45 protein-coding genes, 11 tRNA genes, 1 rRNA gene and 4 pseudogenes are annotated in these 41,218 nt (G+C 42.7%); 18 read left to right on the top strand and 43 right to left on the bottom strand.

The features are described from left to right. The first annotated feature begins 346 nt into the window (after positions 1–346). From D0466_RS19770 to D0466_RS19750, 5 genes are all read left to right on the top strand, one after another. Positions 347–601 (top strand): DUF1292 domain-containing protein, encoded by a 255-nt coding sequence (locus D0466_RS19770; protein ID WP_117324239.1) that lies wholly within the window; start codon positions 347–349, stop codon positions 599–601. 23 nt (positions 602–624) lie between these two features. Further along, complete coding sequence (locus tag D0466_RS19765) at positions 625–1,002, top strand: hypothetical protein (RefSeq protein WP_117324238.1); 378 nt, start codon at positions 625–627, stop codon at positions 1,000–1,002. A 13-nt stretch (positions 1,003–1,015) separates the two neighbouring features. Beyond that, a complete protein-coding gene (locus tag D0466_RS19760) occupies positions 1,016–2,281 on the top strand; it encodes an erythromycin esterase family protein (RefSeq protein ID WP_117324237.1) in 1,266 nt (421 codons plus the stop codon). A gap of 290 nt (positions 2,282–2,571) precedes the next feature. Then, entirely contained in the window at positions 2,572–3,327 is a 756-nt protein-coding gene (locus tag D0466_RS19755; RefSeq protein ID WP_117324236.1) for an alpha/beta hydrolase, read from the top strand. An 85-nt stretch (positions 3,328–3,412) separates the two neighbouring features. Continuing rightward, the gene (locus D0466_RS19750; RefSeq protein WP_407675655.1) at positions 3,413–3,580 is read left to right on the top strand and encodes a CsbD family protein; all 168 of its coding nucleotides are present in this window, start codon (positions 3,413–3,415) and stop codon (positions 3,578–3,580) included. A gap of 566 nt (positions 3,581–4,146) precedes the next feature. Here the strand turns inward: D0466_RS19750 and D0466_RS19745 are convergent. From D0466_RS19745 to efeO, 3 genes are read right to left on the bottom strand one after another with little or no spacing between them, the layout of a single operon-like run. Then, on the bottom strand, positions 4,147–5,913 hold the full coding sequence (locus D0466_RS19745; protein WP_117324234.1) for an FTR1 family iron permease: 1,767 nt from the start codon (positions 5,911–5,913) through the stop codon (positions 4,147–4,149). A gap of 39 nt (positions 5,914–5,952) precedes the next feature. Continuing rightward, the gene (gene efeB, locus D0466_RS19740; protein ID WP_117324244.1) at positions 5,953–7,224 is read right to left on the bottom strand and encodes an iron uptake transporter deferrochelatase/peroxidase subunit; all 1,272 of its coding nucleotides are present in this window, start codon (positions 7,222–7,224) and stop codon (positions 5,953–5,955) included. A gap of 24 nt (positions 7,225–7,248) precedes the next feature. Continuing rightward, positions 7,249–8,109, bottom strand: coding sequence for an iron uptake system protein EfeO (gene efeO, locus D0466_RS19735; RefSeq protein WP_117324243.1), 861 nt, complete (start codon positions 8,107–8,109; stop codon positions 7,249–7,251). A gap of 213 nt (positions 8,110–8,322) precedes the next feature. Here efeO and D0466_RS19730 point away from each other — a divergent pair, with 213 nt between their 5' ends. Then, positions 8,323–9,864: an MDR family MFS transporter gene (locus D0466_RS19730; RefSeq protein ID WP_117324233.1), complete on the top strand. Its 1,542-nt coding sequence runs from the start codon at positions 8,323–8,325 to the stop codon at positions 9,862–9,864. A 71-nt stretch (positions 9,865–9,935) separates the two neighbouring features. On the opposite strand, the gene def is transcribed toward D0466_RS19730, so the two are convergent. Then, positions 9,936–10,514 (bottom strand): peptide deformylase, encoded by a 579-nt coding sequence (gene def, locus D0466_RS19725; protein ID WP_117324232.1) that lies wholly within the window; start codon positions 10,512–10,514, stop codon positions 9,936–9,938. Positions 10,515–10,812: 298 nt separating this feature from the next. On the opposite strand from def, the gene D0466_RS19720 reads away from it, so the two are divergent. Next, complete coding sequence (locus tag D0466_RS19720) at positions 10,813–12,552, top strand: AAA family ATPase (protein WP_117324231.1); 1,740 nt, start codon at positions 10,813–10,815, stop codon at positions 12,550–12,552. Positions 12,553–12,596: 44 nt separating this feature from the next. Here the strand turns inward: D0466_RS19720 and D0466_RS19715 are convergent, their stop codons facing one another. The 3 genes from D0466_RS19715 to D0466_RS19705 form a co-directional block, all read right to left on the bottom strand. After that, entirely contained in the window at positions 12,597–12,929 is a 333-nt protein-coding gene (locus tag D0466_RS19715) for a DMT family transporter (protein ID WP_117324230.1), read from the bottom strand. A 148-nt stretch (positions 12,930–13,077) separates the two neighbouring features. Next, positions 13,078–13,236 carry a hypothetical protein gene (locus tag D0466_RS23130; RefSeq protein ID WP_233522734.1) on the bottom strand — a complete coding sequence of 53 codons (159 nt, stop codon included), beginning with the start codon at positions 13,234–13,236 and terminating at the stop codon, positions 13,078–13,080. A 187-nt stretch (positions 13,237–13,423) separates the two neighbouring features. Continuing rightward, positions 13,424–13,891: a MarR family winged helix-turn-helix transcriptional regulator gene (locus D0466_RS19705; RefSeq protein ID WP_117324229.1), complete on the bottom strand. Its 468-nt coding sequence runs from the start codon at positions 13,889–13,891 to the stop codon at positions 13,424–13,426. 153 nt (positions 13,892–14,044) lie between these two features. On the opposite strand from D0466_RS19705, the gene D0466_RS19700 reads away from it, so the two are divergent. Continuing rightward, the gene (locus D0466_RS19700; RefSeq protein WP_199484594.1) at positions 14,045–14,620 is read left to right on the top strand and encodes a YtxH domain-containing protein; all 576 of its coding nucleotides are present in this window, start codon (positions 14,045–14,047) and stop codon (positions 14,618–14,620) included. Positions 14,621–14,888: 268 nt separating this feature from the next. Beyond that, on the top strand, positions 14,889–15,164 hold the full coding sequence (locus D0466_RS19695; RefSeq protein WP_199484593.1) for a YqhV family protein: 276 nt from the start codon (positions 14,889–14,891) through the stop codon (positions 15,162–15,164). Positions 15,165–15,253: 89 nt separating this feature from the next. Here D0466_RS19695 and D0466_RS23125 read toward each other — a convergent pair. Continuing rightward, positions 15,254–15,770, bottom strand: a pseudogene (locus tag D0466_RS23125) (ABC transporter substrate-binding protein); the annotation flags it as partial. A 166-nt stretch (positions 15,771–15,936) separates the two neighbouring features. On the opposite strand from D0466_RS23125, the gene D0466_RS19680 reads away from it, so the two are divergent. Beyond that, positions 15,937–16,974, top strand: a complete 1,038-nt coding sequence (locus D0466_RS19680) for an STAS domain-containing protein (RefSeq protein ID WP_117324226.1) — start codon at positions 15,937–15,939, stop codon at positions 16,972–16,974. 65 nt (positions 16,975–17,039) lie between these two features. Here the strand turns inward: D0466_RS19680 and trhO are convergent, their stop codons facing one another. Both trhO and D0466_RS19665 read right to left on the bottom strand, forming a co-directional pair. Then, positions 17,040–18,005 (bottom strand): oxygen-dependent tRNA uridine(34) hydroxylase TrhO, encoded by a 966-nt coding sequence (gene trhO / locus D0466_RS19675; protein WP_117324225.1) that lies wholly within the window; start codon positions 18,003–18,005, stop codon positions 17,040–17,042. Positions 18,006–18,215: 210 nt separating this feature from the next. Then, positions 18,216–19,100 (bottom strand): diacylglycerol/lipid kinase family protein, encoded by an 885-nt coding sequence (locus tag D0466_RS19665; protein WP_117324223.1) that lies wholly within the window; start codon positions 19,098–19,100, stop codon positions 18,216–18,218. Positions 19,101–19,313: 213 nt separating this feature from the next. On the opposite strand from D0466_RS19665, the gene yhfH (D0466_RS19660) reads away from it, so the two are divergent. The 5 genes from yhfH (D0466_RS19660) to D0466_RS19640 all read left to right on the top strand — a co-directional run bounded on the left by yhfH (D0466_RS19660) (position 19,314) and on the right by D0466_RS19640 (position 21,202). Beyond that, positions 19,314–19,451 (top strand): protein YhfH, encoded by a 138-nt coding sequence (gene yhfH / locus D0466_RS19660; protein WP_117324222.1) that lies wholly within the window; start codon positions 19,314–19,316, stop codon positions 19,449–19,451. Between the two features lie 71 nt (positions 19,452–19,522). Next, positions 19,523–19,660, top strand: coding sequence for a protein YhfH (gene yhfH, locus D0466_RS19655; protein ID WP_117324221.1), 138 nt, complete (start codon positions 19,523–19,525; stop codon positions 19,658–19,660). A 76-nt stretch (positions 19,661–19,736) separates the two neighbouring features. Beyond that, positions 19,737–19,874, top strand: a complete 138-nt coding sequence (gene yhfH / locus D0466_RS19650; RefSeq protein ID WP_117324220.1) for a protein YhfH — start codon at positions 19,737–19,739, stop codon at positions 19,872–19,874. Between the two features lie 301 nt (positions 19,875–20,175). Next, positions 20,176–20,430, top strand: coding sequence for an alpha/beta-type small acid-soluble spore protein (locus tag D0466_RS19645; RefSeq protein ID WP_117324219.1), 255 nt, complete (start codon positions 20,176–20,178; stop codon positions 20,428–20,430). 163 nt (positions 20,431–20,593) lie between these two features. Next, positions 20,594–21,202: a DedA family protein gene (locus D0466_RS19640; protein WP_117324218.1), complete on the top strand. Its 609-nt coding sequence runs from the start codon at positions 20,594–20,596 to the stop codon at positions 21,200–21,202. A gap of 109 nt (positions 21,203–21,311) precedes the next feature. Here the strand turns inward: D0466_RS19640 and D0466_RS22365 are convergent, their stop codons facing one another. The 4 genes and pseudogenes from D0466_RS22365 to D0466_RS23710 all read right to left on the bottom strand — a co-directional run. Continuing rightward, complete coding sequence (locus tag D0466_RS22365; RefSeq protein ID WP_158555967.1) at positions 21,312–21,467, bottom strand: hypothetical protein; 156 nt, start codon at positions 21,465–21,467, stop codon at positions 21,312–21,314. Positions 21,468–21,567: 100 nt separating this feature from the next. Beyond that, complete coding sequence (locus D0466_RS23720) at positions 21,568–21,858, bottom strand: hypothetical protein (protein WP_407675654.1); 291 nt, start codon at positions 21,856–21,858, stop codon at positions 21,568–21,570. A gap of 21 nt (positions 21,859–21,879) precedes the next feature. Next, positions 21,880–22,101, bottom strand: a complete 222-nt coding sequence (locus D0466_RS23715) for a hypothetical protein (protein WP_407675653.1) — start codon at positions 22,099–22,101, stop codon at positions 21,880–21,882. Continuing rightward, positions 22,097–22,408, bottom strand: a pseudogene (locus D0466_RS23710) (alkaline phosphatase); the annotation flags it as partial. The pseudogene D0466_RS23710 and the gene D0466_RS23715, both read right to left, overlap by 5 nt. A 238-nt stretch (positions 22,409–22,646) precedes the next feature. On the opposite strand from D0466_RS23710, the gene D0466_RS19630 reads away from it, so the two are divergent. Further along, the gene (locus tag D0466_RS19630) at positions 22,647–22,841 is read left to right on the top strand and encodes a hypothetical protein (protein ID WP_117324217.1); all 195 of its coding nucleotides are present in this window, start codon (positions 22,647–22,649) and stop codon (positions 22,839–22,841) included. Between the two features lie 58 nt (positions 22,842–22,899). On the opposite strand, the gene D0466_RS19625 is transcribed toward D0466_RS19630, so the two are convergent. The 5 genes from D0466_RS19625 to ypfJ form a co-directional block, all read right to left on the bottom strand. Continuing rightward, entirely contained in the window at positions 22,900–23,274 is a 375-nt protein-coding gene (locus D0466_RS19625) for a hypothetical protein (protein WP_117324216.1), read from the bottom strand. A 313-nt stretch (positions 23,275–23,587) separates the two neighbouring features. Further along, positions 23,588–23,788, bottom strand: coding sequence for a hypothetical protein (locus D0466_RS19620; protein WP_117324215.1), 201 nt, complete (start codon positions 23,786–23,788; stop codon positions 23,588–23,590). A 217-nt stretch (positions 23,789–24,005) separates the two neighbouring features. Beyond that, positions 24,006–24,302, bottom strand: a complete 297-nt coding sequence (locus tag D0466_RS19615) for an acyl-CoA thioesterase (protein ID WP_407675656.1) — start codon at positions 24,300–24,302, stop codon at positions 24,006–24,008. A gap of 223 nt (positions 24,303–24,525) precedes the next feature. Then, positions 24,526–25,134: a LysE family translocator gene (locus D0466_RS19605; RefSeq protein ID WP_117324213.1), complete on the bottom strand. Its 609-nt coding sequence runs from the start codon at positions 25,132–25,134 to the stop codon at positions 24,526–24,528. A gap of 419 nt (positions 25,135–25,553) precedes the next feature. Next, positions 25,554–26,402 carry a KPN_02809 family neutral zinc metallopeptidase gene (ypfJ, locus tag D0466_RS19600; RefSeq protein ID WP_117324212.1) on the bottom strand — a complete coding sequence of 283 codons (849 nt, stop codon included), beginning with the start codon at positions 26,400–26,402 and terminating at the stop codon, positions 25,554–25,556. 199 nt (positions 26,403–26,601) lie between these two features. Here ypfJ and D0466_RS19595 point away from each other — a divergent pair. Further along, positions 26,602–26,684, top strand: a tRNA-Leu gene (locus D0466_RS19595). 405 nt (positions 26,685–27,089) lie between these two features. On the opposite strand, the gene D0466_RS19590 is transcribed toward D0466_RS19595, so the two are convergent. From D0466_RS19590 to sigW, 12 genes and pseudogenes are all read right to left on the bottom strand, one after another. Next, the gene (locus tag D0466_RS19590; protein ID WP_117324211.1) at positions 27,090–28,349 is read right to left on the bottom strand and encodes a cytochrome P450; all 1,260 of its coding nucleotides are present in this window, start codon (positions 28,347–28,349) and stop codon (positions 27,090–27,092) included. A 216-nt stretch (positions 28,350–28,565) separates the two neighbouring features. Further along, positions 28,566–28,906: pseudogene (locus D0466_RS19585) on the bottom strand (ATP synthase subunit I). Continuing rightward, positions 28,881–29,127: pseudogene (locus D0466_RS23780) on the bottom strand (2-thiouracil desulfurase family protein); the annotation flags it as partial. The pseudogenes D0466_RS19585 and D0466_RS23780, both read right to left, overlap by 26 nt. A gap of 68 nt (positions 29,128–29,195) precedes the next feature. Next, positions 29,196–29,537, bottom strand: a complete 342-nt coding sequence (locus tag D0466_RS19580) for a n-acetylglutamate synthase (protein WP_199484592.1) — start codon at positions 29,535–29,537, stop codon at positions 29,196–29,198. 187 nt (positions 29,538–29,724) lie between these two features. Then, positions 29,725–30,048: a hypothetical protein gene (locus D0466_RS19575; protein ID WP_117324210.1), complete on the bottom strand. Its 324-nt coding sequence runs from the start codon at positions 30,046–30,048 to the stop codon at positions 29,725–29,727. Positions 30,049–30,291: 243 nt separating this feature from the next. Continuing rightward, the gene (locus D0466_RS19570; RefSeq protein ID WP_117324209.1) at positions 30,292–30,798 is read right to left on the bottom strand and encodes a CBO0543 family protein; all 507 of its coding nucleotides are present in this window, start codon (positions 30,796–30,798) and stop codon (positions 30,292–30,294) included. Positions 30,799–31,346: 548 nt separating this feature from the next. After that, positions 31,347–33,149 (bottom strand): glutamine--fructose-6-phosphate transaminase (isomerizing), encoded by a 1,803-nt coding sequence (gene glmS / locus D0466_RS19565; protein ID WP_117324208.1) that lies wholly within the window; start codon positions 33,147–33,149, stop codon positions 31,347–31,349. 452 nt (positions 33,150–33,601) lie between these two features. Beyond that, positions 33,602–34,951 (bottom strand): phosphoglucosamine mutase, encoded by a 1,350-nt coding sequence (gene glmM / locus D0466_RS19555; protein WP_117324206.1) that lies wholly within the window; start codon positions 34,949–34,951, stop codon positions 33,602–33,604. A 16-nt stretch (positions 34,952–34,967) separates the two neighbouring features. After that, positions 34,968–36,317 (bottom strand): CdaR family protein, encoded by a 1,350-nt coding sequence (locus D0466_RS19550; RefSeq protein ID WP_117324205.1) that lies wholly within the window; start codon positions 36,315–36,317, stop codon positions 34,968–34,970. Then, positions 36,310–37,131 carry a diadenylate cyclase CdaA gene (gene cdaA, locus D0466_RS19545; protein WP_117324204.1) on the bottom strand — a complete coding sequence of 274 codons (822 nt, stop codon included), beginning with the start codon at positions 37,129–37,131 and terminating at the stop codon, positions 36,310–36,312. Before cdaA ends, D0466_RS19550 begins: the two co-directional genes overlap by 8 nt. A 225-nt stretch (positions 37,132–37,356) precedes the next feature. Next, a complete protein-coding gene (locus D0466_RS19540; RefSeq protein WP_117324203.1) occupies positions 37,357–37,974 on the bottom strand; it encodes a zf-HC2 domain-containing protein in 618 nt (205 codons plus the stop codon). A 17-nt stretch (positions 37,975–37,991) separates the two neighbouring features. Then, complete coding sequence (gene sigW, locus D0466_RS19535) at positions 37,992–38,555, bottom strand: RNA polymerase sigma factor SigW (RefSeq protein ID WP_117324202.1); 564 nt, start codon at positions 38,553–38,555, stop codon at positions 37,992–37,994. 129 nt (positions 38,556–38,684) lie between these two features. Here sigW and D0466_RS19530 point away from each other — a divergent pair, with 129 nt between their 5' ends. Beyond that, positions 38,685–38,879: an aspartyl-phosphate phosphatase Spo0E family protein gene (locus D0466_RS19530; RefSeq protein WP_233522732.1), complete on the top strand. Its 195-nt coding sequence runs from the start codon at positions 38,685–38,687 to the stop codon at positions 38,877–38,879. A gap of 27 nt (positions 38,880–38,906) precedes the next feature. Here the strand turns inward: D0466_RS19530 and rocF are convergent, their stop codons facing one another. The 12 genes from rocF to rrf form a co-directional block, all read right to left on the bottom strand. Continuing rightward, on the bottom strand, positions 38,907–39,809 hold the full coding sequence (rocF, locus tag D0466_RS19525) for an arginase (protein WP_117324201.1): 903 nt from the start codon (positions 39,807–39,809) through the stop codon (positions 38,907–38,909). Between the two features lie 158 nt (positions 39,810–39,967). Continuing rightward, positions 39,968–40,043 (bottom strand) — tRNA-Ala (locus D0466_RS19520). A gap of 19 nt (positions 40,044–40,062) precedes the next feature. Beyond that, positions 40,063–40,137, bottom strand: a tRNA-Gly gene (locus D0466_RS19515). Between the two features lie 11 nt (positions 40,138–40,148). After that, positions 40,149–40,221 (bottom strand) — tRNA-Lys (locus D0466_RS19510). A gap of 3 nt (positions 40,222–40,224) precedes the next feature. Further along, a tRNA-Gln gene (locus tag D0466_RS19505) sits at positions 40,225–40,299 on the bottom strand. Positions 40,300–40,397: 98 nt separating this feature from the next. Further along, positions 40,398–40,482, bottom strand: a tRNA-Tyr gene (locus D0466_RS19500). A 20-nt stretch (positions 40,483–40,502) separates the two neighbouring features. Next, positions 40,503–40,578: transfer RNA gene (locus D0466_RS19495), tRNA-Thr, on the bottom strand. A 7-nt stretch (positions 40,579–40,585) separates the two neighbouring features. Further along, positions 40,586–40,661, bottom strand: a tRNA-Val gene (locus D0466_RS19490). Positions 40,662–40,668: 7 nt separating this feature from the next. After that, a tRNA-Glu gene (locus tag D0466_RS19485) sits at positions 40,669–40,743 on the bottom strand. 22 nt (positions 40,744–40,765) lie between these two features. Beyond that, positions 40,766–40,838: transfer RNA gene (locus D0466_RS19480), tRNA-Thr, on the bottom strand. A gap of 1 nt (position 40,839) precedes the next feature. Then, positions 40,840–40,914: transfer RNA gene (locus tag D0466_RS19475), tRNA-Asn, on the bottom strand. 52 nt (positions 40,915–40,966) lie between these two features. Continuing rightward, positions 40,967–41,083, bottom strand: a 5S ribosomal RNA gene (gene rrf / locus D0466_RS19470). Positions 41,084–41,218: the final 135 nt, after the last annotated feature.

Here is a 41,218-nt window from a genome sequence, read left to right as displayed (position 1 = left end):
AAAAAACGTTGGCGCTTTGTTTTGTTCAGTTTTCAAAGAGCAATTTTATCATTTCTCTCACTTTTATTACTATAACACGAAATATTATAGTTTTCAACTTCTGCGAAGTTTCTGAATTATTTCATGTCGCTGTGTTTCTTAGCGACTTACTAATCATACTCCTTTTTAATAAAGAAGTCAATAGTGTTTTTAAACTCTGGAACCATCGCTGTTTGTAGTTTCATTCGCCGCCTTTATCTGAGCGACTTACTTATCATATACGCTCTCTTTAATTATGTCAACACTATCGAATCATTTTTTTATCCAGGGGGGAAGTTAAGTAAAACAAAGAGAGAGGTGAAAGTAGATGACTGTTCCCCAAGTCAGGGATTTCATTATTATTGAGGAAGAAGACGGCGAGGAAAGACAATTTGCAGTAGATGCATTATTCGATGTGGAAGATGAGTCTTATGCCTTATTAAGTTCCGGTGATGACCTTTTGTTGATGAGGGTGGAAGAAGAAGATGGCGAGCAATATTTGGTCGGTTTGGATGATCCGATTGAAAGGGAGAATATTTTACATGCATATGAAGTGGCCGTTGAGTCAGCCCCTGCCGAGTAAACAGCAGCATAACGGAGGCATGTATGGGGTATAAATCCATCGAAAGCATTCATCCTGAAAAGCGCAAAGAAATTGACCATGTCATCGATGGCATGGCTTTTACAAAAAACTTTCGGTCTGCAACCGCCGAAGAATGGTATATATTCCTTCCGGGATACAAGGACCCCCGCTCCGGCGCCGCCGCAGGGAAAGCCTTAATTCACTACAATCTGTATGGCAATAAAGAAATCTTTATAAATACAACCATTATTTTTGATGATCCAGCCCTGTATGAAGATGATGCATACCAATTGGTCTATTCCATAGCAGATGAACTCGTTAATCGCCTGGTCGGCTATGCTGACACATTATTGGCGGTCCATGCCGGACACAACTCTTATCAGGCAGAATATAAGCAATGAAAGGATGATTTCCATGCTTAAAAAACTCGCTGACAGTGTGCGGGAGCATTCTGTTCCATTAAGGGATAATGACGATTTAGATGTGCTGGTCGATAAGATTGGCGATGCAAGATTAGTCCTTTTAGGGGAAGCCTCGCATGGCACGTCAGAGTTTTACCAGGTCCGCGCTGAATTATCAAAAAAGCTGATTCAGGACAAAGGCTTCTCTATTATCGCTGTTGAGGGGGATTGGCCGGCAAGCCAAAAACTAAATGGCTATATTAAAGGTTATGATACAGAAACAAAAACGGCAAAAGAAGTTCTGAAGTCATTCAACCGCTGGCCTACCTGGATGTGGGCTAATGAAGAAATTGCCGGATTCGCTGAATGGTTAAAAGACCATAACCGCTCATATTCAGGCACCCCAAAAGTTGGATTTTACGGTATTGACGTGTACAGCTTGTGGGAATCCATGGAGGAAGTGGTGCGCCACCTTGAAAAGACGAACTCCCCCGACCTGTCTTTGGCAAGAAAAGCTTTTTCTTGTTTTGAACCGTTCAACCGTAACCATGAAAAATATGCAATATCCTCTGCGGTTTATTCAGAGGGCTGCGTGGAAGAAGTTACGAAACTGTTGCAACGGATCAGTGAAAGCAGGGACCTATATCAATATGAAGAAGAAAGCATTCTTGATATCAAAGTAAATGCACTTGTTACGGCAAATGCTGAACGATACTATAGCACAATGATTTTTAATGACGAAAAGTCCTGGAACATCCGCGATTTGCATATGGTAGAGGCGTTAAATGAAGTGATGGATTTTTACGGTTCTGATTCGAAGGTCATTGTTTGGGAACACAATACACATGTGGGAGATGCACGGGCAACTGATATGGCCAATCAAGGATTGATAAATGTCGGACAGGTCCTTCGGGAGCAAAACAGGCCTGAGGATGTATATATTGTAGGATTCGGTACCCATAGCGGAACTGTTATCGCCGCTGATGAATGGGGAGTCAACCTTGAGGAAAAAACAGTTCCACAAGCAAAGCTTGGAAGCTGGGAAGATGTCCTGCATCGAACAGGTGATTTTGACAAAATGTTATTCTTCGATCAAGGAAACCGCCATCTGTTCTCCTCGATTATTGGACATCGTGCGATCGGCGTTGTTTACAATCCTGAATACGAGCATCTTGGCAATTATGTCCCTTCTGTAATATCAGAACGTTATGATGCGTTTGTTTTCATCGATAAAAGCCATGCCCTTACCCCACTGAATCTTTATGAGACAGTGTTCTAGCTTTTCCCGTCGGCTATGATAATGATCTTTCGCAAGATATGTCAAAAGGGGTCGGACCCCCTTTTGACACTTTTCTTTTTTCACAGAGGAGATTTCTGTCTTTTATCGATTGACATGTGGACATACGCCATGATAGCATAAAACCAAGTAAATTTATAGGATTAATTTAGATAAAGATTTAACAAGGAATATTGACTCCCTGACTTCATAGCAAACAAACATTGTTGGCAGCTCTTGCGTCATTTCATTTGCTTTACTTGACAGAACTTGTTGAAAGGAGAACGTTAAAAATGAACAACACAACTGTCATTCCCGGAGCTGAATCCTATTACCTTGAAGGAAATTCTACCGGTATTTTAATTTGCCATGGGTTTAACGGTACTCCGCAAAGCGTGGAATATCTAGGCCGGAAATTTGCAGAACATGGTTTTACTGTAAACTCCATAAGATTGAAAGGCCATGGCACCACTCTTGAAGAAATGGAATCGTGCAACTATCACGATTGGATCAAAGATGTGGAAGACGGATTTCTCCTGTTAAAACAAACTTGCAGCAAAGTGTTTGTCATCGGACAATCCATGGGCGGAGCTTTGGCGCTTGACCTTGCCGGAAAAGTTGATTGCGATGGGGTTATGACCATAAATGCGGCATTAAATGTGCCGGATTATGAACACTACAGGCATCTCACTGCCCCAAGGTTCATTCCTGAAGGCAAACCTGATATTAAAGATCCGGACGCTGTAGAAATCACTTACACTCAGGTTCCTATTAACGCCATTCATCAGCTGCTTTCCTTGATGGAGTCCACCAGAGGATCATTGCAAAAAGTGAAATCACCCATTTTGCTATTCCATTCCCCAGAAGATCATGTTGTCCCGCACGAATGTTCTTATGAGATCTTCCATCTGGTCTCCTCAAAGGTGAAAAGCATGGTTCCCCTTAATAATTCATACCATGTCGCATCACTGGATTATGACCGTGATATAATCATCGAAGCAGCCATCGCGTTTATCAATAGTAAGAACAAGGACAGCCTTGCATCTTAACAACAACTTCAACTCTTATCCAAATGGCGTTTATCCTTCTGGATATCGGGTACATGTTATATATACAACCTGAAAAGGAGGAAGCATGATGGGCGATTTTTCTGATAAGGTAAAAAGCACGGTCAACAAAGTCAAAGGTGAAGCAAAAGATCAGGCAGGAAATGCGAAAGGCGACCCTGGGCTTCAAGCCGAGGGGAAAATGGATAAATTAAAAGGCCGTATGCAGGATGGTATCAACAAGCTTAAGGATTAATAGACAACTATCTAAAGACTGCCCATTTTTATTGGGCAGTTTTTATTTTTAGAAGGTTATAAGCTGTATTCCAGGAAACTAGAAACTCGCCGGTTGGCGAGTTTTTTTAAAGGCGAAAACAGAGGCAAATTTTGGCCCATAGTATGTGCGGTCTCACAGGCGAGAAAACGGCGCTCTTAATCTGTGTTCTGAAAAATAAAAAACCGATCTTCCAATGGTTATGGGAAATCGGTTACCTTAAAACATTTATTATTGAACGATTGCTTAAAGATTGTCTGGCTTATTTGGATCCATTCATTTCTTTTCTTTTACAGCGTGGCGGTCCGTTAAGATTCTGGGCCCACAGTCACAAAGAATGGAATGCTTTAATTTCTTCATTGGTTTTCCGCATGCGTTACATACCTTTGTTTGCATCTTGTTTCCCCCCGACTGTATATTTAGTGCGGCAATTTGTAGATCACAACAAACTTTATATTAATTTTCTTTGTAATTTTCTTTATAGGTATATTATACAACTTTTAAGATTACAATCAATATTTATTTATAATAATTATAAAAAAGAGCCCTCATTGAGGAACTCCTTTAATTCTGGATTGATTGTTTATTTTTATCCAATATGTTGTTGCAATTATGATCAACAACAGAACGACTTGCGGTACAATTGTTTCCCATGTAGGATACAGCCCAATCCACTCGATGAAAGGGATAGAATGTATCGTATGGGTGGCGATGACTTGTGAAACCTGAAGCGAATGGAGGCTAATTCCAAGTATTTTAAAAGATAAGGCATAAATCAATAATGTTGCAATCAAGAAGAATAACGAGATAGGAAGCTTCACACTGTATTTGATAATCACATATCCTACAATCACCAATATGACAAAAGCGACCGCTACTCCAATGAGAAGCTGGTTCATACTCATGTACGGGGCCATTCCGGCATAGAAAATGATGGTTTCTGCACCTTCCCTGAATATCGAGAGAAAACTGATAAACGCAAACGATACCAAACTTCCCTTGGCAATAGCCTGCCCCATTTGCCTGTTAATATATTGGTTCCAGTTTCCGATAGCGGATTTATTGTGAAGCCATGCTCCTACTGTAATCATCATGAGAACCGCAGCAATTCCGGTTATGCCTTCAATATATTCCCGGCTGGACGCGGCAGTGATTTTCGAAAACACTATATTGATAATGACCGCCAATATCGTACTTAATAAAAGCCCTGCCCCGACTCCAAACCAAATCCATTTTTGCTTGTCACCATGGTTGACCTTCTTAAGGAACGATAATAGCGTGGCAACAATCAACAAGGCCTCCAACCCTTCGCGCAGCAAGATAAGGGCGGCATCCCAGATGGAATAGCTTGTTTTCTCCGTCAGTGGCAGAAGACGCCTGTTTAAATCCTTCACAATATTCCCGGCTTTATCCGTATCGGTCTTTTTTGATTCCAGCAGGGAAATTGCGGCAGGAATTTTCGTTTCCATATCACTGTACAATATGGAATCACGTGTCTGTACGTCACCTTCGACCATCGGCCAGATATTTAGGATTTTATTCAAACTACTTTTCGCAAGGTTTAAGTCGTTATCTTTTATGCCGTCTGCACTCTCTGTTAAAAGCTGTGTTACGTCTGTTAGTGTATAGCTTGATTTTTCGCCTTTTTTCACTTTTCCAGTAAGAAAATCATTTATCGAATTCTTTAAATTTGTTAGATTCGTTAACGCTTTTTCCTTATCGGCCGGTTCTTGCGTAATCCCAATACGGATGAAAGCCATGTATTTTTCTATTTCCCCATAGGAAACGACACTTTCCTCGCGAACAATTTTTTCGACTCCCGTCCAAGAGTTCAGTAAAGTGGCATACTCGCTCTTTGCTTTTGAAAACTCCTCATCTGAAATGGTCATTTCCATCTCATCAAGCAACGGGACCAGGGCCTTGACACGTGCTTTATCTTTTTTCTTGTCAGCCGGGTTTTGTTCTTGATCGTATTGGACAACGGAACTGGACAAGGCAGAAAGAAGTGCATTCACTTTCTTCGGTTCTGCCTTGCCATCATGTAATGCTTCCTTTAAAGCCTTAACCCTTTCGTCAACAAATGCCGCTTGTTTGCTGTCCGATTCTTTCACTGAATTCCATTCTGTTTCAAACGACTGCATATTCTTCGAAACAGCTTCCAGGTCCCCTTTTTTTGCTTTCATTAAGCTGTCGCCGATATAAACGAACAGTTCATCATGGTTCTCAGCCGCTTGTGCATGGGGAAAATAAAATGAAAACACAAGTAATAAAGCCAGCATCCAGACTCCAAAATAATTTCTTTTTATTGCGAGCATATCATTAACCTCTCCCTAAGAAAAAAGAGGACACGTTCATCAAAAAAGTGTCTCTCCGATATAACCGCCTTTTTTCGTTCCAGGCAGGCAAGCAAAAATGGCGCTGCCCTTATGGACGGTATATTCATTCAACTTGTCCATCTTAGCCAACCTGTGCTGCATCGGGATAAATTGCTTTTCCGGATTACGCTGGAAACAGATAAATAACAACCCGGCATCAAAACTCCCTGTTTCAGGATCCATTCCATCCGCATATGAATAGGCACGACGCAGAATTTGCTGTGACCCATCGCCATTCGCCAGACGCATATGGGAATCAATCGGAATGGCAAGCTGGCCGTTTGCATCCTTCTTATTATAATCCGGGGAATCAAACTCGTTTTTTTGCCCGATCGGCGCTCCGCTGTCCCGGTGCCTTCCGAATGTATTCTCCTGTTCCCGCAAGGCTGTACGGTCCCAGACTTCGATAAACATCTGGATCCGCCTGACCACCATATAGGTCCCGCCGGCAAGCCACCCGGGGCCGTCTCCAGACTGAACCCAAACCTGTTGGTCCATTTCTTTTCCATTATTAGTGTTTGGATTGACCGTGCCGTCTTTAAAGCCGAATAAATTCCTTGGCGTTTCTTTTTTGGTGTCAGCCTGTTTTGTGCGTTGGAATCCGGATTGGGTCCAGTGCATCACGGCTTTTCCGCGGGCAATTCTCACCAGGTTTCTGACTGCATGAAAAGCTACTTGAAGATCATCGGCACATGCTTGTATGCAAATGTCCCCGCCGCTCCATTTCTCTTCCAATGAATCGAGCGGGAATTTTGGAAGTTCCTTCAATTCCTTCGGCTTTTTATTCCGTAGACCGAATCGGTCATTCCCGTCTTTTTCAAACAATCCCGGCCCGACACCAAATGTGATTGTCAAGTTCGAGGCAGCAAGACCGGCCGCCTCCCCAGTATCCTTGGGGGGCAGGAATGGATTGCCTGCATGGTCGCCGACTGCTTTCCCTTCAGTCATGGCGGCAGATGCTTCCGTCCAGTCCCTGAATAACTGAATTAGCTCTTTCCGGTTATCAACCGTTAGATTAAGGGAGGCAAAATAGATATGGTGTTGTGCTTCCGTCGCGATTCCGGCCTGATGCTTGCCATAGAAAGGAATTTTATCCTTCATGGTTTCGCCTTTTGTTATCTTTGTATCGGATAAAGACAGCAGGCCTCCGATTCCTGTAGCACCAATTAACATCCCGACACTGCCGGCCCCGGCCGTTTTAAGTATATTTCTTCTTGAGACCTTCTTAGACAACAGTGTAGATTCTTCCATGTTGCTTTGAGTTTTATTTTCCAATTAGGATGCCCCCGTTACAATCCCTATTTGAGAAAGCGGTTCAGCCAAAGCATCAATCGACTGGCTCAGCTGTTTTACTTCCGGTTTGGTTAACTCTGTGTAAATCTTATACGCATCGCCTTTTTTATGCTGGTTTAATAGACTGTAAACATCGTCAAAACGCTTTCGGATATCTTCACTAAGCGCTTCATCCTTCTCCATCAATGCCGGTTTTAAAAGTTCATAGATTTTTTCAGCTCCCTGGACGTTAGCAGCAAAGTCATATAAATCTGTATGGGAATACCGGTCTTCTTCCCCTGTTACCTTTGATGTCGATACCTCATTTAATAAATCCACGGCACCTGTGATTAACAGTTCAGGAGTGACCTCAACCGTCTCGACCTTGGCACGCAGCAGATGTACATCCTTCATCAATTGCTCTGCATATTTTTCATAGCCTTTTGTAGTGTTCTCGACCCAGAGCCCTTGTTCGATGCGGTGGTAGCCAGTCCACTCCTTTTCTGGAACATCACCTTCGCGTGCATCGATTTTAGGATCGAGGTCCCCGAACACTTCGGCAATCGGTTCGGCACGCTCATAGTGCATACGGGCAGGCGCATAAGTTGCTTTTGCTTTCTCGATATCGCCCGATTTCACAGCGTTTGTGAATTCCTCTGTTGATGTGACGAAAGCTTCAATCTCAGCTAAAGCATATTTCCGGTATTCTGCTGTCACGCCATCCAATTTATCATCTGCTGGTTCGGCTTGGGCCGGCTGTCCTTTCGATTCCTTTTCAGCCGAAGCATTTTCCTCCGACTGGGCACAGCCAAATAGCAGATTGGTTGATAATAAGATTGCTAAAGGCGCTTTCCATTTATTCATATTATTCATATATAGTTTTCTCCTCGTGATATGCAGTAATATTTTCAGAATATATTTTAACAGATAATGAAATTCATTATCAATGAATTTCACAAAAAAAATATTCCCATTCTATGCCTTGTTGCATTTACCGGGGATAAGCTATAGTTATTCATAATATAATCGAAACAATAAGATGCAAAGGATTTGTTAAATGAAAAAGGGGGGAAATTAATGGTCCTGCAAGAGAAAAATATAAAGTTTATCGTAGCCGGCCTTCTGCTATCCATCTTGATGGCAGCCATGGATAATACGATTGTCGCAACGGCCATGGGAACGATCGTTTCCGATCTGGGCGGCTTCGATAAGTTTGTCTGGGTAACATCCGCTTACATGGTTACTACTATGGCAGGCATGCCGATTTTCGGGAAGCTCTCCGATATGTATGGACGAAAACGGTTCTTTGTATTTGGCCTGGTTGTTTTTTTAATCGGCTCCGCTTTATGCGGCATAGCGCAAAGCATGGTGCAATTAAGCATCTACCGCGCAATCCAGGGCATTGGCGGCGGAGCGTTGATGCCGATCGCTTTTACGATTATCTTTGATATTTTCCCGCCTGAAAAACGCGGGAAGATGACAGGCCTGTTAGGCGCTGTTTTCGGGGTATCGAGCGTAATGGGCCCGCTTTTGGGAGCCTATATTACGGAGTACATAAGCTGGCATTGGATATTTTATGTGAATGTACCCCTTGGGGCAGTTGCATTATTTTTGATTCTTCGTTATTACCAAGAATCACCGCAGCATAACGAACAAAAGATCGACTGGTGGGGTGCTGTTACCCTTGTTATTGCGGTAGTAAGCCTTATGTTCGCCCTTGAATTGGGCGGTAAGCAATTTGCTTGGGATTCCTTTCAAATCATCGGCCTGTTCACAAGCTTCGGCCTTTTTTTCATTGCTTTCTTTTTTGTCGAACGAAACGCGAAGGATCCAATTATTCCATTCTGGCTGTTTAAAAAACGGTTATTTGCCAGTTCCCAAATCCTTGCTTTTCTATATGGGGCCACCTTTATCATCTTAACTGTCTATATTCCAATCTTTGTCCAGGCAGTATATGGAGGTTCCGCTACCAATGCCGGTTTCATCCTGACGCCGATGATGCTCGGGTCGGTCGCAGGAAGCGGTGCAGGAGGCACGTTTCAAACGAAAACGAGCTTCCGTAACTTGATGATTGTTTCCGTGGTTTCTTATTTTTTAGGCATGTATCTCCTGGGTACACTGACTCCTGATACAAGCCGCACATTATTGACTGTTTATATGGTGATCGTCGGATTTGGAATGGGATTCTCGTTTTCCCTATTGCCGACAGCTTCGCTCCATAATCTGGAACCACAGTACCGGGGCACAGCCAACTCCACAAACTCATTCCTCCGGTCGTTTGGGATGACGCTCGGGATCACCATCTTTGGTACGATCCAAAACAATATGTTTACAGAAAAATTAACGGAAGCGTTTAAGGGAATGTCGGGTCCTGGCGGCCAAGAATCTTCGATGATTAACATGGAAGACCCTCAACAGCTGTTCCATCCCGAAGAGCGGGCGAAGATTCCTGATTTTATTTTGGATAAAATCGTAGATGCAATATCGGATTCAATTACCGCGACTTTCCTAATTGCGTTGGTACCTATCGTCCTTGCGGCAGTTTTCGTTCTACTCATGGGAAATGGGCGTGTGGAAACAACAAAAAGCAGTAACGGGGTCAGTCCCCCATCACGTTAAAGCGCAGGGGACTGACCCCCTGTTCCCGGTGTGAAAAAACGTTGGCAAAGCTCACATGCTTTGCCAACGTTTTAAATACTTCTTATGTCTACATTTTCAGGGAGCTTGAATGGATTTTCCCTATTTATCCGGTCATAGAACATGATTCCGTTCAAGTGATCCATCTCGTGCTGTATCACGACAGCCGGAAACCCTTTAAAACGCAGATTCAATTCGTTGCCTTTTGGGTCAAAAGCCTTCAATTTTATCCTTTCGTATCGGGGAACATACCCGCTTATTTCGCGGTCAACAGAAAGGCATCCTTCACTTTGGGGCAAGTACACCATTGCCGTTGAAGTGCTGATAATTTTCGGGTTAATCAATGCATATTCATGAAGATTCCCTTTTTCATCTGTAAAATAAACAACGAACATCCGTTTATTAAGTCCAATCTGATTCGCGGACAACCCTACGCCTGCCCGGAGGCCATACTTTTTGGAGGCGGCGGGATCCTGGCTGTTTTTTAAAAATTGCATCATGCTAGCAAGCTCTTCCCTGTCTTCTTCTGATGGAGGTAGACTGATTTCATCTACAATCTGCCGTAAAATTGGATCCCCTTCTCTTACTATATCTTTCATCGTAATCACATAATCGCTCGTAAATTTACTCATAAGAAAACCATTCACTGCCTTTACGCTATACTTTTTGCCAAACCAGGCAACTTAACCTTTCCTTCCCTTATGCTTATATTATAACCTTGATGGGGATTCGGATTCCAATTTAACAACTGGGAGATTTCAACTATATCAATATAACTTTTTTCCTTGTGTTTATCGAAAACAGGAAAAACTGCCCTCTTGCTAGCTTGCCATTTACAAAAATTACTAGTTTAAACAGGCGAAATTACCTGTACAAGACTAGTCTGAATTTTTTATACTATATCTATATTCTTGTAAGGAGCTGAGTCAACTGAAATCCAACTCTACACTTGTTTCGAAGTTACTGCCGGTTATTCTGGCGTGTGTTGTGGCCATTACAGGGATTGCCTGGTATATATTTGGGAATGCGAAAGAAACCGCGATTCCTTTTTCCTCCATTGAAAAAACAATCCAGGCTCAAAACGGAAAGCCTGTTACACTAGAAGAAAAGCGGAACGGTGCCATATATTTAACGACTGAAGACGGAAAGTATGTGTCAAATGTCCCGCCTAACAGCCAAATGATAGACAAGCTAATCGAGAAATATAATGTCCAATACTCCTACTCGGCGAACAGCAGATACAGCCCTTGGATTATGGGCAGTTTAGTCGCGATGGCTGTCGCTGCCGGCCTTTTCCTCCATAAGAAAACCAAGGGAGGCATCGGGGCAGCCAAAATGAAGCATAGCATTTCTACAGCAAGGCCCCTCCCCTCGATTACTTTGAATGATGTTGGGGGTCTCCAGGAGGAAATGAAAGAAGAAATCCTGCAGACCCTTTCCATTTTAAAGGAGCCGGAGCGCTCGGAGAAACTTGGCATCAAACCTCCTAAAGGGGTTTTGTTATACGGACCGCCCGGTACGGGGAAAACCCTGCTTGCCCAGGCGATTACAAAAGAGTTGAATGCAAATTTCTTCTCGACAAGCGGTTCCGCTTTTAACGAAATGTTCATCGGTGTCGGCGCTGCCAGGATCCGGAGTTTGTTCCAGGCTGCCAGAAAACAGAAACCCGCTGTCATTTTCATCGATGAGGTGGACGCCCTTGCCGGAAAGCGGAAGCAACACGGCGGAGAAGAGGGAGAAAAGACACTCACCGAATTGCTTGTCCAGCTCGACGGCGGACATGATAATGACGGTATTTTGTTCATTGCCGCTACTAATAGAAAAGATATGCTTGATGAAGCTTTCCTTCGTCCAGGACGGATCGATTTTTCTTTCCAGGTTCCGCTTCCAGATACAAAAGGAAGAAGGGAAATCATCTCCATTCACGCAAAAGGAAAACAGATGGCGCCTGATGTCCTCGCTTCATTAGATGGCCTGGCAGAGAGCACATCCGGATTTTCGGGTGCCGAAATCAGCTCGCTTTTTGAAACCGCGAGCAGGCGGGCACTCAGGGGCGGACAGGATATGATCAATAAAGAAGATATGGACTATGCGATTGACCGGACCATCCTCGGTACTTCATCGCGTATGCTTAACGATCAGGAAACGAAGCGGCGTGTAGCGATTCACGAAAGCGGCCATGCATTGATCGCCAGCCTGACCAAACCCGGTTCTGTGAGAAAGGCTACGATCATTCCACGAGGTGAAGCGCTTGGCTATGTCGCCCCGATTCAGAAAGAGCTGCACCTTTCTACAACCAGCGAGCTGCTGGATCAGGTCAAAATGATTCTAGCCGGCGGAGTTGCGGAACGGATGTACCTCGGAGAACACAGCGTTGGTGTGGGAGGCGATGTACAGCAGGCCAAGCATCTTTTGGAACAGATGGTGGACACTGGCATGCTTCAGGATGGATTCACGTTATCCTTCAATAAAGCAGATAAAGAATTGCGGATGCAAGAATTATTCCAGGAAGCCATTGTACAAACAGAAACTTTGATAGATACACACCGGGAGCAATATGAGGCACTGGTGGAAGCCCTGCTGAAGCAAGAAACGCTTGAAGGCTCTGAAGTAGAAGAGATTGTGAATCAAACGTCCTTCCTGCAGCCTGAGGAGTTAGTGCTAGCTTAATAATGTAGACCAAAGGCCCGAAACATCCATCGGGCCTTTTTCATTTAATGTGTATCGACAGGAGATTTCAAGTTTAAAAGAATCACACCGCCAATAATCAAGAGAATTCCCAGTACAGTATATATGCTGATCTGTTCTTTCCATATTACAACACCGATGGCCGCTGTTATAGCTGTTCCGACCCCCGACCAAATGGCGTAAGCAATGCTTAACGGGATGAACTGCAGGGAAAGCGACAGACAATAGAAAGATAAACCGAACCCTATTATCACTCCTATGCCCGGCAGGGGCTTTGTGAAGCCTTCCGTTGCTTTGAGCATGGACGTCCCAAAAAGCTCCGCAGCTATTGCAACAGCCAGCAGAAGATATGCCTTCATAGTAATTCCTCCTTTCCTTCCTTTGCCATAGTCAGATTACATTTTATCAATGAATATAATAATAAAGAGACTTAGGTTGCGGCAGTACTCACGCAGCCATTCTGAACAAACACCTTTTGCATTTTATGGTTGGTTTGCTCTGTGCTACCTACATAAATTCCTGCACCCATCCTTTTAACAACATCAAGCAATCCATATGTATTTCTGCACTTTTCCCTTTCCCTCTTTCTTCAGGCATCAGCCCAAAGTAAAAGAGCCTCCCTTCACTGTCTGTACCGGGTTCTATATGTGGAATTGCAATTCCCACTGGTTTGACATTTTCATATACAGCGAAACAAGAATTTCTCCAGGCAGCTCCAAGCTAAGACTTGACCGATTGCATGTGCTCCTCCATTGAAAGGTTAGATAACGCATTGGCAGACCCGGACCTGCGTTTCCTCCAAAGCTCTTTTGGAGTCGCTATATCAAGAGCTGGATGGCGTCTAATACCGCGTTCACGCTTTCCCCTCCTGTATTCTTTTGTTCATATCAATTAAAATGTTTGAAAGCTTCTCATATGTCCCGATAAAAGACTGAATTTCTTCATCGTCAAAACTTGTGATCAAGGATTCCACATGTTTATTGATTTTTTGTTCTGTCTGTAAAAACAACTGGTTGCCGTATTCTGTCAGGGCCAGATAAACAACCCTGCGGTCCCTTTTATCCCGCGTCCTCTCTATCAGCCCCTTGTCTACCAGCCTGGCAATAATGGCCGTAATTGCACTTTTATTTACGTTAAAGGCCTTAGCCAGGTCTGTAGAGGTGCACTTTCCCCTTTGCCTGATAAAACGGAGCGTATAATGCTGGTCATTTGTTAAATCCTCATTGATTTGTTCTTTAATCAGCGATTCTCCCATTTTGCTTACATAAAAAGAGACCCATAAGTAACGGTCAATCAAGTCCTGTATTTTGCCGCTCGCCATTCTCCCACCCCCAAAAGGTTACACTGTTAAACTATTAATGTATTTAACTATAGGGAATAGTTTCCTGTCAAGAAAAGTTGAAGTTTGAGAGCTCATTAAAGCGGGAAAAACACGGATAAGCTAAGAAATCATAATAAAGAGGAGGAATTTTTGATGGAAACGCAAATGATGGGAAATAGTCACACAATGGCTGATACTCACACGATGGCTGATACTCAAAACAACAGCAAACTGTTAAAAGGCATTATTCTGGGGGGAATCATCGGCGGAGCTATTACGCTTTTGGATTCTTCTACCCGAAATAAAGTAAAAACCAAGGCAGTTGACCTGAAGGATACCTCCATGGATATGTTTACGCAGGTAAAAGAAAATCCGACGGAAATGAAGGATCAAATGGTACAAAGATTCAAGGAGGCATCTGACACCTTAAAAGAAGCCATTAACGAAGCACAAAAAATTTACCAGACAGTTAATGAAGACGTATTTGGCAAAGTGAATGAAGTGAAAGAGTTATCTTCTGATGCCTTGAACATTGCAAAAGACGCCACAGGCGGCATTAAGGAAGTCGGTTCAAAAGTAGCCGAAGCGGGGACAAAGCTCACTAACTCAACTTCAGACACTACCTCACACACAATGTCAGGCCAAACATCCCGGAATACCGGCGTCGACCCATCAAATATCAAGTCTGTCAGCGTGAATACGTCAGGCAGCCAAAGTTCCAATTATTAATACAATAACCGCCTGAGATACACCGGTCTCACTTAGAGGCTGGTGTATTTTGTTTTGCCGTACCAAGTTTGTTGCGAAGATCAATATTTAGTTGTAAAATTTTTAGGTTTGTTATGAAAACAACTCTTGGTTGCGAAACTGTGTGTAGTCTGAAATTTGTACAGCCTGAAAGAACCTCCATTACCTTCCGGCAGGAAATTTTTTAAACTCGTCCTGTTTACGCGACTTGCTGCATAAAATGGGGTGAAGATGTTTCCAGGAGGTCATTATGTTTACAGTGATAGAAAAGGCAGTATTAATTATGGCATTGTTGCGTTTGCTTTCCGGCAGTATTGAAGTCTTTGCCGGATTCTTGATGCTCAGGATGAACGATATCGAAAAAGCTCTCATCATTAACAGCTCACTGGCCCTTGTAGGCCCTATCATCCTTATTACTACAACAACAGTGGGGCTTTTTGGAGTTTCGGAAAAACTATCATTCTTTAAAATTGCATGCATCTTCTCAGGTGTCGCCCTTATCCTGATCGGGATTAAGAGCAAATGAAGAAAGTTCATGGGAAGAGGGTAAGGAATCAACTTTAAACGGGAAAAAACGGCCAGAACAATTGCAGCCACCTGTCCCAACCGTTTCACTTATTTCGTATGCATTTTAAATTCAAGAAAAAGTTCGTTATAATTCGCCAGATTTTTCTTGCCAAGGTTTCATAAACCTCAAGCTTTTCTGTCATTTCCGGTGTTGGATAGAAGCGTGTATCTTTTACAGTTTCTTCAGGCAAATAATCCAGCGCCGATTTATTTTGGGGTGGAATGGCAAACATACTCCGTGATTTGAGCGGCCACTTTAGAATCAAGCATGAAATTGATGAACCCATGCGCTGCACCGACATACTTAGCCATTTTCGGGATGAACCATCTTATAAAACCACAGATTGGAGTCCTCCTTGGGAACTAAAAATTCCAACTCGCCATTTTCCCCTATTCTCTCATCGGCTGTGCCGGACCAAACCAGGCCGATGGATGCCTCGCCATTTTCCAGAAGCCTGCGGATCTCATCACCTGTGATTTTTTTCACGTTGGTTGTTAGGCCATCAAGCCTCCTCTTGGCCTCCTGCAGATGATCCTTGTTTACATCATTTAACGAATATCCTAAAATTGTTATTTCCAGAAAACTAAAATAAATCTATTAATTCTAAAATTTTGTAGATGAAATCGCGTTTATGCATTATGTATCATAGTAATGGTAAAATAAACATGACTCTAATAAAACTGCCAGTACATAACTATGAGACCAGAACTAAAGGAGAGTAAACAGAAGCATGGATAACCGTGAAGAAACTGTAAACACGCAAAATATAACGATTGGCGGCCTGGATTTTTCGTGGAATCTGGAAAAAGGAACGTTCCAATACGAAAATACGGATGCCGTGCTATTTTGGATTACCAGTGCGATGAAATCTTTTTTTGACACGATTGAAGAGATTTCCGGAGAGAAGGCAGCGAACCTGGTCCTTGAAACAACTGGTTACCGCCAGGGACTGGTAGTCGGGGAATATTTTCAGAACCTAAGCCTGCCCATTCCAGAAGCTTTATCGCTGATTCCCAATACGTATGCTTCAGCCGGCTGGGGAAAGTTCACGGTAACATCACTGGACCCTGATAAAAAAACGGCGGCCATGCAGATTGAAGACAGCTGGGAATCAAAGATCAATAAGGCCCAGGGCAGAACCCAGCACGGCCGGTTTATACCTGGCCATTTCGCTGGATTATTGTCGGGTTTATTCGGCCAGAATATCTGGTACAAACAAGGCAAGGCTTCGCTTGAAAATGACAATACTATTTTCACTTATGAATTCTTCCCTTCAGAGACGACTGTGCAGCAAAATATCCACGACTTGGCCAGAAGTGAGGAGGCTCAACAAATCCGCAAACTGGAACAGATTGTACAAGAACGGACAAGTGAGCTTAATGATCTGGTGAAAGAAATTTCTTCCCCCATCATCCCTGTCCTGGAAGGAATTGTTGTCGTTCCCCTTCTTGGAAAATATGATGAGAACCGGTCAGATGAGCTTATCGAGAAAACGCTGAACAACCTGCCTTCCTATAAGGCTAAATATTTGGTCCTTGACCTGACAGGCCTTGATAAACATATCAGCGAATATACGGTGTCATTTATTAACAAGCTCGCTTCCGCGGCTTCCCTTATCGGAACGGAAACGATACTCGTGGGCATATCTGCAGAGCTGGCAATGACAATCGCCCAAACAAATAATGATCTGTCTAAATATAATTTCTTCAACACCCTTCAACATGGCATTTACTATGCTTTGGCTCAAGAAGGAAGGAAAATCGTATAGCTTTTCTCCATAAAAAAACACCTTTAGCCCCCTGGTTCGGGTCTAAAGGTGTTTTAACGTGTGCATTATACTGTTGCAGATTCTCCAATCTTTGAAAGTCTTTCCGCAACCTGTTCCTCTGTTAGCCCATGCTCGATTACGTATCGGTTTGCTGGATGAACACGGCACTCATGTGAACAGCTTCGCAAATGCTTGTGCTCGTTTTCCTCAGTGCTGAGAATCTTCTTGTTGCAAAAAGGGTTTGCACAGTTTATATATCGTTCACACGGCTCACCGCTGAAGTAATCGCGTCCGACGATCACATGTTCCTTCTTGTTGATTGGGACCGCAATCCTTTCATCGAATACGTACATTTGCCCATCCCAAAGTTCCCCTTGTACTTCAGGGTCTTTTCCGTATGTGGCAATTCCGCCATGAAGCTGGGAAACATCTTCAAAGCCTTCCTTTAAAAGCCAGCCGGAGAACTTTTCACAACGGATTCCGCCTGTACAATAGGTTAAGATCTTTTTACCTTCGAGTATCTCTTTATTTTCACGGACCCACTGCGGCAGATCCCGGAAGTTTTCTACATCGGGCCTGATTGCCCCTCTGAAATGGCCGAGATCATATTCATAGGTATTTCGTGCATCTAGAACGACTGTATCCTCATCCTGCATTTGTTCGAAGAATTCCTTCGGGTCTAAATATTTTCCGGTTACTTCATGCGGGTTAATGTCATCCTCAAGACGAAGAGTGACAAGCTCCGGACGGGCACGCACTTTCATTTTCTTGAAAGCATGTCCATCCGCTTCGTCAATTTTAAAGACCATATCAGAAAAACGTGGATCTTCTTTCATGGCTTTCATATATTGATCAGTCTGCTCTATCGTTCCGGAAACCGTACCATTAATCCCTTCAGAGGCTACCAGGATACGTCCTTTCAATCCTAACTCATTGCAGAATTCGCGATGTTCGTTTGCAAATTCTGCAAAATTCTCAAGAGTAACATAATGATAATAGAGCAATACTCTGTATGGTTTATTTTCTGTCATGTTGATGACCACCTTTGATTTTATATTTGCAAGATATAAAGGATTAGAAGATGGTTCTAGTATTCACTTTTCTCTTACGAACAAACATTATAACATATTTCTTATCATCATGTTGCAAAAAAATTCGCCTCACATGCCAATATTACAATCACCTGCCAAAAAAAAGCTGCCTTCCCTATTATCAGGAAAAACAGCTTCCCATTCCGAAAATTAGTCCGGGACAAATACACGCAAATGCTGCTTTAATACCCGGGCAGTAAATGGGAGGGGTTCCCCTTCGTCCCCGTCAATATTCGCGACCAGGTCCTCTGTGGCCGAAACCTTTATCGTGGATGAACAAATATATTCCACCTGTTCATGTTCCTGCAGCTCACCTGTTAAGAGCATGGGAATAATTTTCATAATTTGCGTTAAAGAAAAATCTTTCATGACAAATGTATGGATTTTTCCATCACCCACCCGGGCATCAGGAGCAAGTGCTTCAAAGCCTCCTACAGAATTGGTCAGTGCCGAGACTATAAGATAGGCTTTTCCGACCCACTTTCCTCCGTCGTGTTCCACGGTGAGTTTAAACGGTGTCTTACTGATGATGGTTTTTATTCCTTCTAAAAAGTAGGCAAAGGAGCCTAGCATTGTTTTCTGCTGTGGAGAGACAGCATAAGTTGCTTCGGCTATTGCACCTGCAGCCAGAACATTCATAAAATAGCGGTCATTGATTTTACCGATATCAACCGGTATGGTGTGCCGGCTCGATAGTATTTCCAACGCTCGTTCAGGCTCTAACGGGATTTTCAATGCCCTTGCAAAATCATTCACTGTCCCCATCGGTATGATTCCAAGATGTGGGCGGTGTGCTTGTTCCGCCATCCCGTTTATCGTTTCACTGATGGTACCGTCTCCCCCTATTGAAAGGACTGCATCATAGCCTAATGCGCAAGCCTCCCTGGCGAACTCTGCAGCATCCCCCTCTTTTTCTGTTTCCCGAACAGGAACGTCATCGTACAAATTGCGTGCAATTTGAAGGAGCCCTGGAAGAATTCCCAGTGCCCTTTCCTTTCCTGAAGATGGATTTATTATAATCATGGCTTTTGTCACGTTAAATTCCCCCATACTAATATGCAATTACGTTTTATTACAGGCAAATACCCTGTTTATGCCGGATCTTAAACAAAACCAGGAATGGAGAAAATTTTTTAATAATTTTTATATTTTTCTGATTTTTACCTATACATTTTCTGCGATCGGGTATATACTGTATTATAACAAGTAAACGAAACATAAACTGTATTATAAAAAGGAGGATAAACCATGCAAATCATCAGTCCGGTAGAATTTTTTAGGAGCCTGCCACCAAAGCTATGTACGGAATGCGGGGACAGCATCGTAGAACAGGCAGAATCTTACTTGATGGAATGTGATCGCTGCTTATCCAAAAAAGATGAATAATTTTTATGTGTACACTGTACTATAACATATAGTTTTAAATAATTGTGTAATATAATAAGGAGGAAAATGATATGCAAATGATTAGCCCAGTTCAGTTTTTTAAGAGCTTGCCACCGAAACAATGTACGGAATGCGGAGATAACATCGTGGAACAGGCGGAATCTTACTTATTGGAATGCGACCGCTGTCTTTCTAAAAAGGATGAATAGCATCACTGCGCACTTTCTGTCATATAACAACGAACAAATAAACTAAACTGTATTGTAATTAAAGGAGGAAAATGATATGCAAATGATCAGTCCAGTTGAATTCTTCAGGAGTTTGCCGCCGAAACAATGTACAGAATGCGGGGACAGCATCGTGGAACAAGCGGAATCTTATTTAATGGAATGTGACCGCTGCCTTTCAAAAATAGATGAATAGTGACAAAAAAACGGCCAGCTGAAGCTGGCCATTTTTTTTTGCGGAAACTTCCCTATCTTGCAAAGAGCAAAACCACAATAAGTGATCCAGGTCTCTTGTCTTTGTCAGATCGTCCCTGTTGCTCACTGCGTTCATTCAATAATACAGCGCAAATCAAACTAATTTAATTACAGCCTTGTTGCCCCACTTTATCCGGTTCCCAAAAGGGATGGAAGACAAATTTTATTACTTGCCGTACCCGGCCCCCTGTATGCATTTTTTCATGTCACTTATCTAAGACTAATGTTAAGGAGGGAGTAAAATGGCAAGACGAAGAAATAGAATCCTTGTTCCCGAAGCAAGAAATGCGTTAGATCAACTGAAAGCGAAAGTTGCCAACGTGCAAAACCCGGAAAACGCCAAATTCGAGGCTGCCGAAGAAGCAGGTGTCCCGTTAAAGGAAGGCTATAACGGGCATCTCACACCCCGCCAGGCAGGAAAGGTCGGCGGCAGATTGGGAGGCGACATGGTAAAGGAACTTATCAGAATGGCCCAGGAAAGCTTAAATAAAAAGTAATAGCCAAAAACACCTCATGGATTGTACCCAACCAGTATGATTCTGCAGGTGTTTTTTACATTCAGCACAAATGGATATCAACGGACATGGTTAGATTTTTTTGACGCGGGACTTTGATATAATTAAGATGATCATAATTAGAACACAAATTTCGGAGGTAAACATGCAAAATTGGATTACGGACTTTATGGAACAATTTGGGTATTTGGGCATTTTTTTAATGATTGCGCTGGAGAACGTGTTCCCCCCTATCCCTTCTGAAGTAATTCTCCCTTTTGGGGGATTCATGACTACCTATTCGGATCTCACCGTTCCGGGAGTCATCGCAGCAGCAACAGCCGGGTCTGTCGTCGGTGCGATTGTATTGTATGGAATTGGCCTTCTCCTTGATGTGGAAAGACTGGAGAAAATCGTGGACCGTTGGGGCCATATCCTGCGGATAACAAAAAAGGACATCCATAAAGCGGATGCCTGGTTTGACAAATATGGATACTGGACCGTGCTTTTTTGCCGGATGATCCCGCTCATCAGAAGCCTTATTTCCATTCCCGCGGGGATGTCAAATATGAAATTCCTGCTCTTTCTCCTTTTTACCACGATCGGGACGCTAATATGGAATATCATCCTCGTAAGCGTCGGTGCCGCTCTGGGTGAATCATGGGAAGACATTACCCACTTTATGGACATTTACTCAAATATCGCCTATGCCCTAATTGGAATCGGCATTATTGTGTTTGTTGTGTTATTTATCCGCAAAAAAAGAAAGTCTTAACCTGTAGAACCTTTTAATCAATCGTTTGATTAATAAGCAACGATTTTAATCAAACGATTGACTAACAACGGGTTTTATTTTCATTGAAAAATCTAAGTTAATAGCGTTTTCATTCATATTCCGTAATATCTGAGTCAATTTGTTGCCCGTATCTCCCGCGCGGGTCGGGTGTACCATGGCTTTGGCCGCGATTGTTCCCCTTTTCATGTCCTGTAGCTTGTTGATTTCTTTGTGTTTCCTCTAAAAACTTCTCATCCTTACCCATGATGAATCACCTCCATTTTCGTTAATATATGGAGGCCGATAAAAATTATTCTCGAGAAAAGAAGCCCTCTGCCGATTTGACAGAGGACTTTGTAATGAGATTATTTTACTATTTTCAATACACTTTCGTTAATATGGAATTCTTTTCCATTGCATACATGGATTCCCTTCACTTCTTTGTGTGTCAAAGATTTGCTTGATTTTTGGATGACAATGTTCTTATTCGCTGGAAGTTCAATGCGTTGGCTTTCTTTTTCAGCCAGGAATACAGGGTTGTTAGCGTCCGTTACATCAATTGTCGTCTTGAATCCTTTTTTCACGAATGCGTCTTTCGCATTGATATAAAGCTTATTTGTCATTTGTCCTAAATCAAAGCTCATGAATTTCGCCATTTTTTAGGAAGATCCGTGTTTTCAACTAAACCAAACGGTCTTTGCGGTCCAAAAGAATATAGGAATATGTCTTCCCCAGTGATCCCCCGTTGTAAAACCGAGGTTTGCACGGTTTGCAAGCATTTTAACCATATCAGCTTGAAGCTTGGCAGGCTCTAGGTTCGCAAATTCTTTTAATTTCGCTTCTTCTTCTGCTGTTAAGTCATCCAATCCATAAAGGCCTGCCACCTCTTTAAGCAACATATTTATCGTTCGATTTGTTCCCTGTAGCCAGGGCGGTTGCCGCCGGTGCTGAATCTGTGATCGCTGATTCAGCAGAATACGTTCTATCTCCGCCAGCCATCATCTGGTCCATCGAAAGATTTCCGCCTTTATACCATCTGGCAATGGTTGTAGCACCTGCGCTTGTTCCATCCATAACCATCATGATGACGTTTGTAGGCTGTTTCTTCTTATCATCAGCTTTGGCCTCTTCTTTCTGTCCAGCAAAACCTAACTATGAAATAGCTAATGCGCCGGCAAGAGTAATCCCAGCAATTTTTATACCCATTTTGCTCAATGTCTTTCCCCTCCAATTATTATTTGAACTATCAACAACTATAAGAAAAGATATTAAGCTACTATTTTAGTGATGTAAAAAGAAGTTTATAATGTTACAAATTTGCGAAGGGATTTGAGGCTTAAGGCATTAATTTTTTTTTAAAAAACATACTAAAAAAGGGTGGAATTCCTGTTCAATCTTGTTATAATGGATAAAGCTTTGATGACAATATAAAAAGGTGGGTAATATGGGGAACTCTTCTTGTAGGTATGTTATTAACGCTGTTGGAAAAGGTGGAGAAACATACTATACCCAATGCCAGGATAAACAAGAGCTTAAGGCATGGATTACGGACCATGAGGAACGAATTGTAATGAATGAGTTAAAGATTACCGATAAAAATAAGCATCCATTGTTAAAGCTGTTTTCATTAAAACGATAACCTAATTTCACCCAGACGCCATTTTTCTACGATGGCGTCTTTTTAATACTTCGCCGCATTATTTGTTCCTTTCTAAAACCTTCTCTTCAATCTCACTCCAGGAAAGGCCCATGTGGGCCGGCATGGCTACAAACAATCCAAAAAAGTCATGAAACCACTCTTTGTTTTGATTTCTTGTAGCGAGCACTTTATTCAGTTGCTGGAACTGACTGACCAGTGTTTCGGCCAGTTGCGGGCGTGCGGGCAAATAGAGCATCATGGGAGTATAATCCAGCTTGATCCCGATCTTTAGCACTAAATCCAGCGCATGGCTGTATGATTCAACTTCTTTTTCCGTATACACACCAGGAAGCTTTTGGCGCAATTGGCTTATGAGAGTTTCTGCATCTGGCAGAATTGAAGCATCTAATGATTTAATCATTTTTTCGTACATGAACTTGCCCCGCCTTTGACGTAAATATTTTTTCTTGAAATTCAACACAGATCTATCTTTTCCATTTGTTATCCTGTTTTAACAAGTTTTTCTTCAACTTTTTAAAAATTGTTCATAAAAAAGAGGCTGACCCCTTTGCTGTCCAGTAAGCCCCTCAGAGATCCTTTAAACTTTAAACTGCCTTGCGTAATTCTTAAGTTCTGGCATGTCATATGCATTTTGCTCACTGGTTGAGATTTACCTAGTTATTTTTTTGCTAATAAGTATGAATATGACAATCTCAGGTAACAAATTGTAGTGAACACTTTACAACCTAAAAATGACTTATTAGAGAACTAGCCGTTATGGTATAAAAAAGAGCAATGCAGATTTTAAACCGATTCCATTGCACGCAAAATCTTTTCCTTGGTGTATCTGCATAAAGCTTATATGTTTCAATAAATTCCATTTTCTTTTCCATTTCCCATTGCTTGAATTTCACCATTTCCTCTAGAGCAAAATCATTTGTATCCATTCAGACCGCCTCCCTTGTTCTTAATGTAACTTTACGCCATTAAGCAACAAGAACACATTCATCGCAGGTTTGATTTTATCTGCTACTTTTGGATGAGACCGAATTGGGAGAGGTGTGAGAAGTGATGTGGATTGGAAATCCTCAGTAAAAAGGATCCGATAGGAATAGCCTCTCATTACCGAAAAGCACGAAAAAGGCAGCCATTGCGACTGCCCTTCTAGCCCGCAAATTCACCTTTCTCAAACTTTTCGATCCGCTCGCGAATAAAAACGGGTACTGGCATCGAAGACTCGGTATGCGGATTATAACTGACATATATAATCTCTGCCAAAAGCAGGGGGTCGGTATCCCCTTCCCTTGTAATCATAAAACCCATCGTCATGCTTGTATTGCCGATCTTACCCATTTTGCACCAAATGGATAACCAGTCGCCTAAACGGGCAGGGCTTTTGTATTCAAGAATGGTTTTTGCCAGAACAAAATCAAATTGCCCACTCCTCGCAAGTTCACCAATATCCAGCTTTAACCCACCTGGAAATATTATGAAACTGCCACATCTAAATACGTTAAATAGTGCGCATTGAAAACAATTTTTTGCCCATCGATTTCCGAATAACGGACTTTAAGGCGATGGGAAAAATGATATCCGTCCACCATGTTGTGGTCCGCCCTCTCCGCTTTTTTTTACAGGCCATTAATTTCTTGCCGGCAAATTTTTTGCCATATGATTTAAAAAATTATTTTTGCTGAAACACCATATGTATTCCCAAGCCCAAGTAAACAAACCCGACAACCTTACCCTGCCAGCGGGACAATGTCTGGTTTTTGGTCAGCCACTGGCTCATGGAACCGGCTATAAAGGCGATAAGTGTGGTATACAGCATACTTAATGCAACAAATGTTAGACCCAAAATCAATAGTTGCGTCACGACTGAACCTTCTTCAGGACGCACAAATTGGGGGAGGAAGGAAAGAAAGAACAATGCCGTCTTCGGATTCAGCACTTCAGTCACAACCGCCTGGCTGAAAGACCGGCCAGAATTGGCAGGGTTCACGGATGGCAAAGCGATTCCCTTCGATTTTTCTAAAAATGCCCGGATGCCAAGGTAAAATAGATAGGCTGCCCCCAAATACTTTACTGCCTCAAAAGCGAGTGCGGATGTCATTAAAATAGCTGAAAGGCCAAGAACAAGGGCCATCGTGTGAATCAAATCCCCAACAGCAATGCCCAGCCCTGTAAAAATTCCATTCCTTCTTCCTCCGCTCACACTTTGAGCCAGTGTCAGCATCACAGCCGGCCCCGGTATGAGGAATAAGGTCAAAACAACTAACACAAACGCAATCATTTTTGTCCTCCTGATATATCAATTTTCTATTCACTAAAGAAGGATAGCCATATTTTAGGAATATTTCGTTATTTTCCTAAATAATAGCATATAGAATCGCGTTTGAGATTTAAAATGCGGATTTTTGCCAAACCATGAACCCTGTCGCTTCTCCTCAGTGCTAAAATTATATAAAGAATAATGCCATCAGATGTAGAAATAACGTTTAAACGAAAGTTTAGGATTAATTTCAACGAACATTTCAATGATTAATTGAATGACCTTCTTCTTTTATCTTTACTGTTAAAACAACAATATTATTTAATAAGCCTTTTCGGGATAAAAAAAGGCCCCAGTGCCTCAAAAGCCCTGGAGACCTATCCCATCTTCACTCTTTTGTAGATGAGTCTTATAAAACTTAAGTGAAATACTTATTTCTCTTAAAGATTCCTTGCATTAAAGGTATCGCCGCCTTTTATGTTACCGGTTTGGAACCCTTTGTAAAACCAACTCTTTCGCTGTTCGGACGTCCCGTGTGTGAAACTATCCGGTACAACATACCCTTGAGACTTCTTTTGGATATTGTCATCACCGACAGCATGCGCTGCATTCATGGCTTCCTCAAGATCACCTTCTTCAAGCAGATCCATCCCTTTAGCATGATGGGCCCAAACGCCGGCTAAATAGTCAGCCTGTAATTCAAAGCGCACCTGATACTTATTATATTCCGTTTCACTCAACCTTTGGCGGTAAGATGCAAGCTTGTCAGTTGTTCCCAAAAGCGTCTGCACATGGTGGCCCACTTCGTGAGCGACTACATAAGCCATTGCAAAATCACCGGACGCATGGAATTTGTCTTGCAGTTCCTGATAAAAACTTAGGTCAATGTAAAGCTTTTGGTCACCCGGACAATAAAATGGCCCCACCGCCGAGCTTGCTGCCCCGCACGCAGACTGAACACTTCCTGAAAATAAAACCAGAGTCGGTTCCTTATATTCTCCCAGGCCTTCCTTGCGAAATTGCTCATTCCATACCTTCTCCGTATCGGCAAGAACGACAGAAACAAATTGCGCGAGTTCCTTTTCCTGCTCGGTTTCTTCATAAGGGGCGGGGTTATTGGAACCTGGATTTTGCATGTTGCCCAGCAAATCTCCCGGATTTCCGCCCAGCAACGTAAAAATAAGGACAATCACTAATCCAAGTCCGCCTCCAACTCCTGCAATTCCCTTACCGCCCATTCCTCTACGGTCCTCTACGTTCGAACTTCCTTGCCTTCCTCTCCATTTCATCCTATTCCCTCCTCGGGCAGCAGTATATGATTTAACAAAGCGTGAATATTTAATAGTGTTATACCCGAAGTTGATAAAGTTAGAACTAGGGAAAAAACGGTACTTGCCATCCGTTTTTTCCTGTTATTGCTGATGAAATCAGGATTGTTTTTAATATACATCTGTGTTATAATTTTTCGTGACATCGATAATTCTATACGCGGATGTGGCGGAATGGCAGACGCGCTAGATTCAGGTTCTAGTGGGGGAAACCCCGTGGAGGTTCAAGTCCTCTCATCCGCATCACAAGAAAGAGATACAGGCAGCTGGCCTGTATCTCTTTTTTTTTATGTTAGTCACGGCTTAAATTGATGTGACTTATTTTGTCGCTTTAACACAAAGCCACTCTTTATTGGTATTTTCATTAAATTTTTAAAGTATTGAACCTCATACTATTAAAATTGCTCCATTTCTTCATTCGTTTTATAGGATTTCATGTGCCATATCCCTTACATGAATACTTTTTCATCCCCATTGTGAAGCCTTTACCCATTAACAAACCCACCTCTGTTGTGCTTTCACAATTTTGCCAAAGTAAGAACGGAGCTTCGCAAAATAAGTTCCCGACTGGTATCGGGATCATTATCGTGTATTTTAGTCAACAGGCCATATCATTTCTCCATGAATCTGTCGCAAATAAAAAGAAAACTATTCTTTTTGTCTCATATTGCTGATAATAAATCCACTTTCAGGCAATGTCGGCATTTTTGTCAGGCTGTAGCTTAGATCCTGTTCCGGGACTTCATAATCAATCTTGTTCGCGATGAAATCCAGGCTTGCTTTCATGACCTCCACGGTAATCCCCTCGCCCGGACAGCGATGTCCCATGGCAGGATCACCCCCGCCTTGTGGAATGAAATCAAATAAGCTTCCCTTCCATTCTTTAAACCGCTCCGGCCTGAATTCATCCGGCCTCTCCCAGAGTCTGGAGTCATGATTCGTTCCGTACATATCAAGCAGTACGAGCATCCCTTCTTTAAATTCACATTGATTCCAACTAAAATCCCTTCGTACCCTTGCACCCAGGAAAGGGCCAAACGGGTAATAGCGCCGAACTTCCTGTATAAACCTTTCCAGATCATCGCTATCGCCTGAACACAGCTTCCCTTTCCATTCTGGATTCTCATGCAGGGCCAAAGCCGTAAAGGTTATGAATGTCGCAATCGCAACTATCGGCCGTAATACGTTGATGAGTTCTATGGCAGCCATTTGGGTATCCAGCTGGGTGCCATCGAGCTCTTTGTGAAATGCCATGGCATAAAGTACCGACCCTTCATTTGCCATCAGCTTGCCAGCCCGGACATCTTCAATGACCTCTTTAATCCATTCTTCAGCCCTTCTTCTGGCTCTTCTTCCCTTCCAGTGACGGGGCCCCAGCGCACCAAAGGCATCCACCATGGCACTGAAATCTTTTGCCCGTTCTTTTACTTCTGATTCCTTAAGCGGAACTCCAGCCCAATGGCATGCTACCCGGCATAAAACCATCTGAGCTTCATCAAATAACACAATCCTACCGGCACCTTCCAACTTGGTTGCGGAAGCCTGCCACTGCTCCATAACAAGGTCAGCCAGCCTGTTCTGATGCGATGGCGTCATGAGCGACATAAACAGATGCTTACGGTGCTTATGTGCTTGTCCATCCATCGTCTGGATTGCATTCACTCCAAATAGAGTTTTTTGCACCCTTTTCGGCGCGGCGCCTGTTCGCTGAAACCGTTCTGGATCGTAAAAAACCTTCGCCGCTTCTTCTCCGCTCATGCATATTACCTTTTGCCCCAGCAAGCGCGTTTCGAACAAATCAGACTGATACTTGTCAACCCTGTTCTTGATAAATAAATACCCCTCCTGCATCAGAGCAAGGCTGTTATCAAGACTTTTATCCTCCGGGACTTTTTCGTTGATTGACATAAGCTTTATGCTCCTTTATTCCTAGACATTCCTTTTCCTTAATACACATTTTTTAAGTAAGTAAAAACGAAAAGTATTAACCGATGTAGATATCAACATTACAAATTCCCATATACATAAAGTATGAAACGTAATTTTGTTTTTAAACATATCAGTTAGATTTACACATCAAATAAAAATAGTGCAGCCTCATCGGCTGCACTTCATTATTGATCTTTATTTAGTTTCTCCCTTAGCTTCTTGCATACTGAAGTATCCAAAGTTAAATGTCATGAGGAAACATCCTCCCATTATTTCAGCAGCAAATGCCTCCATAACCATATCGTGTTCAAGTTCGTAGAGGATGATCGCACCTAGAACAGTCGCAGCAAAGCGATTCAGAAAACCTAACGACGGCATCTGTTTCCTGCAACAGGCCGCTCCTCCATTTTCTGAATCCGTCTGCCCAACACCCACATACAATAAACACTTACAAGAACCCAACTTGCTGCAACTGAAAAATGCGGGGAGAAAGGTGTAAATGCCCACCCGCCTGCCAACAAGCACATCGTACCCATTGCCGCCAACTATCTCGGCAGCTTCCCTTGAAGTGGAAAACCACCCTGCACTTCCGGGCACACAGTTAATGCTTATTCTCATTTAATATTTAGCGTATCCTATCATCTAAACAATGTGAACCGTTATACCTTACCTCTAAGCCTGCTAAATAAGAACTTACTAATATCGTTGGTACCACCTCAATATACGGAACATAGCTCCAAGTTTTATTAACTGTCATAATGTTAAATACAACTCGCATTTTACCCTGTTTTGCACTAAAGCATTATGTTAGATAAATAAACACCTTCATTTTACTTCTTCTATAATTGACTCCCCTTCGCTTTGGTCACGATCCGTCCACTTCCACCTCTCATGCAGTCTTAACCTTCCATCGGATAAAATAGTTGGAGTGGAACAACATTGGCCACCTCGTATTTCGTTTTTCCTGTTTACATGATTATACCTAAAAAGCAAACTGCCATTTTCCTGCACGATTCCAATTAATGTCCCTTTTACAATTTCTCCCCCGCTATATGTTGCTGAAAGAATATTCCCTTCTTGTTTGTAATTGAAAAACGTTTTTGCCGAAACCTCTCCGTTTTCTGTATTTTCAACTGATACAAATTTTCGTCCATTGTAATTCACCAAACATTTCGCCTCCCGTATTTTTAATATTCAATTATTTTATCACATATTCGTGTCCTCCTGGAACATCAGCTGGCCAAGACATGATTAAAAAGCATCCCCAATACAGTGGGACACAGAAGGGATTTTTGAGCAATGGTTCCAACAAATCCGTGAATATAAGTCTGTTACAACTATACTTTGTTAACAATTAATCCTCTTTTTCTTTTATCTGTTCACGGATCCGTTCAAGTTCTTCCAAAGACAGTTCTCCAAGAGATTTTTTAATTTCTTCCTCAATCTGTTTTCTGTTTTTTTCCCGATATCGATTCCACCATTCCCGAAGGCCTTCCGTCTTATCCAAAATATAATCGATATCTATCTCTTCTACTTCATCATCTGAAAGATAATTCAATACATCTCCTAACATACGATTAAGATTACCGATTTCATCTTCGTTTTTTTCGTTACTTGGCAGAATATCATTTGTTTCCTTGTCCAACTCTTCATTGATTGATGCAGCCTTTCGTGGCATGATTTCCCTCCTTAGTTATTATTCCGTTTAAAATATATATTTTTTAGTTTTCCTTACATATTAATGCGAATAACTTTCTCGGTAAGGTATTTTAATTGGCGGCTGGATTGTTAGCCGGAAATATTTCAAACTTTCATGCACTTTATCTTCCGTACCTGGTTAAAGGCAGGTGGAAGAAGACAGTCAGGCTCTTTCTTTAAAACTTTTCCTCAACAGGCACAGTATAATATGAAGTTGTTGCAGTTATTTAGAATACTGGAAAGGAACTTGGAAGTAGGATATTAAGTAAAAGATGATAAATATGGATAAGATATATGCCCGGAATGGATTACGATGATGCAGTGCAATGACCGAGAACATCATAAGGTTAAATAAAAATGAATACCAAAATTGCCATCCATTTTGATATGAAATTCTCCCAAACACATACAATAGCCACTCAACGGAAATGTAAATGCCAGACCAAAGCAATATGTAGATTACCCTATGAAACCATTTTTTAGGAAAGTGGGAGAGATATAGGAAGATACTGACAGGCATCGTAATAAGAGCATAAACAATCACCGTCACATCGTGCCCAAACAGCAGATCAGGATGGAACTTCCATAAGGAATAGTCCTTTACAATGTATTCGTACAGTAAACCGCCTGTGGCAATAAAAAGCATACTGGCGTGGTATTCCCTCCAGGTTCTCCAATTCCCCCACTTTAAAGAAGCGATAATGGTTAGAATAGCAATTGCTACGTGCATACTCACTACCCTTTCGGTAATTTTATAAATAGTTTGCTCCACGTTACTCTATGTATGTTTATATTTATTATTTAAAAAGCAAAGAGGTAATTCAGGGAAACTCCATAAAATACAATGCATAGAAATTAATTGCGATTTATTTTGTTCTAAATCCCTTGTTAAAACAAACTCGAGTTAAATTTACATACATTTTTTTCATAACCTTTCTCGCTATTCATCACATGATTTCTAAAATTTTTATTTACTACTTATATCGTCTCATATATTTTGGATTGCTGATTGGCCAGCATTGGGAAGGGCGAATAAAGAAGCGTAGCTAGGCCTACAGGATGTTAGCTCACACAGGCGAAGACATAGGGATGTCATGCACTTGTCCTGCTATATGCAGATATGAAAGCGTTAAGTTTTCTAATGATGCCAAAAAAAGACCCAATCCCTGAAGTGGATTGAGTCTTACTTGAACGTTGTTTAAAAATTCTTTAAGCCAGTTCCCAACTTTTTTGTTCGGTTCCCGACATTTTGTATTTCTATATTTATATAATTAAATATTACTCCACAGTAACAGACTTCGCGAGGTTCCGTGGCTTATCTACATCACAATCGCGATGCAGGGCTGCGTAGTACGCAATTAATTGAAACGGTATTACAGAGACAAGAGGTGTTAATAGTTCATGCACTTCCGGAATCACAAAGCGGTCTTCTTCGCTTTGAAGGCCTTTCATGGAAATGATGCATGGGTGTGCACCGCGTGCAGCCACTTCTTTTACGTTGCCGCGGATGCTCAAGTTCACTGATTCTTGGGTAGCAAGGGCGAAGACCGGTGTTCCCTCTTCGATAAGGGCAATAGTTCCGTGTTTCAATTCACCGCCTGCGAATCCTTCAGCTTGAATATAAGAGATTTCTTTCAGCTTCAATGCGCCCTCAATGCCTACAAAGTAATCCATTGCGCGGCCGATAAAGAACGCATTTCGCGTCACTGATAAATACTCCCGGGCTATCTCTTCCATTTGTTCCTTGGAGTCAACAAGTGCTTCCATTGCAGTTGCAACAATGCCAAGCTCCTGAACAAGATCGAACTCCACTTCCTGATTGCGGAATTTAGCTGTTACATTAGCTAAAATGGCCAGAACGGCAATTTGGGCAGTGTAGGCCTTGGTGGAAGCTACGGCTATTTCAGGGCCTGCATGAAGCAGCAAGGTGTAATCCGCTTCACGGGACAACGTAGAACCGGCTACATTTGTAATCGTCAACGCTTTATATCCAAGCTCCTTGACCGCTACCAGAACCGCACGGCTATCCGCTGTTTCGCCGCTTTGTGAAATGAAAATGAACAGTGGATTTTCAGAAAGCAATGGCATATTGTAAACAAACTCAGAAGCAATATGGACTTCTACCGGGATTTTCGCCATCTTCTCGATCAGCTGCTTTCCGACCAATCCAGCATGATAGCTCGTTCCAGCAGCGATAATATAAATCCGGTCTGCCTGATTCATAGCTTCTGTAATATTGTAATCAATGGCAAGCTTGCCTTTATCATCCTGGTACGCCTGAATGATCTTTCGCATAACGGCTGGCTGTTCATCAATTTCTTTCAACATATAATGCGGGTATGTTCCTTTTTCAATATCGCTTGCATCAAGCTCTGCTGTGAATGGTTCACGGCTCGCGATTTCGCCGTTCAGTTTTTGGATCGTTATATTTTCTTTTGTGACGATGACCATTTCTTTATCCATCAGCTCAAGGAATTGATCAGTGACCTGCAGCATAGCCATTGCGTCAGAAGCAACTACATTAAACCCATTTCCCACACCGACTAGCAACGGGCTTTTATTTTTCGCTACAAAAATCGTTTCATCATTTTTGTTATCCAATAATGCAAAGGCATACGAGCCTTTTAACAGCGTTAATGTTTTACGGAATGCTTCCTCAGATTCTAATCCGTCTTTGACGAATTTTTCAATAAGCTGTACGACGACCTCCGTATCCGTATCACTTTGGAACGTCACACCCTGTAAATATTCGCGCTTCAAAAGGTCATAGTTTTCGATTACTCCGTTGTGGACAAGAGTAAAACGGCCTGTTGCACTTTGATGCGGGTGGGCATTGTGCTTGCTTGGAACGCCGTGAGTCGCCCAGCGGGTATGCCCAATGCCTGTATGAGCAATAACATTTTCGTCCACGATAGCGCGAAGGTCGGCAATACGTCCTTTTTCCTTGAACACCTTGACACCTTCACCGTTCTTTACCGCAATACCGGCAGAATCGTATCCTCTGTACTCAAGCTTTTCTAATCCTCGCAATAGGATTTCCTTTGAATCATTATTACCAATATAACCGACAATTCCACACATAAATACTGTTCCTCCTATAACCGAGCCAGGGAACAGGAATGCCTGGGGGCACTCCTGCCCCCTTGTCTCTGAAAGTTTTTATGTGTGCATTTTCTACCCTTTGTGCAGCAGGTTGCCCCGCTGTTTTAAGATAGAAATTTTTGCGGCTGTGCACGATCAGCCGGGAGGCATCCGCCGAAATCTCGATAAACCTCCTCCTCGTCAACTAAGCAAATCCGTACATACTTAGTCCTGGCGCTTCAAATGTTGAATCCCGTTCTCCTTTCTCAAGAATGGAAAAATTGCTGCCTTGGCAAATGAATTGCAAAGGCATGAGCTTATCATATCCTACGTTTCTATTGACGTCAATAATATGTGATTCACTCATTTTAACCGAAGAAAGGTGCAACAAACAGCACTCTATATAAAATATGCATAAGAGGCAAAGAAGTTCCCCTTATGCATTTCCATTCTTATTCCTGTAATCCCATTTCCTCTTTTACGACCGTGGCAATCCGGTCCACATTCTGCCGGCATTGCTCCTCGGTTGGAGCCTCCGCCATTACACGAACCAAAGGCTCAGTACCTGAAGGCCTTACCAATATCCTTCCATTTCCGTTCATTTGAGCTTCCACTTCACTGATCACTTGCTTAACTTTGGCATTATTAGTAACACCATTCTTATCGGTTACCCTCACATTCACAAGCATTTGCGGGAATTTCCTCATTTCAGCAGCGAGCTCGGACAGCGGTTTTTTCGTCGCATTCATGATATTAACCAGCTGCAGTCCTGTAAGCAAGCCGTCACCAGTTGTGTTGTAATCAAGGAAAATGATATGCCCGGATTGTTCACCCCCGAGGTTATACCCGCCTTTTTTCATTTCTTCCACGACATACCGGTCACCTACAGCAGTTTGGGCACTTTGGATACCTTGCTCTTCCAAGCCTTTGTAGAACCCAAGATTGCTCATCACCGTGGAAACAACTGTAGAATGTTTTAAGCGGTTTTGCGCCTTCATATATTTTGCACAGATGTACATAATTTGATCACCGTCTACGATTTCCCCATTTTCGTCGACTGCGATCAGGCGGTCCCCGTCGCCGTCAAAAGCCAAGCCTACATCCGCGCCTTTATCTTTTACTAACGCAGCCAGTGCTTCCGGATGGGTAGACCCAACCCCTTCATTAATATTCAGGCCGTTCGGTGAGGCACCCATTGTCGATACATCGGCATCCAAATCCGCAAATAAATAGGTAGCCAAAGAAGATGTAGCCCCATGCGCACAGTCCAGGGCAACATGAATGCCTGTAAAGTCATCATCAACTGACTGTTTTAGATATTGGATATATTTCTGGCCGCCTTCAAAATAATCGTTCACATTTCCGAGGTCACCCCCTACAGGGCGTGGAAGCTGATCGGTTTCCAAATCCATCAGCTGTTCGATTTCCTCCTCCTGGCTGTCGGATAGTTTAAAACCATCAGAGCCGAAGAATTTAATCCCATTATCAGCAACCGGGTTATGAGAGGCAGAAATCATGACGCCTGCTTCTGCACTTAAAGCCTTTGTCAAGTACGCCACTCCAGGAGTAGAGATTACGCCAAGGCGCATTACTTCCGCACCAATGGACAATAAACCGGAAACAAGCGCCCCTTCGAGCATATGGCCTGAAATCCGTGTATCACGGCCAATTAATACTTTTGGACGATTTGTATCTTTGGTTAGCACATATCCGCCATAACGGCCAAGTTTAAAAGCAAGTTCAGGTGTTAATTCGCTGTTGGCTATGCCTCTGACTCCATCTGTACCAAAATATTTACCCATCAATATCGCTCCTTCTTCATATGTTGTCTATCGAACCTCTATGTTCACTGTTTTTTTTAGTGATCGAGACCGTTGCTTGTTCCAACGGCAGTTCCCACTTTACATTGCTTGGCGCTTTAACTTGTATCGTTGCGTCGTGTTTTCCTTCTTCAAATCTATTTACATTAACGGAAAGCTGAATGTCGGATCCCGTAATTTTCTTCAGGTTCTCTGGGTCTCCTGTCAGTGTGATGCTTGTCCTCCCTGATGGAGGGGAAATGAATGTAACCGCCGTGTCATCTGCGTTCCCGACAGTCTGTATTGTAAGGTCATGGAATGTTTTTGTTTGGGCGACCACTTCCTGGTCTTTCTGGTTTTCCTGGTCTTCCTGGTTTTCTTGTTCATCCATATCGTTGTCTTTTGGGGATTCCTTTTCTGTCCTGACTTTAATAGTAGCTGTATCCCTGGACATTTTATGGACGTTATCAGGAAGATTTAGCGGCAGTTCAAACTCCGCATCACCCTCTATATTGCCGACTGAAACAGGCAGGCGGACTTCACTGATTTTTTGAAGGACCGATTCTTTTCCATACAAAGTCACTTCCTTCGGTTCAACACTGATTTCTTTTATTTTTAGTCCATCAGCCGGGGTTCCTGTTTGAACCGCTACGATAGGCACCTTTTTTGCAGGAATGCTAACTTGCACGGAAACAGTTACCGCCTCAGGATCAATTAAAACATCAAGCTTATTTAAATCCCTGTCTAGGGCCTGTACTTTCGCTTTCTGTTGTACAGTATCAGTAATGCCTCTATTAAGCTCAACGATTGCCTTTACATAGGAAATCCTCTCAATCACATCTTTGGCACCGGTAATTTTTACAGTTTTAGGATTAACTCTTGGCTGATCTGCTACATACCCATCTTCCAGTAAAGATCGGTTAAACTCCGGATCAACTGAAAACTCCTGCGTCACTCTCTCCTGTATCGTGACTGTAGCAATTTCCGGATTAATTTTGGCTGTCAATTTTTCATTCATGTCCCGGACTTTTAGCCGAACATTTTTTTGCCCTAAGGATAAATCCGGGTCTGATAAATCAATATATACTCTTAGGTCACCCCGGTTTTTCGCAGAAACCACCAAAGGCTTGGCCCCTTTTAATGTAACGTCTACCGTTCGGGGCGCTCCGGTTACCACCAGGTTTTCCTGATCGTAGTCAATCTCGACGGGTACATTTTGAATTGTTGCTGTATATGTCTTCCCCGGCGTATTGAAACCCAGCTGCCCCTTGCTGGATTCAGGTTGCAGATTGATGGAAGTAAATAATAGGGCTGCCAAGGCAAGGGATACAATCCGGACGAACCATGGGCTATTCATAAACTTATCCATTTTTCTTCCCCCTCCAATTCCAGCGTACTGAAGAAGTTGATCGGTTATCGAGAACCAGCTCGTTCAACAACAATTCCCTAAATGTGCCTTGATCTAACTCACGATGCAGCTCCCCGCTTTTCGTAAGGGACACCGCCCCCGTTTCCTCCGAGACCACAATGGTGATGCAATCTGTAACCTCACTTATACCGAGTGCGGCGCGGTGCCGTGTACCAAGTTCCTTTGAAATAAAAGGGCTCTCTGAAAGAGGCAAATAACAGGCAGCTGCTGCCACCTGATTGTTCTGGATAATGACAGCTCCATCATGCAGCGGTGTATTAGGAATAAATATATTGATTAGCAATTCACTGGAAATCTGAGAACTGAGCGGAATTCCAGTTTCAATATAATCATTCAATCCTGTTTCCCGTTCCACTGAAATCAGGGCTCCTATCCGCCTTTTTGCCATATACGAAACAGCTTTAATGATTTCCTCGACTAATCGGTCCTGTTCATCCTCTTCTTGTCCGGCGCTCCTTGTGAACAGTTTCCCTCTTCCCAGTTGTTCTAGGGCCCGGCGCAGTTCAGGCTGGAAAATGATAATGATTGCAAGGATCCCCCAATTCATCGCTTGTTGCATTAACCAACCGATTGTATTCAATCCAATCAGTCTGCTAAGGCTATGTACAATGACAATCACAAAAATCCCTTTTAACAGCTGCACGGCCTTTGTGCCCCGAATGACCATCAAGAGTTTATATATTACAAACCAGACAAGGAGAATATCGATGAAATTCACTATAAAATCCAGGAAAGTAAAATTGGATAACGACATGTTACTTCCTCCAGTCGGCAATGCTCTTAGATAAAAAATATTTTAATTGTAACTTTACAATTATACCATAGTTTATCCGATTACATCTCAACATTATAGATTGGATCTGCAAAGCGTGTCCAAGAAAAATAACTCTAAAAAACCGGACTTCAATCGAAAGAGATTGCCTCTTCACCAATTGAAGTCCGGTATTGTTTGATCAGGAACAAATTACCTAATGAAGGATTACTTTTGTTCATTTATCTGGAAAATGGCCTTTCCGGTATTTTTTATTTTAAACCAAAGCCATTCAAAAATCTGGTCTATCTCCTCAATTTCCCCTGTCACACTCCCCGCTGATGCAAGGTAGTTGTGTCCATTGATAACCGTTACATTGCCATTGACTTTCCCTTCGATCCGTATATCACCGTTTTGGACTACAACGTCCCCATTTACGGTTTCACCACTAGGGACAACCACCATCTCATTTTCGACCATGAGGTTTGGCTGTTTTGACACGGAAAACTGCTCATCTTGATTATAAGTTCCAAAAAGGGTTCCAGCCATCAATACGAGAAACAACGATACAGCGGTTAGTAATGGATGGTTTTTCAACCAACGCTCGGCGCCCACTTTTTTCTTTTCCTTTGGCAGCGAAGACATCACCTTCTGTGTGAAATCAGGAGAAGCTACGATTCTTGAGGAGCTTTGGACGAGGACAACCGTCTTTTCTAATTCGTGGAAATGGGCCCGGCAATCTTCACAACTGCGCAAATGCCCGCGCAAAAACGATTCGTCTTCCTTTGTTATGTCTTCATCTAAATACTCATGCATCAAGCCAATGATTTCATCACGACATTTCATGATTCTCACCTTCTTCTTCATAAATGGCGCAGCTGGTTTCTTAACGCTTCTCGGCCACGGTGTATCCTTGTTTTAACTGTACCAACAGGCAAGTCCAGAATTTCACTTATTTCCTTTAGCGATAATTCCTCTATATATTTAAGCACAATCGGGGCTCTGTATTTCTCAGGCAACTTTTCAATTTGCGCCTGTATCGTTTCCTGCAATTCCATGGACTCCACTTCATCTTCCGGCAAAGCGGTATCAGCAGGAATTTGTGAATACATATCGAGGCCTTCTGTTCCGGCCACCTCTGCATCCAGGTAAAAATCCGGCTTTTTTTTTCTGAGCCTGTCTATGCACAAATTGGTTGCAATCCGATACAGCCAGGTCGAAAATTTCATGGTGATATTAAAGCTATGAATGTTAACATACGCTCTTACAAACGCTTCCTGGGCCAGATCCTCCGCTTCGTGCCTGTTTCCGAGCATCCTGTAACAAATTTGGAACACCTTGTCTTTGTAAAGTTCAACAATTTCGGCAAAAGCATTCTGGTCTCCCTTTAAGACCTGTTTAATTCTTAGTTTTACAATGGCTTCCATTCTTTCATTTACCTCCGCTCAAGCGGCTATACGACATTTACGATTCGCATGCAGAAAAGGTTTCAAAAAACCTCATTATAATTTTAACAAAGATGCCCATTTTATGTTTAGAAAATAAAAAAAGTGGGTATGAAAGAAAAAAAGGGGGAAAGAGAGGATTTTCACATGACCACGGAACAGCTCTTACGGAACATTGAAGAATGCCGAGAACGAATGATTGACTTAGCTTCCTATACTTCCATGGCCGACCATGAGGTGGTAAAAGCAAGCACTGAATTGGACAGGCTGATAAATCAATATTTTCACTTGACGAAAAAACAGTAACCCTGCGGTTACTGTTTCATTGTTTTTTTACAGTAACTTCTCTCCAAAGAGAGAACCCATCAAAGCAACTGCCACTGTTGCGGTCTTGTTTCGCTCATCCAATATTGGGTTTACCTCCACAAACTCCGCTGATGTCACAATACCAGCCTCTGCAAGCATCTCCATCGCCAAATGGCTTTCGCGATAACTAATCCCGCCAATCACCGGTGTCCCGACACCAGGTGCATCCTGAGGATCAATTCCATCCAAATCCAGTGATAAATGAACGCCGTCTGTTCTTCCCCTTAAGTATCCTATGGATTCTTCCATTACTTTTGCCATGCCAAGGCGGTCTATTTCATGCATCGTAAAGACCTTGATGCCCTTATCCCGAATTAACTCTTTTTCCCCATGATCCAGAGAGCGAGCTCCAATGATAACGATATTCTCAGGCTTCACCTTAGGGGCATAGCCATAGATATTCACCAAATCTGAATGTCCAAGCCCAAGGCTTACAGCCAAAGGCATTCCGTGGATATTTCCGGATGGTGACGTTTGCTCCGTATTTAAATCACCATGAGCGTCATACCATATTACTCCGAGGTTTTCATAATGTTTCGCAACGCCTGCAAGCGTGCCGATTGCGATACTGTGGTCACCGCCTAAAACAAGCGGAAAGGAACCCTTCCCAATGATCCTGTCCACATTTTCCGCAAGCATCACATTTGCTTTCCCTACTAGTTCCAGATTTTTTAAATTGGAATTTGGATTCTCTATCAAGCGGGGTCTTCCAACGACAATGTCACCCAAATCGTCTACTTCTATTTCAAGCGCTTCTAATCTCTCAACCACTCCGGCATATCGTATAGCGCTGGGTCCCATGTCTACGCCCCGCCTCGTTTGCCCAAGATCCATCGGCAATCCAATCATGGATATTTTCTTAACTGTCATTGTTAGCATCCCCCTTATCTATTTCTATAATATAACTGAAAATTCAAATGGTTCAACCTAACAAATTTATGCATAAGTATGCGCTTTCGCAGCTAAAAAAATAAAAAAAGTCTTAAACCTGATAGTTTAAGACGAAATTTTGGTGTTATGTAGTTAGATGGTGGAGCCTAGCGGGATCGAACCGCTGACCTCCTGCGTGCAAGGCAGGCGCTCTCCCAGCTGAGCTAAGGCCCCTCAGTTAATATATCTTTTTTGGAGCGGAAGACGGGATTCGAACCCGCGACCCCAACCTTGGCAAGGTTGTATTCTACCACTGAACTACTTCCGCAAGTAGAAAAGTGAGCCATGAAGGACTCGAACCTTCGACCCTCTGATTAAAAGTCAGATGCTCTACCGACTGAGCTAATGGCTCTTATGGCTGGGCTAGCTGGATTCGAACCAACGCATGACGGAGTCAAAGTCCGTTGCCTTACCGCTTGGCTATAGCCCAAAGAATAAAAAGTTTGCCTTATAAAAAAATAGGTGGTAATCATATAGTTCCCTTAAAAAGAGAATATATAACTTATCCACGATAGTATTTTACAAAAATGGTGGAGGGGGACGGATTCGAACCGCCGAACCCGGAGGGAGCGGATTTACAGTCCGCCGCGTTTAGCCACTTCGCTACCCCTCCACATTTAATTAAAGCAACAATGGTGCCGGCAAGAGGACTTGAACCCCCAACCTACTGATTACAAGTCAGTTGCTCTACCAATTGAGCTACACCGGCAAATAGATGGTGGAGGATGACGGGATCGAACCGCCGACCCCCTGCTTGTAAGGCAGGTGCTCTCCCAGCTGAGCTAATCCTCCGTTATAATGGTGACCCCTACGGGATTCGAACCCGTGTTACCGCCGTGAAAGGGCGGTGTCTTAACCGCTTGACCAAGGGGCCGCTTGTTGAATAATATTTCGGAAGCTCCCAAGCGGGCTCGAACCGCTGACCTCTTCCTTACCATGGAAGTGCTCTACCTGCTGAGCTATGGAAGCATGGCTCCGCAGGTAGGACTCGAACCTACGACCGTTCGGTTAACAGCCGAATGCTCTACCACTGAGCTACTGCGGAATAATATATAATGTTTCCTAATACCAGCTATTGAATAATTTAGAATAATGCAGCCTGGCGGCGTCCTACTCTCACAGGGGGAGATCCCCCAACTACCATCGGCGCTGAAGAGCTTAACTTCCGTGTTCGGAATGGGAACGGGTGTGGCCTCTTCGCTATCGCCACCAAACATTATTCAATGCTATAAGACACTAACTATTATAATATCTTAAGAAAGAGTTTTGCAAGAAGAAATTTATGTTGTTCCTTCAAAACTGGATAACAGGTAAGGCTTTTGCGTGTATTCAAAACAACTTTGGTTAAG

It is taken from the genome of Peribacillus glennii (genome assembly GCF_003429105.1).
Lineage (GTDB): Bacteria > Bacillota > Bacilli > Bacillales > DSM-1321 > Peribacillus > Peribacillus glennii.
The sequence above is the reverse complement of the archived record's forward strand: the minus strand, read 5'-3'. Positions and strand labels throughout refer to the sequence as shown.

Coding starts and splice junctions, on each gene's coding strand:
- D0466_RS19680 (WP_117324226.1), top strand. CDS start 15,937: ATGGATAACCGTGAAGAAACTGTAAACACGCAAAATATAACGATTGGC.
- D0466_RS19570 (WP_117324209.1), bottom strand. CDS start 30,798: ATGCACGTAGCAATTGCTATTCTAACCATTATCGCTTCTTTAAAGTGG.
- sigW (WP_117324202.1), bottom strand. CDS start 38,555: ATGGAAGCCATTGTAAAACTAAGAATTAAACAGGTCTTAAAGGGAGAC.
- D0466_RS19695 (WP_199484593.1), top strand. CDS start 14,889: ATGTTTACAGTGATAGAAAAGGCAGTATTAATTATGGCATTGTTGCGT.
- D0466_RS19765 (WP_117324238.1), top strand. CDS start 625: ATGGGGTATAAATCCATCGAAAGCATTCATCCTGAAAAGCGCAAAGAA.
- D0466_RS19730 (WP_117324233.1), top strand. CDS start 8,323: ATGGTCCTGCAAGAGAAAAATATAAAGTTTATCGTAGCCGGCCTTCTG.
- D0466_RS23715 (WP_407675653.1), bottom strand. CDS start 22,101: ATGTTGCTTAAAGAGGTGGCAGGCCTTTATGGATTGGATGACTTAACA.
- D0466_RS19540 (WP_117324203.1), bottom strand. CDS start 37,974: ATGAAATGTCGTGATGAAATCATTGGCTTGATGCATGAGTATTTAGAT.
- D0466_RS19705 (WP_117324229.1), bottom strand. CDS start 13,891: ATGGCGAGCGGCAAAATACAGGACTTGATTGACCGTTACTTATGGGTC.
- D0466_RS19605 (WP_117324213.1), bottom strand. CDS start 25,134: ATGATTGCGTTTGTGTTAGTTGTTTTGACCTTATTCCTCATACCGGGG.
- D0466_RS19530 (WP_233522732.1), top strand. CDS start 38,685: ATGAAAGAAAAAAAGGGGGAAAGAGAGGATTTTCACATGACCACGGAA.
- D0466_RS19620 (WP_117324215.1), bottom strand. CDS start 23,788: ATGGATACAAATGATTTTGCTCTAGAGGAAATGGTGAAATTCAAGCAA.
- D0466_RS19590 (WP_117324211.1), bottom strand. CDS start 28,349: ATGTCAATCAACGAAAAAGTCCCGGAGGATAAAAGTCTTGATAACAGC.
- D0466_RS19550 (WP_117324205.1), bottom strand. CDS start 36,317: ATGGATAAGTTTATGAATAGCCCATGGTTCGTCCGGATTGTATCCCTT.
- yhfH (WP_117324220.1), top strand. CDS start 19,737: ATGCAAATGATCAGTCCAGTTGAATTCTTCAGGAGTTTGCCGCCGAAA.
- glmS (WP_117324208.1), bottom strand. CDS start 33,149: ATGTGTGGAATTGTCGGTTATATTGGTAATAATGATTCAAAGGAAATC.
- efeO (WP_117324243.1), bottom strand. CDS start 8,109: ATGAATAAATGGAAAGCGCCTTTAGCAATCTTATTATCAACCAATCTG.
- D0466_RS19575 (WP_117324210.1), bottom strand. CDS start 30,048: ATGCCACGAAAGGCTGCATCAATCAATGAAGAGTTGGACAAGGAAACA.
- D0466_RS19700 (WP_199484594.1), top strand. CDS start 14,045: ATGGAAACGCAAATGATGGGAAATAGTCACACAATGGCTGATACTCAC.
- rocF (WP_117324201.1), bottom strand. CDS start 39,809: ATGACAGTTAAGAAAATATCCATGATTGGATTGCCGATGGATCTTGGG.
- D0466_RS19760 (WP_117324237.1), top strand. CDS start 1,016: ATGCTTAAAAAACTCGCTGACAGTGTGCGGGAGCATTCTGTTCCATTA.
- yhfH (WP_117324222.1), top strand. CDS start 19,314: ATGCAAATCATCAGTCCGGTAGAATTTTTTAGGAGCCTGCCACCAAAG.
- D0466_RS19645 (WP_117324219.1), top strand. CDS start 20,176: ATGGCAAGACGAAGAAATAGAATCCTTGTTCCCGAAGCAAGAAATGCG.
- def (WP_117324232.1), bottom strand. CDS start 10,514: ATGAGTAAATTTACGAGCGATTATGTGATTACGATGAAAGATATAGTA.
- efeB (WP_117324244.1), bottom strand. CDS start 7,224: ATGGAAGAATCTACACTGTTGTCTAAGAAGGTCTCAAGAAGAAATATA.
- D0466_RS19745 (WP_117324234.1), bottom strand. CDS start 5,913: ATGCTCGCAATAAAAAGAAATTATTTTGGAGTCTGGATGCTGGCTTTA.
- trhO (WP_117324225.1), bottom strand. CDS start 18,005: ATGACAGAAAATAAACCATACAGAGTATTGCTCTATTATCATTATGTT.
- D0466_RS19640 (WP_117324218.1), top strand. CDS start 20,594: ATGCAAAATTGGATTACGGACTTTATGGAACAATTTGGGTATTTGGGC.
- D0466_RS22365 (WP_158555967.1), bottom strand. CDS start 21,467: ATGGGTAAGGATGAGAAGTTTTTAGAGGAAACACAAAGAAATCAACAA.
- ypfJ (WP_117324212.1), bottom strand. CDS start 26,402: ATGAAATGGAGAGGAAGGCAAGGAAGTTCGAACGTAGAGGACCGTAGA.
- D0466_RS23720 (WP_407675654.1), bottom strand. CDS start 21,858: ATGGCGAAATTCATGAGCTTTGATTTAGGACAAATGACAAATAAGCTT.
- D0466_RS19630 (WP_117324217.1), top strand. CDS start 22,647: ATGGGGAACTCTTCTTGTAGGTATGTTATTAACGCTGTTGGAAAAGGT.
- cdaA (WP_117324204.1), bottom strand. CDS start 37,131: ATGTCGTTATCCAATTTTACTTTCCTGGATTTTATAGTGAATTTCATC.
- D0466_RS19755 (WP_117324236.1), top strand. CDS start 2,572: ATGAACAACACAACTGTCATTCCCGGAGCTGAATCCTATTACCTTGAA.
- D0466_RS19750 (WP_407675655.1), top strand. CDS start 3,413: ATGATGGGCGATTTTTCTGATAAGGTAAAAAGCACGGTCAACAAAGTC.
- D0466_RS19770 (WP_117324239.1), top strand. CDS start 347: ATGACTGTTCCCCAAGTCAGGGATTTCATTATTATTGAGGAAGAAGAC.
- yhfH (WP_117324221.1), top strand. CDS start 19,523: ATGCAAATGATTAGCCCAGTTCAGTTTTTTAAGAGCTTGCCACCGAAA.
- D0466_RS19715 (WP_117324230.1), bottom strand. CDS start 12,929: ATGAAGGCATATCTTCTGCTGGCTGTTGCAATAGCTGCGGAGCTTTTT.
- glmM (WP_117324206.1), bottom strand. CDS start 34,951: ATGGGTAAATATTTTGGTACAGATGGAGTCAGAGGCATAGCCAACAGC.
- D0466_RS19625 (WP_117324216.1), bottom strand. CDS start 23,274: ATGTACGAAAAAATGATTAAATCATTAGATGCTTCAATTCTGCCAGAT.